This is a genomic window from Jannaschia seosinensis (genome assembly GCF_001408515.1).
In the GTDB taxonomy this organism is placed as follows: domain Bacteria; phylum Pseudomonadota; class Alphaproteobacteria; order Rhodobacterales; family Rhodobacteraceae; genus Jannaschia; species Jannaschia seosinensis.
On record NZ_CYPR01000196.1, the window covers coordinates 1 to 57,671 of the forward strand.

Here is a 57,671-nt window from a genome sequence, read left to right on the forward strand (position 1 = left end):
AGGCTATGCTGAACTTTCGCCGGGTCACGCGGATCGCGCAGGCAATCTGCGAGCCGCTGCGCCAGACCCGCCCTGCGCTCGATCTCGCGCAGCAGGGTCAGGCCGGCGTCGGAGCTCATGTCGGCGCCGTCAAACCCGAGTAGGACCGGCTTACCGTTAACGGGTGACAGGCGGGGCGTGGAGCACGTAGACTGGGTCATGGCGGAGGTCGTCCTGCTGAAATCTGAATCTTTCACACTACACGACTCCGCAGGGCTTTCGTGCTTCTGGGTTGATCCTCTGCCACGACGCGATGGCGTCGAGGGGATCGGATCTGAGGCGGCTTCGGATGTGGTCGAAGCCGGTTCGAAACCAGGATCTGGCGTAGTGGCCGTGGCTTTTGCGCGGCGGCGCGCGCTTGCCGAGAAGGTCTGCGGCGGCGCGACCGGCCCAGGCAAGGGCAAGCGCGACAAGGGACATGAGCAGAGCGAGTTTGCGTGGATCGGTGAGACGTGTGTCCTCGAGGTTGAGGCCACGCGTCTTGGCATCGCCGAACAGACATTCGATCGCCCAACGTTTGCGGTAGGTTTCGAGCGCGGTGCGCGGCGCGACGTTGGTAACCACGATCAACCACTCTCCCTTGAGCGGCTTGGCCGCGACGTTCAGGAGCGGCGTATTGCTGGCGGCTGCGTCCTCGCGTGTGCCGAGGCGGGCGCGAAAAGCCCGGCCACGGCGGGCCAGGCGCAGCCTTGCGCGCAAGGTAAGGTCGTGACCGTCCTCGGTCGTAATGCGAAGATTTTCCCTTACGCGGATAGCAAAGGGGATATTGTTTTTACTAAGAAATTCCATCCAGCCTGCGCCGACAAACTCACGATCGGCAAGCAGCAGACGGATGGTCGTCGCGGGAAAATTCGCGAGATATCGCTCCATCAGGGCGATGCGCATGTCGGTGTCGGAACACCCGCGGCCTTCGATCAGGCTCCAGACCAGGGGGACGCGGAAACGACGGGTGACGACTGCGAGCACGAGAAAGTTCACCTCGGTCTTGCCGATCTGCCAGTTGGTGCGGTCGAGCGCGAGCAGCCACGATTTGTTCAGGCCCAACAGCCGGACCAGAAGCGGGAGCGACCAGTCCTCGTCGAGATGGACGTGCTGGAAGAAGCGTTGCAACCGACGGTATGTTGACGAGGTCAGGGCCGATCCCGGTCGTTCGCAGGCAAGATGGCCGAGGTTCACGCTGCGCGCGCTGACCATGCCGATGACGATCATGCAAAGCGTCTCCAGACGGCTCTTGCTCAAGTCGAGATCTGGACGCAGAATATTCGTGAGGGCGGAGATGGCGTGGTGAAGCATCGGACGTTTCCTTGGTCGGAGTCGTCCAGTTGAATCCATCCAGCCGCCCTCAGCCAGCACTGTGTCGTGTAGTGTGGCCAGCATACGAATATCGCCAGGAAGGAACCGGAAATCAGTGGTTTAGCCCAATGGACCCCGGCTGGAACCTTCGCTGGACCCCGGAAGCCAGCGGCGCGGCCTCTGCCTGCGCGCTCCTCTCCCGAGTATGCCATGAGTGATAGACTAGGACGCGCCTCGCGTCTCGCTCTCCGATGTCTCATCGAAAAGTGTCTCACGAAGGCGATTTCGCTTGACGGCGGGTCGGGCAATCTCAGCGGTGGGAGCGCCGTTCACTCACGAAGTTGCGCCCGTTTCGTCAAGGATGAGCCGAGCGGTCTCTTTCGGCTGATCCCACATCGGAAAATGCCCGCAGTTCTCGAACCAATGCAGCCTGGCGGATGGAAACGCCTCCTTCGCCCGGGCGGCCTGGCGCGGCAGACACAGACGATCCTGGCGACCCCATCCGATGACGACGGGGCGGGATGTCCCCGCCGCCGGTCCCTCCTGTTCCGGAGCGGTGGCGAGGTCGCGCACGAGTTCGTCGAAAGTCTTGGTCGCGGCAAAGCTCTTCAGTTCGGTCGTCACGACGTCACCGTCCAGCTTCCAGGGACGTGCCGACAGCTGCGCCAGGAGCATGCTACGGGTCACAGCGGATCGGGAGAGGGTCGGCAGTGTAGGCCCGAGACCGCGCACGAGCCGGATCGACGCCAAAAGCGTAGAGCGGAAGTATGTCCGTTCCCAGCCCCGCCAGAAGCCGCCGGGATCGAGAGCGATCGTGGCGCCGACTTTCCCGCGGCGCGCCATCTCGAGCACGATCCGTGCGCCGAGCGAGCTGCCGACGATGTCAATGCCGTCAAGCCCCTGTTCGCCGATGAAGGCCTCGACGCTGTCGGCGAGCCCCGTGAAGGTGCTGCTGCTGGTATCCCCCGGTGTTGCGCCATGGCCCGGCAGGTCCAGCGCCACGACCTCGCGCGTCTCGGAGAGCGCAGCAAGGATGGTCGTCCATGAACGCCACGAGCCTCCGAGGCCGTGCACGAGGAGAAGTGGAGGGCCCGCGCCCTCACGTATGAAATTCAGCATCCAAGCCTTTCTCGGTCCCATGCGGGGTGCGACAAGCTGTCGCCTTGGGCGCACCGTAAGTTTGATGACAACGCGGAGATCAACAACTTGATCCTCACGCCGGCCCGGTCACCCAGCCCGCGCCCTGCCGATCACGTAGCTCATAGAGCGCGTTGTAGGTGGAATTTTGCCATTCAGCCGCCAGACGATCACTGCAAGCCCGTACTGGTAACGCCGGTCTGCCGTCGCACGACTGATCCTCAGTTCCCAGCATATCGGCTTCCACGGCGTCCCATTGGCCCGCAGCCAGACAAGCCGCGCATCGTCCTTTTCCAGCCAGCGCAGCCAGAGCATCGCCTCCTCGGCCTGCGTGATCTGTCGCGGGCTGGGCCTCGGGCGACGCATCTGCGGCTCCTGGGCGACCTTGTCGGCGAAGCTGTGGAAATACTCGGGCCATGCGTTGAAGAAGCCCTGCGGCATCACGCCCGGCATCTGCCGCATCACGCCGGCCGCAAGCTCCAGCCGGTCCTGCACCTGCGCTGTGGTCCAATCACCCATGACGCGCCTCCCGTTCCCGCTTGCCGTAGAGCCGCTCGCCGAGTTGACGGATCAGCTCGCGCTCCGGCCAAGTCAGGCGATCATCGTCGACAGCCACCGCCAGCAGCCCCTGTTCCTTCCAGCCGTCGCGCTTGACCTCGTCGGGGTTGCGGCGGTGACCGCCGTAGCCCTTGGGCGTGAATCGCATGCCGCTCATTGCACACCTCCCCGGGTCTCCAGCGCCCAGAGCAGGATCGCGATGGCGTCGGCCTCGTTGTCGTCGGCGGGCGAGAAGCCGCGCGCGCGGGCGGCCGCCATCATGGCGTCCTTGTTCGCGTTGCCCTTGCCGGTGGCGTGGCGCTTGATGGTGCCGACCGGCACGCCCTGATAGGCGACGCCCGCGTTCTCCGCCCACAACGTCAGCGTGGCCATCAGCCCGCCATACACATGCGCCGCGTCGGTCCCGACATGCCTGCGCACCTCCTCGAAATGGATGGCAGTGATGGCTCCGGCGTCGTGGGCCAGCTGCTCGAGCCAGCCCCGGAACCGCAGGTAGCGCATGCCGCCGCCGTCGTAGCGGCTGGGCCGGAATGACACGGTGCCGCTGGTGATCAATCCGTCCGCGGCCTGCAAGGCCCAGCCGGTCGTGGTGCCGAGATCGAGGGCGAGAAGGACAGGCAAGCCGGGGCAGGGGGCGCTCATGGCTGTTGGGGTGAGAGATGCGTGGGCCATGATTGGCTCCTTTCCGGTTTGATGTTCGATAGGGTGACGGGCAGGACATGCGGGGCTCATGGATCGAGCTCCCGCAGCCAATCGGGGACGGGTGAACCTCGGGAACCTTTCGCGGGAGGTTCACACGGAGGTTCACACCGACAAGGTTCTGAATTCACGGGGCTTTGTGAACCTCGCGAACCTTGTGAACCTTTTCCGGCATCATCCTTCGCATGTGCGTGCGCGCGCGCGTGCGTAAGGGTTGGTAGAGGTTCACAAGGTTCACAAGGTTCACATTTGCAAGCCCGATCAATGGCTTGATCGTGTGAACCTCGGTTTTGGAGGTTCACACCCGCGCCCCGAGGTTCACACGCATCAGACCCTCGCGCGTCAGATTGCGGACGCGATGGCTGCTCCGAGACCTTCAGCTGCCATTTGACCGCCCGCCGAAACGTGCCAGCCTGGACCAGCCTGAGCGTCAGATCGCCCACCTGGAACACGCGGTCCCGCATCTTCTTGATGGCGATCCCGAAGCTGGTCTTCTGCGCGCGGTCCGTGTGACAGGTGATGGGGGGCGCCGGATCGTAGAACAGGGCCACGTCGAAGAGGTCGGCCGCGCCCACCTCGGCAGTCCCGAAACGATCCCACTAGGCGGCGATGAAGGCGCTCCAGCCCGCGCCCTCGCTGTCAGAGGCCTCCATCATCTCCTCGAGATTGCCGAGAAAGCCGGGAATGCCCGCGACCTCGAGCACGCCGCCGACGACATGCGCCCAATTCTCGAAGGAGCCGATGGTGCGCGCGCCGCGCGGCTTTCCGGCGGCGATCCACGCCTGGCAGAGCGTGAGGCAGGCGGCGACCAGCCGGGGGCGGTTGGCACGCACCCATGTCATCAGATCGGGATGGCGGAAGCCGGTGCGCTGCCAAAGACGCTCCTCGTGGGGATCGAGCCGGATGCGCAGGAGGCGGCGCGCCATCTCGTTGGAGAACTCGGGGTTGTTGCCGGTGGCGATCCAGAGACAGCGGATCGGCAGCCGCGTCATTTCCGATGCGCCGAGGATCCGGTCCTCCCAGAACGGCGCGGTCAGGGCGGCCGCGACGGCGGAGCTGTCGAGCTTGGCGCGCAGGTTGTCGATCAGCACGATGGCGGGGATCTGGCGCAGCTTGGCGGTGACGCGCTTGCGCCATTCGTCGTCGTCCCGCCCTTCGGTCATGACGCTCGCGCCCGAGCCGGTGAGGATGGTGGCCACGGCATCGACCATCAGCGTGGCGCCGGAGCCGGGGCTGGGCTTCTCGATCAGGTGCAGCGGCGTCGGCCCGTCGATCATGCCGCGCAGGAAGCCGAGCAGCAGCAGCGCGATCACATGCGCCATCTCGGCGGGACCGACGAAGGGGAAGTCGCCGAGCAGATCCTCGCACAGCAGATTGCGGGCGGCGGCAACCTCGGCGGCTGACGGCTTGGCCGGAATGGTCGGCACCACGAACCCGGGCGTCGGGGCATAGAGAAGCCGCGCGTCGGGATGATAGCCCGGCGTGGTCAGCAGCGTGCCGCCGCGACCGAATACCGGCGTGTTGACGATGCCTACCAGCACGGGCAGCGCCGGATCGGGCGTGGCCAGCACGGATTTGACCACGGCTATTGGCGGCGGGGCCGCGATCAGCTCGCCCTTGCCATTCAGCTTCTTCCAGTGCGCAAGCCGCGCCAGCATGTGACGCAGCCGTTCCTCGGTGATCGCGGTGGCGACCGGACGGCCCTCGTCATCGGGCACCACCCATGTCGGCTGCCCGGCGAAACGGAACACCCATGGCGTCCGGTTCGAGGCCATCAGCAGACTCCAGACCCGCTCGACCGAGCGGGCGAGATCGCCCTCGTCGGCGCGCAAGGTGGGGATGGCCTCGCCGCTGCCCTGATAGTTGACCGGCCGGTGCTGCCCGATCAGCAGTGTGGGTTCTGCCTCGGTGATGGCCTCCGCATCGACGATCAGGGCGGCGATGGCCTCGGGCCCTTTGCGCAGCAGCAGGTCGTTGAAATCCTCACCCTCCTCGGGCGGCAGGACGACGGCCACGTCGCGCCCCTGCGCGCGCAGGCGCCGGGCGGCGGCCTCGGCGGCCCGCAGACCGGCCCCGGAGGTGTCGTTGTCGGCCAGGATCAGCACGCGCCGGACGCCAGGCGGCAGATCGACCTGTTCGAGGCCCGATGTCGACAACGTCGCCCAGACCGGCAGATCGGGGCATGCGGTCATCACCGCGAGACCGGTTTCGATGCCTTCCGAGAGCGCCAGCCGATCGCCGTCGCCGAGCGCGGCCAGACGCACGGCGCCACCCGCCACCCGGCCGAGCATCTTCTTCGCCTTGTCGAGGGGCGCCTTGCTGACTGACTCGTCCTCGATGGCGAGGTAGCTGCGATGCAGCCCGATGACCGCGCCATCGCGGTCGCGGACCTGGCCAAGCATGGCCGGATAGCCGGTCTTCGTCTCCCAATGGGTCAGGTCAGGGTGAAACAGCAGATCGGCGGCCTCGGGCACCATCAGGCCGCGTCCGGTCAGATACCGCGCGACCGGAGAGCCCGTGATCGTCTCCGCACCCGTCAGGATGTGCGCGATCTCGAGCGCGGGATCGCGCTTCAATGGGGGCGGCGTCGGCGGCGCGCGGCGTTCCGGTGCGCCGGGCGCGATGCCCGCGATCTCGGCCGCCTCGACGATCAGGGCCCGGCCGTCGAGCCCGGTCGCTTCCTCGATGGCGCTGATCGGGCCGCCGCCCTGATTGCCGTCGAAGTCGATCCAGTCACCAGCATGCGCGCCTCGAAGGGTGATGACGCAGGAGCCAGTGTTCCGCGGCGCGTCGCCCCGGATGTTGGCGAGCCGCCACTCGTCGCCCGACCTGCGCCCGCGCGGAAACAGGCGTGGCACCCAGACTTCCGCGGTCTCGCGAAGGCGCGCCACCACCAGGTCGAGATCGTAGCGCAGAGGCTCGCCGCCGAGCGGTTTGGCATCGTTGAGGTCAAGCAAGGATCACCAGACCTTTCTCGGCCCGCGTGATCGCGGTGTAGAGCCAGCGGTTGCGGTCGGCGGCGCTGCGCCCGAAGCCGTCGTCGAACACGACGACGTTCTCCCATTGCGAGCCCTGCGACTTGTGGCAGGTGATGGCGTAGCCCCAGCTGGACTCGATCAGCCCGCGCCGGATCTGCCATTCTCGCCGCCCGCGTTCGGGATCGTAGGCGACATGATCGGCATATTCGCCGCGCCAGAAACTCTGTCGCCCGCCAAGGCTCACCCCGTCCTCGGTCTCGACCATGGCGCTGAAGGCGAAGGCGTCGTCCGGATCCTGCCGCACCTCGGTGAGGGCCAGGAACATGCCGTTGATCAGCCCGAGATCGTGGCGGTTCTTTAGACAGATGATCTTCTCGCCGCCGCCTGTCGGATAATCGGCGCCGAACCCGGCCGCGCGTTTCATGGCGGTGTTCAGCCAGCGCCGCGTCGCGTTGGTGCCGCAGATCACCTGGCCACCCTGCAGCATCTGCGCGGGACCGACCTCGTGGCGCGACATCTTCCAGACATGGTCGTCACGCGCGCCGGGCGGGATCGGCAGTTCCTGGCGGGCCAGCGTCGCAAGCCGCAGGATAGCGCTGTCGGCCGCCTGGCGGTGCACCTCGGTCAGCATCACGTCCGGCACGGTCTCGGTGAAAAAGCCCGTGTCCTTCACGGGCGGCAGCTGGCCGGGATCGCCCAGCACGAGGATCGGCTTGCCGAAGGCCAAGAGATCGTGGGCCATATCCTTGCCCACCATCGACACCTCGTCGAGCACCAGGAGGTCCGCGTCGCGCAGGATCGACTGCTCGTTGATCAGGAACTTCGGCTGGTGGATGTCCTTGAGGCGCAGCTCGAGCTGGGCGATGCGCGTCATCGCGAAGCCCCGCTCGGCCGGGCCCATGCGCGGCAGGTCGCGCCGCAGCGCCAGCAGATCCTCGGTCGCGCGCGCGATCTCTTCGGGCGTCGCCTCGGAGACGCGGTAGATCAGGCTGTGGATGGTCTGCGCGGGCGTGCCCTTGCGCGTCATGACGAGCGCCGCCTTGCCGGTGAAGGCGGCGAAGAGCACGCCGCCAAGCCCGCCCGGGGTCATCGGTTCAAGCCCCAGCGCCTCGATCGCCATGGCGGTGATCGTGGTCTTGCCGGTCCCGGCATAGCCGAACAGTCGGAAGATCTGCTGGTCGTGCCGCCGCGTCTCGTACCAGTCGCGGATGGCGGCGATGGCGCGGCCTTGGGTATCAGAAAGGGTGATAGTCATGCCCGGTCCTCCCAGCAGCGGACGGCGAAGGGGCAGAACCGGCAGAGGAAGAAGTCGGGGCTGGTCGCGATGCGGGGCAGCAGATCGCCCGCGTCCGCGGCGCGCAGCACGTCGACCGCCTTGTCCGACAGCGCCTGCGCGGCGGCCGGATCGAACGACACATGCTCGTGGTAGAGCTCGCAGGTGTCCTTGTTCAGCGCGGTAAAGAGCGCGGACCCGAGGCCCATATAGGCCATGTAGATCTGCATCTGGCCGAAATAGACGGGCTTCGAGAGCTGCACGCCTTTCTTCGCCGTGTCCGACCAGGACGAGGCTTTCAGCGCCTTGTGTTCCCAGAGCACGGGCCAGGCGAGACCGATCTCCGGGCCGCCGATGATCACGCCGTCCACATGGCCGCGTATGCGTCCGCCCGCCGTCTCGAAACCGAACTGGCCGCCAGCCTGCGTCTGCGTGCGCAGATCGAATCCGGCCTGCCGGAGCCAGCGGATCGCCAGATCCTCGAAGACATGCCCGGCCGCGAAGATGCGAAGAACGCGCCCCTCGAAATCCTTGCCGGGATCGGGCGGCGTGTGGGTGACCTCGTAGACCAGCCGCCGCGCGCAGGGTTCGCCGATGCGGCTGGCGCCCAGATAGCCGCGCGGGCGTTGGCCCTCGCGTTCGGCCTCCAGCGCGGCATCGATGCGGCCGTTGATCCGCGCGCCGAGGGGTTCCGGTTCAGAGGCGTCGCGGCCATAGACACAGCCGGATCCGTGATTGAAATCGACCAGCATCCGCACCCCCTCAGAACGGCACGTCGCCGTTGTCGGACTGGCGCTGCATCGAGGCTTGAAAGCCGTCGACGCAGGCCTCGATCACGCGGTCGATGTCCGCGGCCGGGCGGTCGAAGAAGGGCTCCATCAGGCCCATCTCCGTCAGCGCCTCGGCGAGCATCCGGCGGGCCTCCACGATGGCGCGCGTCTCCATGTCGGTCTTGTCGATCATGCCGTGGTTCCTTTTGGCGTTGGCCGAGCCCGCCATCAGGCAAGCCATCGAGCAGAAGCGGTAATGAGGGTGACGGTCCCAGCGCAGGCCGTGGCAGTAGCCGAAGCCCCTGGCCTCGCGACCGCACTGGGCGCAGGGCACGCGCCGGGCGAGATTGGCGTGCGAAGGAGGGCTCCGCCCGTTCGCGGCTGAAACGCTCCCCCGGAGCCTTTCCGAGACGCCGCTCACCCCATGAGCAGCAGGTCCAGCGCGTCGCGCTCCTCCTTGTCCGGGGCGGCGGTCCGGCGCTCGGAGGACAGCACGATGGACCGGCTGATGGCGTTCGAAGCCATGCATTCCAGATCGCGCCGGGTCAGGCTGGCGATGGGGCGGTCGAGACGCCCGCGCGCCTCGAGCCAGCGTCCCATCGCCAGTGCCGCCTCCGTGGTGACATGCGCCTGCCATTCGTCCGGGCTCACGGGTTCAGCCAGGTCGGGCCGTTGCCGGGTTTGGCGGCGGGCGGTGTCTGGGTGGCGGGCTGGGCGGGAGCCGTCGGCGCACCCCAGGCAGGCGCCGCGGGCGCGGAGGCCGACTGCGGCTGGCCCCAAGCCGGGGTCGCGGGCTGCGCGGGTGCTGCGGCGGGCCGGGGCTTGTTCGAGGGCTGGGCGGGCACGGGCTCGCCCGCCATCACCTTCTGCCATTCGGGCGCGGTGGGCAGCACGACATGGTCGAGCTTGTTGGCGTCCTTGTAGGCGGGGTTGCGGCTCGGCTCGATCTGGATCTTGGCGACGAAACTGATCCCGTCGAGATCGGCGAGCCCACGCAGCACCCGCTTGACCTTCGCCGCCTCGCTCATGTCCTCGGGGTTCAGCCCGAGCGCGCTGTCGATCATGGCGCGGAAGGTCGATTTCGAGATCTTCCAGCCGATCGACTGGCCCAGCTCGTCGAGCTTGCCGCCTTGCACGGTAAAGTTCTGCCAGAACTTGCGCCGGGCATGCGGGCCCTCGGCGACGGTGAACTCGGCGTCGAGCATCAGCACATCGCTGCCGGGCTGGTTCGAGGCCTTGAGCAGCCCGCGATCCGCGTCGCTCGATCCGTCGGTGCCGCCCTTGCGCAGCGTCATCACGAGCCTGGCGAAGGTGCCGTCCGGGATCAGGTCGCCCGACTGCTGCGGCTCCACGTCGTTCATGTCGAAGGTCATGTCGTCATCCTTTCCGGGGTTGGTTGATCTTGGTGAGGAGCGCGCCGAGATCGGGCGGCTCGGTCATGTCGAGACGGCCAGAGCGGTCCTTGGCCGGCAGGCCGAACGGATTGCCGGATTGGCAAACGAGGCGGCGCGCGTTGCCCTTGTCGGGATCGTGACGCCAGGTCGGGGGCGCATCGGGGCCCGCGCCGGGATCCTGCGAGAAGAGGCTCATGGTCAGCACCTGATCGACGATGCCGGGGAGCTCGCGGGCGACCTTTCCGCCGTCCATCTGCGGCTGCCAGGTCACCCGGTTCATGTCGTCGACGACCTTCTCGAGGATGCCGACGAAGACGACGGTGCGGCCGGGCGCATGCTGAAGATGCTTGAGGAGACCGATGACCTCGCGCGCCAGCAGGCCGTAGGCGCCGCGCGTGTCGGGTTTGCCGGTGCGTTCCGACAGCGCCTCGGGCCGGGTCTTGGCCCATGCCATGGCCTGACGCGTCAGGTCGGTGATGCTGTCGACAAAGATGATGCGCTTGGTATCGATCTTCTCGGCCAACTCGGGATGCTGCGCACGCAGATGCGCGTGGTGGGCCTCCGAGAAATGCTCCTCGGGTTGGGCGGCCGGGTTCGCGCCGCCGATCAGGCAGGCAATGTCGACCGCGTCGGAAAAGCGGCGGATCGGGATGCTGTCTCCCGGCCAGTCCTGGACGGACTTGAGGCCCGCCTCCAGATCGATGCAGAGCGTCTCGGCGGGTGGCAGCGTCTTCAGCAGCGTGGTCTTGCCCGCGCCGCTCGGCCCGAACAGCGCCATGGTGGTCTTGCCCTGCGCCTCGCGCAGCCGGTCGTCAGCGGAGATGATGCGCAGGCTCATTGATCGCCCCCCTGCGGGACGATCTCGATCTTCAGCGTGCCGGGCCGTACGGTGCGCGCGGGCTCGAAACCGGCGCGGATTGCATCGGGCCAGGCGGCGTATTTGCGCTCGGGCACCTTGAACGCGATGTCGACGTACTGGGCGGGATCGTCCCCGGCGGTGCGGATGCGCTCGACCATGGCGGCGAGGCGATCCTGATCCCAATCGACCCGTTTCGGCAGATCGGCGACCACGGTGAAATCACCATCGTCGAACCGGATCGTCCCGGTGTCCTTGCCCGCCGCCTGCCGCTCCTCGGCGGCGCGGGTGGCGTAGCGGACCGTCAGAGCGCCATCCAGGCGGGCCTTCGCGGCCTTGTCCCGCTTGATGCGCTCATCGACGTCGCGCTGCAGGATGGCCAGCAGTTCGACGGGCAGCTGGGCGATGTCCTGCAGGCCGAGGCCCGGCAGGTCGTCGACGGTGGGGGTGTTCGCGGGGAACGGCATGTAAGGGTCTCCATGATCGGCAAAGAGGGATTGGAAGGCGGTGGTCACGCGGCAGCCCGACCACTCGAACCGGTGGCGTGGTCGGGCTGCCCCTGCTCGGCGAGCAGGAGCGCGGACAGCGACACGGCTGCGGCCTTCGGCTTGGGGCGGGCGACGGCGATGTAGGCGAACTGGTCGGGACCCAAGCGCTCTTGCACCAGGTGCACGAGGCCCCGTTCGGCGGCCCAGAACGCGCGGGCGCCGAGCCAGGTCAGCCTTGTGCGTTCTTCGGTCGTGAAGCGGGACAATCCCTGACACCGATCGAGCGTCAGAAAGCCGCGATGGTATTCGAGCCGGTCGCCCGGCACGGCCTGCGCCACCCAGGCGCAGAACTCGATCTCGGTGAGCGGTCGGCGGGCGCGGACCGTGATGAAGGGGGTGGTGCCCATGAACATGATCTCCTCCTTTCGCCTCTACTCAGGCCGCCGCGAGATCGTCCCAGGCGGGACCGAGACCGTGAGCGGTGAGGACGTGACGGAGATCGGCGAGGCGGCGGTAGAGCGCGGACCGGCTGCCGAAACCCTCGGTTGCGAGCGCGGTGACCGGGCGATGCGCCAGCGCCGCGCAGAAGCGGCGATCCTCGGCCGGGAGCCGCGCGAGCGCCGCCTGCAAGGCGTGGTGCAGTTCGGTGACGGCGGCGGCGCAGCAGGGTTGGCCGTGCCAAGAGGCGAGACCGTCGTCCTCAGTCAGCGTGTCGCCGACCGGCTCGCGGGTACCGGCCAGCGGCACCTCGAGCGAGAGCAGCGATCCACCCTGCGCACGGCGCTGGCGGTGATGGCGCATCGCGATCCGCGAGGACTGGTTGCGCAGGACGATGTTGGCGAAGGCGCCGATGCTGCCGCGCGAAGGAACGTAGGCGGGCAAGCGGCGCAGCAGATCGACCAGGAGTTCCTGGCCCAGATCCTCGCGCTCGCAGAGCGGCAGGCTCAGCTTGCGCCGGAGGCGTTGCGCCGCCGCATCGGCCTCGCGGATGATGGTTTCAATGTCGTCGTGGGAGAGTTCGATCTGCATCGCTGTGCGCCTCGGTCATCGTTTCTGATGAGTCCAAGGTGCCGGATGCGGTCGGCGCGCAGGTGGGAACGGGGTGGGAATAAGGTGGGGGCATGGTGGGTCTGGCCCTTTGCCCAAGGCGACAAGTGTGGCGCTTCACTTGGCCTTCGTGTCCGGACTGCTTATCGCCGGGCGCATTTTTATTTTCCACCTACCCCGGGCGGTAATAGATGGCGTCGAGCATTGCCGCCCGACACTCCCAAAGCTGTCCATCGCCACTTTCGGGCTTGTCGATGTTGTACCACTCCGATGCGCGGATCACTTCCACGACCCGGTCCCAGTAATTTTCGAGGCTGAGAGTCGACTTGGCGAAGCCCATCCCATTCGCCGCGGCCACAATATTGGGATTGGAAATGCAGAGGAATACGTCGGGACGTTTCATGGCAAGCAGACGTGACGCCGTCGCGACGCCCCCAACTCTGCTCGAATTGGTAAACGCCTTCACAAAAAGGCGCGCAAATCGGTCGAAATGCTCCTTCGTGACCTCTCCCTTTTGTGGAATGCTATCAACGGCGCGAGCTAGGGATCGGTCGTTCTCTGCGATGCGATTTTTGAAGTCTCCCGCGCCACGCATGGAGCCGAACCAACCCCAATCTCGATCAAGAGATTTGTGACTCGCCTTTTCTTCAACCCCTATTGCACCTGCAATTGCTTTCCTTTGCGGCGTTGTGAGGTCGTGGAAAGAAGGCACGGCAGATAGCCAACCCTGCACAGTTCGGAGCAGGTTCAGACTTTCATCAACGTCGTGGTGAGCCGACCCTCGCACGGCGCGGACATACTGATCCCAACCCATACCGACCAAGGGGGACGATAGGCTCTTCACGCTTGCAGGCGGCACCCCTGCCAGCGGATCGCGAGGTGGACCCGGCCTCCTTGCGGCTAGCTTGCATCCCAAACGGTATCGCGCCGCCAAATCTTCTGTTACGCGGTCACCGAGTGAGGCGCTTCGCGCGGCGAAGGAAAGGGTATCAGCTAGCATCTCGTCGCTGATGGAACCCGTAACCAGGACACAGGCCTCGTGGTTCTTGCCAAGCCCGCCGCGAGTGAAGTTAGCGCTCCCGATGATTGCAGCAGCCCGTTTCCCAGAACGGAACGCGTAGACCTTTGGGTGGAACGTCCCACCAGGAAATTTCGTGACGACGTAGCATCCGTCGACCCCGATGAGAGAGTCGACAAGGTCTGGATCGGTCTGAGCGAACGCGAGCCCGAATGTTACGGCTCTGATTTTTGCCGAATGCGATAGGAGTTTTCGGGCCAGGGAGGTGGATGTGCCCCAGGCGACCGCCCAATGAAACTCGTCATACTCCGCCACGAGGCCCTCGATGGCATTCTCTACGTCGTTCCCCGTCAGAAATTCGATTTCCAATTCAATCAATCCCTCACGCCACTTGCAGGACATCAGATGGCCAAAGCATAGCAGGCGCGGATCAGCCCACAACTCGTGGTGAAGGGAGAGAAACCGAAGCGCCGCTAGCAGTCGTCGACCACGATCTCCGTTGCCGGGACGCCGAGCCGGTAGCCCCGGTTTCGAACAGTCGCGATCAGGGACTTGCTCTCGGCATTGGTGAACCCGGCAGCCTTGAACGCGTCGCGCAGCTCGCGGATCAGATCCTTGGCCTCGCGCGCCGTCGTCCCTTCGACATGGGATCGGGAGGCGACCTGATCGCGCGACAGCGCCTTCTCAAGCAGGCGTTCGAACACGGGGAAAATCTGACGCGACAGAATGACGGAGCGACCGTCCCACTGAACCTCGGCCGTCGCCCTTCGCACGCGTAGCACGGGTGCCAGTGGGACCGGCGCCAGAGCCGCGATGTCGATTGTGCCGCCGCCGCCATCCGAGGCAGGCATCAGCACCGCGTGGGTTTCGACCAGATGAAAGCCCGCATCCTGATAACGCCGGGCGGCCTCCGCTGGTAACTGCGGTGCGAGGATCGTGACGTCGGAGCCCTGCGCTGCCTGGCGCAACGAAGCGATGATGCCGTCGCCGGTCAGAGCTGCAGACTCAAGCGCAAGAAACACTGCACGTCCGGATCGCGTATCGCCGAGCCGCCAGACGTTCTCCGCGGCGCGTTTCGGAGCTGTGGCGAACCCTGCCGCGGCACCGATCACGGATGCCAACGCCTCGGCGCCGATGCGAAACACGCGTAGATCGTCCTCGGTGAGATCTACGTCATTTCGGCGGTCCAGCGGACATTCGGCACGATATCCGTCGCCCGCTTTCCGGATCGGCCGACAGGGGAGTCCGCATTCGCAGGCGTCGCAGACCTCCCAATCGGAGAGCGGCGCCTGTTCGACCAGGACACGTTTCGCCAGCAGCCGGTTGAAACCCGGACCAAAGAACGGCGCGGAAAGCTCGCCGGACAGGATCGCGTCGTCGCCAGCCTCACTCAGCCGCGTCAACAACCTCAAAATCGTCTCGGTCATTCATCAGCCCGTTCCGTTCGATCAGCTTCATCACCCGCGCCTCGTGCTGGGTGCGGCGGAACTGCACGACGCCCGGGGGCCGCAGCTTGACCGTGACCTGCGGCTGGCGCTTGCCGTCGCCCTTAAACAGGATCCGGAACACGAGTTCGCCCAGCCTCCAGGCGCCGCCGAACGAGACCGGTGTGCTGCCGAAATGCTGGAGCGCGTCACCGCCGAGATCCCGCGACCGCAGCGTGCGCACCACGCGGGGATACCCCTTCTTGCCGGGCGCCATCAGGTCGGCCGCCGCCTCAATGATAAGCACCTTGTCGATCAACGGATCGTAGGCGGCGTCGAAGGCGAAGCCCGGTCCGGCCAGTTCGACCGGGCGCAGGGTATAGAGGTCCTGCGCATCGTCGCCGTCGAAGAAGCCGGGCCGGTCGAGGATGATCGAGGCGAAGAGTTCCGCGATCTCGGGCTGATGCGCCTTCCTGATGCGGGCCAGTCGCAGCATGCCGGTGTTCTCGGAGTATCGCAGCACGGCGTGGGAAATCTGGCGCACGCTGATCACCCGTTCGACCTGGCCCTCGACGACCGGCATGGTCGAGACCATGGAGCCGTGGCTGACCACGAGGTTGATCTCGTCATCGTCTTCGTAGTCGCCCACCCGGCAGTAGTCCCCGAGAAACGCGTCACGGAAGAGCGCGGCAACGGCCGTCCGGAACGCCTCGACCTTCTCCGCCGTCAGATCGATCGCGACGCCACGTTCCCGGCCGGCAAATTCATGCAGGCGGTCGGCAGTGAGCATCGCCATGTGGTCAGCGGCCGCATCGAACAGGTCCGGATGCTCCAGAAAGACCCGGACGGCGATGTGCTTGGGATCATGCGCCTTGTTCGGCGCGTCCTCGTCGCCGGTCTTTATATCGGGGAACAGATCGACGCCCTGACGGACTGCCTGCGCCTGGATGATCTCGAGGCCGCGGGCATCGCCCAGTTCCGCGATGCGGTGCAGATCGCCGCGCAGCCCTTCGGGATAGCTGTCCTCGGCGCCAGTCAGCAACTTCTCCAGCGCCTCGCGGGCGGCATCTTCCTCCTGGTCCAGCAGGTCGACGGAGAAGCCCTTGTACTTGCCCTCGTGCCGCGCCAGCAGCGGCTTCATCAGGGCGAGATCGATGGTCTTGATGAACCGGGGGTTCACGAACTTTTTCAAATTGCCGGCCACGACGAATCCCCTTTCCTGAATGATAAGTGTTCTTGATACGTTCCCATGCGCGATTCTTCAACCTGTGCGGGATCGGCTGGGACGCTTTCCGACATCGACGAGTAGAGGCCAGAGGAGACGACCGCTCCGAGGCCCGCATGAAACGCCCCAATCCGCTCCCGGCCAACCAGATGACGCCCGCAGAACGCCGCGCCGAGTTGTGCGGCCTGCTGGCGCTCGGGCTGGTTCGGCTGACGCAGAGACAGTCAAGCGAACTATCTGACGGAACCGGAGAAAGTTCGCTACACTATCCGCCCGACCAGAGCGGTCATGCAACCACCGAGAAACGGAGAACCGCATGACCGACACGATTCCCGCGCGCCTGGCCGCGCTCAAGACCACGCCCACGCCCGACCTGAAGAGGCAGTGGCGGGACCTGTTCGACAGCGAGCCGCCGCCCTTCAACCGGCGCTTCCTGGAGTCCCGCCTGGCCTATCGCATACAGGAACTCACCTATGGCGGGCTGAAGCCGGAGACCATCCGGCGGCTGGAACGAATGGGCGAGGAACTGGACGGCGGCGACAGGACTAAGCGCGGCATCCGCGCCGATCGCGACCGCCCGATCACCGGCACGCGGCTGCTGCGCGAGTGGCAGGGCGTCGAACAAGTCGTCACAGTGACCGCGGATGGTTTCGAATGGCAGGGGCGGCCCTACAAGTCGCTGTCCGCTATCGCTCGGGCGATTACCGGCACGCGCTGGAACGGCTGGACCTTCTTCGGGCTCAAGAACCACAGGGGGCGGACATGACGAAGCCGCCGGATAAATCGAAGGTCATCCGCAAGCTGCGCTGCGCGGTCTACACCCGGAAATCCTCCGAGGAAGGGCTGGAGCAGGAGTTCAACAGTCTGCACGCCCAGCGCGAGGCCTGCGAGGCGTACATCGCCAGTCAGCGCTCCGAGGGCTGGGTGCTGATCCGCGATCAGTATGACGACGGCGGCATCTCGGGCGGGACGCTGGACCGGCCCGGCCTTCAGCGGCTGCTGGAGGACATCGAGGACGGGCTGGTCGATGTGGTGGTGGTCTACAAGATCGACCGTCTCAGCCGCTCGCTGGCGGATTTCGCCAAGCTGGTGGAGGTGTTCGACAGGAACGGCGTCACCTTCGTCTCGGTGACGCAGTCCTTCAACACCACCACCTCAATGGGGCGGCTGACGTTGAACATCCTGCTCTCCTTCGCCCAGTTCGAGCGGGAGGTGACGGCCGAGCGCATCCGCGACAAGGTCGCCGCCAGCCGGAAGAAGGGTATGTGGATGGGCGGGGTGCCGCCCTACGGATACCGGGTGGAGAACAGGAAGCTGCTGGTCGACGAGGACAACGCCGCGCATGTGCGCTGGATCTTCGCCCGCTTTCTCGAGATCGGGTCCTGCACCGAACTGGCGCGTCAGGTCGGCACGCGCGGCCTCCGGACGCCGCGTGGCAACCGGATCGACAAGAAGTACCTCTACCGGATGCTCAACAACCGCGCCTATATCGGCGACGCGGTTCACAAAGGGGAGAGCTACCCCGGCGAGCACGACGCGATCATCGACCGCGAGATATGGGACCGCGTCCATGCCATCCTGCAGGAGAGCCCGCGCAAGCGCGCCGCGCGCACCCGCGCCGACACCCCGGCGCTGCTGAAGGGGCTGCTTTTCGGGCCGGACGGCGCGGCTTTTTCGCCGACGCACACCCGAAAGTGCGACAAGCTCTACCGCTACTATGTCAGCCAGACCGTGCTGAAGCATGGCGCGGGGGCCTGTCCGGTCGGCCGCGTACCAGCAGGCGAGATCGAAGCCGCCGTGATCGACCAACTGCGCGCTGTCTTCCGCCAGCCCGAGATCGTGGCAGGTACATGGAAGGCGGCCCGTGCCCACGCCGACGGCATCACCGAAGCCGACGCCCGGACGGGCCTGCAGCAACTAGATCCGCTGTGGGACGAACTGTTCCCCGCAGAACAGGCGCGCATCGCGGCGCTGCTGGTCGAGCGAGTGGACATCGGCGTGGACGACCTGAACGTCCGGCTACGCGTGGACGGCCTCAGCGGCCTCGCGCATGAGATGCTGGCCGGCAGGATCGGAGAAGCTGCATGACCCGCGGTACAGCGGTCCCCGACACGGTGACGCTCCACGTCCCATTTCGGTTTGTGAAGCGTGGCGGGCGGAAGGAAATGCATTTGCCGGAAGGCGCTACGCACTCGCGGCAGACCGACAACGCGCTGGTCAAGGCGCTGGCCCGCGCCTTCCGCTGGAAGCGCATGCTGGAGTCGGGGGATTTTACCACCATCGCCGAACTGGCCGAACGGGAGGGGCTCGCGCCCTCATACATGACCCGCGTCCTGCGCCTGACCCTGCTCGCGCCGGACATCGTCGAGGCAATCCTGGACGGAAAGCAGGGGCCGGAAGTGACGCTGGCAAGGGTACTTGAGCCGTTTCCGGTGGAGTGGGAAGCGCAGTGTCTCGACATGATCGCCCGCCGTGGTTAGTTCTTGGGCGGCGCTTCCGCTCCGAAATTGGCGGCGGCACAACGGCAGATTCGGCGAGAAAATGACAAAAGAATTGGAAATTGAGAAGGAGCTGATAAATAAACTTGAGGGACTCAAGTATGTTCTGAGAGACAATATTAGGGATCGCGGCGCGCTTGAGAATAATTTCCGCGAAAAGTTTGAATCACTAAATCGAGTCCAGCTCACAGACAACGAGTTTGAGCGCCTTCTCGAGAAAATGGTAACGCCTGACGTGTTTGAAAATGCTGAGCGGCTCCGTAATCGCAATACCTTCGAGCGGGAAGACGGTACTCCACTTCATTACCAGCTCGTGAACCTGAAAGACTGGTGCAAGAACACATTTGAGATCGTCAACCAGCTGCGCATCAATACCAAGAGCAGCCATCATCGCTACGACGTCATACTCCTGGTCAACGGCCTTCCGCTCGTTCAGATCGAACTGAAATCGTTGCAGGTCTCACCACGGCGCGCGATGCAACAGATCATCGATTACCGCAATGATCCGGGGAACGGCTACACGAACAGCCTCCTCTGTTTCATGCAGCTGTTCATTGTCAGCAATCGCAGCCAGACTTGGTATTTCGCAAACAACAACAACGAGCATTTCTCATTCAATGTCGAAGAGCGGTTCCTGCCGATTTATCGCTGGGCCACTCGTGACAACAGGAAGGTCCAGAACCTCGCCCAGTTCGCCGACCAGTTCCTGACCAAATGCACCCTGGCGGAGATGATCAGCCGCTACATGGTGCTCATCCAGAACGAGCGAAAGCTCATGATGATGCGCCCCTACCAGGTCTATGCGGTCAAGGCGATCGTCGACTGCATCCATGAGAACCGCGGCAACGGCTACATCTGGCACACGACCGGCTCGGGCAAGACGCTAACTTCGTTCAAGGCGTCAACGCTCTTGAAGGACAATCCCGACATCGAGAAATGTTTGTTCGTCGTCGACCGCAAGGACCTAGACAAGCAGACCCGCGAGGAGTTCAACCGCTTCCAACCGAATTGCGTCGAGGAGAACACCAATACCGAAGCACTGGTGAGGCGCCTTCTGTCTGAGGATTACAAGAACAAGGTTATCGTCACCACGATCCAGAAGCTGGGCCTCGCGCTGGACGGGACGAACAAGCGCCAGTATCGCGAGCGGCTCGAGCCTCTGCGCGACAAGCGCGTGGTCTTCATCTTCGACGAATGCCACCGCTCGCAGTTCGGCGAAAACCACAAGGCAATCAAGGAGTTCTTCCCCAACGCTCAGCTCTTTGGCTTCACCGGCACGCCGATATTCGAAAAGAACGCCAACGCGGTTCGGGTCGAGGGCGAGGAAGCGCGACTGATGACGACGCAGGAGGTCTTTCAACAGGAGCTCCACGCCTACACGATCACCCACGCCATCGAAGACGGCAACGTGTTGCGCTTCCATGTGGACTACTTCAAGCCCGAGGGCGCACCCATCAAGCCCGGTGAGACGCTGGCCAAGCGGGCGGTGGTCGAGGCAATCCTCCACAAGCACGACGCCGCCACCAACCAGCGCAAGTTCAACGCTCTCTTCGCTACCGCCAAGATCGACGACGCGATCGAGTATTTCCACCTGTTCAAGGAAATCCAGGCCGAGCGCGCCGCGGCGCTCGAGGACTTCATCCCCCTCAACATCGCCTGCGTCTTCTCACCCCCGGCCGAGGGCAACCGCGACGTCGCCCAGTTGCAGGAGGACCTGCCGCAGGAGCTGAAAGACAACAAGGTCGAGCCGAACCGCAAGAAGGAGGCGCTGGCCGAGATCATCGACGACTACAACGCCCGCTACGGCGCCAACCACCGGATCACGGAATTCGACAGCTACTATCAGGACGTGCAGCAACGGATAAAGGATCAGAAATATCCCAACTCCGACCTGCCGCGCGACAAGAAGATCGATATCACCCTTGTCGTCGACATGCTGCTGACGGGCTTCGACTCGGCCTATCTGAACACGCTCTACATCGACAAGAACCTGAAGTATCACGGCCTGATCCAGGGCTTTTCGCGCACCAACCGGGTGCTGAACGACTCCAAGCCCTACGGCAACGTGCTCGATTTTCGCGCCCAGAAGGACGCCGTGGACGAGGCCATCGCCCTCTTCTCGGGCGAGGCGCCGGACCGCGCCCGCGAGGTCTGGCTGGTCGATCCCGCGCCCAAGGTCATCGAGAAGCTGGCTGAGGCCACCCGCAAGTTCGCCGGTTTCATGGCCTCGCAAGGGGTCGAGCCCCGCCCCGAGGACGTCGCCAATCTCAAGGGCGACGAGGCGCGGGCGGGCTTCATCGAACGTTTCAAGGAGGTGCGGCGGCTGACCACCCAGCTCGACCAGTACACCGACCTGACGCCCGAGGATAAGGCGAAGATCGAGGCGTTGATCCCGCGCGACGATCTGCGTGCCTTCTCGGCCCAGTATCTGGAGGTCGCGAAACGCCTGCAGGAGCACCAGCACAAGACCGAGGACCCCGACGACCCGATCCAGCAACTGGAATTCGAATTCGTGCTCTTCGACAGCGCGCTCATCGATTACGACTACATTATGAAGCTGATCGCGCGCTTCACCAGCCAGCCGCCGGAAAGGCGGAGGATGACGCGCAAGGAGCTGATGGGCCTGCTCGCCTCCTCCGCCCGGCTGATGGACGAGCGCGAGGATCTGGAGGCCTATGTCGCCACACTGCACGAGGGCGAGGGCTTGAGCGAGGAGGAGATCCGCGCAGGCTACGAACGCTTCAAGGCCGCGCGGGAAGAGGAAGAGCTGGCCCGTATCGCCGCGGGGCACGATTTGCCCGTGGAGGCGCTCAAGGAATTTGTCGCGGGCATCCTGCGCTTCAACATCTTCCACCCCGACGCGCTGACCGAGCTTTTCCGCCCCAAGGGGCTAGGCTGGAAGGTGCGGAGCCGCGCCGAGCTTGCCCTGATGGAAGACCTGATCCCGCTTCTGCGCAAGAAGGCCGGCGGGCAGGAGATTTCGGGGCTGGAGGTCTATGAAGATGCCTGAGGCCAAGCCCGGACCGGTGCCCGAATTGCGCTTCCCCGAGTTCCGCGATGCCGGGCCATGGGAGGTGAAGCGGTTGGGGGAGTTGGTCGAAACGGTCACGCCGCCCAAGAAGCTACAGACCTCCGAATACCTCCCGAGTGGCAGGTTCCCGATCATCGACCAATCGCCCAGCGACGTTTGCGGGTGGACCAACGACGAAACTGCGATGGTCCAGGCGGATTTCCCGCTGGTAGTCTTTGGCGATCATTCCTGCGTCGTGAAGCTGGCGAATGGCCCGTTTGCTCAAGGCGCGGACGGGATCAAGATTTTGGCTCCAACTTCCGAAATTGAAGCCAGGTTCCTGTTCCTGTCATTGCAAGCAGACCCCATCGAGCAAAAGGGTTACAAGCGCCACTTCTCCACGCTCAAGGAGAAGCAGATACCTTTTCCGCGCAAGGACACGGGCGAACAACAAAAGATCGCCGATTGTCTGCGGTCGCTGGATGATCTGATCCGGGCCGAGAAGCGGCGGCTCGAGGCTCTCAGCGCCCATAAGACGGGCCTAATGCAATGCCTCTTCCCCGCCATCGGACAAACCACCCCCCGCCTCCGCTTCCCCGAGTTCGAGGGGGCCGGCCCGTGGGAGGTGAAGCGGTTGGGGGACAGTGAAATTGCGCGGTTCATTCGTGAGCGCGTGGCCGCCGAAGACGTTCCTCTGGGACATTACGTGAGCACCGTGAACCTGTTGCCCGCTTTCTGCGGCTTGTCGCCGGAGCCTGAGAAACCGCCTGCCGGAAGCGCCATCGCATATCGGGAGGGCGATATTCTCATGTCGAACATTCGCCCGTATTTGCAAAAGGTTTGGGTCGCCGATCGCTCAGGTGGTGCATCGAATGATGTCTTGGTCGTTCGCCCAAGCAAGAGCGTCGTGAAGTCGTTCCTTAGCCAATTGCTGATGTCTGAGCGCTTCATTTCGCACGTCATGGGCGGCGCCAAGGGCGTAAAGATGCCTCGCGGAGATCTCGAGCAAATTCAAGATTTCGAGGTTCCCCTTCCGGCCAGACCGGAACAACAAAAGATCGCCGATTGCCTGACCGCGCTCGACGATCTGATCCGGGCGCAGGGCGAGACCATCGAGGCGCTCAAGACCCACAAGCGCGGGCTGATACAGAGGCTTTTTCCGCGGGAGGTCGGTTGAGCCATGGTTGAACCGCTGGCCTTCGACACGCTCGACGGCCTCGCCGGGCATCTGCGCCAGCAGATCGAGACGACAAACAAGAAGGTCACGCTCATCTTCGCCCATAACGGCACGGGCAAGACTCGGCTGTCGATGGCTTTCAAGGAGCTGGGCAAGACGCGCAACGGCGACGGCGAGGTGACTGCCCGTGACACGCTCTATTTCAACGCCTTCACCGAGGACCTTTTCAACTGGGACAACGACCTGGAAAACGACCGTGACCGCGTGCTGCGGATGAACCGGGATTCCGCGTTCTTCAATGGCCTCGACGTGCTGGAAATGGAAAACCGCATCCGCCCCCTCCTGCACCGGTATTGCGATTTCGAGTTCCAGATCGACTATGACGCGGGCACGGTCCTGTTCTGGCGCGAGACCGTGAAAGACGCCGACGGCAATGACGTGCCCCTTCCCATCAAGATCTCGCGCGGCGAAGAAAACATCTTTATCTGGTGTTTTTTCCTGGCCGTCGCCCAGCTCGCCATCGACGGGCAAGAAGCCTATGACTGGGTGAACTACCTCTATATCGACGATCCCATTTCCTCGCTGGACGAGAACAACGCCATCGCCGTTGCCGCCCACCTGGCGCGAATGCTGAAGGATCAGGACCGGCTGAAGGCGGTGGTCTCGTCCCACCACACGCTGTTCTTCAACGTGCTGTGCAACGAGTTGAGCAAGCCGTGGCAGTTCTTCCTGGGTTGCGATGGCAGCGGCTGGCAGCTGCGCAACACGGGCCAGACCCCGCGCTTCTATCATGTCGCCATGCTGAAGGAGCTGCACGCGGCCGCGCAGTCCGGCAAGCTCTACACTTATCACTTCACCATCCTGCGCAGCATCATGGAGAAGACCTCGACCTTCCACGGGTTCAACAGTGTTGGCGACGTGTTAAAGCGCAACCCGGACGACGAGGATGGCACGCTGCATTTCCGCTATGTGCAGCTTCTGAGTCACGGGAGCTATTCGCTTTTCGAGCCGGTCGAGATGATCGAGGAGAACAAGCGGATCTTCCGGACAATTTTGGACAACTTCATGAACGATTACCGCTTCAACCCCGATCTGTTCCCGGTGGCTGAGACAGAGGAGACCGCCGCATGACCGAACAGGACCAGACCAAGCTGGGCAAGACCCTCTGGGCCATCGCCGACCAACTGCGCGGGGCGATGAATGCGGACGACTTCCGCGATTACATGCTGTCCTTCCTCTTCCTGCGCTATCTCTCGGTCAATTACGAGGAGGCCGCAAGGGCCGAGCTGGGCGCCGACTGGCCTCAGCTTCCGTCTGGCGACCGCCGTTCGCCGCTGGCCGTCTGGTATGCGCAAAACCCCGAAGATACCGAGGAGTTCGAGAAAGTGATGCGCCGCAAGGTGCATTACGTCATCAAGTCCGATCACCTCTGGAGCTCCATCGCCGAGATGGCCCGCACTCAGAACGACGAGCTGCTGCACACGCTGCAGCAGGGCTTCAAGTTCATCGAGAACGAGTCCTTCTCGTCGAGCTTTCAGGGGTTGTTCTCGGAGATCAATCTCGACTCCGAAAAACTCGGCAAGAATTACCCGCAGCGCAACGCGCGGCTCTGCACGATCATCCAGAAGATCAACGAGGGGCTTTCCGAATTCTCCAGCGGGCGCGACCTGCTGGGCGACGCCTACGAATACCTGATCGGCCAGTTCGCCGCCGGTTCGGGCAAGAAGGCGGGCGAGTTCTACACGCCCCAGCGGATTTCCGACATCCTGTCGGAGCTCGTCACGCTCGATAGCCAGGACCCGGCCTCCGGTAAACGTGACAAGCTGAACCGCGTCTATGACTTCGCCAGCGGCTCCGGCTCGCTCTTGCTGAACGTCCGGCGCCACATGCGCAAGGGCGGCATCGGCAAGCTCTACGGGCAGGAGAAGAACATCACCACCTACAACCTCGCCCGGATGAACATGCTGCTCCACGGCGTGCGGGACACCGAGTTCGAGATCCACCACGGCGACAGTCTGGAAAATGACTGGGACATCCTGCGAGAATCAAATCCGGCGAAGAAGATCGAGTTCGATGCCGTGGTAGCGAATCCGCCCTTCAGCTACCGCTGGACGCCGACCGAGGAGACGGCGAAGGATTTTCGCTTCAAGAACTATGGCCTGGCGCCCAAGTCAGCCGCCGACTTCGCCTTCCTGCTGCACGGGTTTCATTTCCTCGCCAAGGACGGAACCATGGCGATCATCCTGCCGCATGGGGTTCTGTTCCGCGGCGGGGCGGAGAAGAAGATTCGCACCAAGCTCATCAAGGACGGCAACATCGATACCGTGATCGGCCTGCCGGCAAAATTGTTCTATTCCACGGGCATCCCGGTTTGCATTCTGGTGCTGAAGAAGTGCAAGCGCACCGATGACGTGCTCTTCATCAACGCGGCCGAGCACTATCAGCCTGGAAAGCGGCAGAACACACTACTGCGCGAACACATCGACAAGATCGTCGAGACGTACAAACAGCGAAAGGAAGAGGATCTCTATTCGAAGGTCGTCAGCCTTCAAGAGATCGAGGAAGAGCACGACTTCAACCTCAACATTACGCGCTATGTCAGCACGGCAGAGTTCGAAGAAGAAGTCGACCTAGCTGCTGTCCGCCAGCAACTTGATGACCTGCGAAAACAGGTTCGATCGGCAGCCCAGCGGCACAACGGCTATCTGGAGGAGCTGGGCGTGCCAATGTTGCCATACGAACTTGAAAATGGATCAGATTGACGTGGCTTCTGGTGCTCTTGTCATGTGACTGGACGCAGGTGTTGTCGAAGATAAGGTGCAGGCACCGTGCTCACGTCAGCGAACGTCCGACCTCGGTCGTTTCTCCGGAGAAGCCACCGGCATCGAAGTTTTCAGGTTTCGTTACAAAATAATGATTTGATTTCAGCGCATTACGACAAATTCACCAAAATGGCGCAGTCATGAGGTTCGGAGAATATCGGCCCGGAGAGACCGCTTCCGGGCCTCCCGGCGCAGGGGCCGGTGCTCAGCCCATCCCGCATAACCCTCGAATACAACGAGAAAATCCGGCCGCGGCCGGATCGAGAGAACGCTTTCGCAGAGGCAAGTGGCGGAGGGGACGGGACCGGGGACGAACGTTCTCTGGGTCTTAAGTCATTGATCAGGCGCGAGCCGGAGGGCCAAGGTCCGCATCAGCTATGTTCGACGGGGAGTCGGTGCAGCAAGAAAGTGTCGCGATCGGGTCCGCACCTTAACAAGGGAGCGCAAGCATATCCGCCTTGACGGCATTCCGGCGCTTCAAGCGGCGACGTCGTGGGACCGTCGAGGCAAGCGATGAGGAGCGGCGCGCTTCTATGCGGGTATGCAGAAAGCGAAGATCGCGCTAAAATACACGTATGGCCTCCGACGATCGTGGCTCGGTTCAACGCACCCTCGGAGCGACCAAGACGGAATGGGAAGCACGCCATGAGCACAGACTATGAACTTTCGCTTTCTTCATCGGACGGTACAACCGCTCGCATAACCATCGTCGACAGCCTGAACCCTCTGCCTGGAAGCGATACCTGGACAGCAGCAGACAACAGTCAGTGGGAGGTCAACGGCGGAACGGTGACGAGTTGGGGATCGGGGGGCGCTTATCTCAGTGGGCCGGTCGGTGTACAGTCAATTTTCCTAGATGGGTTTGAGAAGAGCACAAAAGCGAAGGACACCGGTGACGGAGAGAAAAACTATGAGGGGGGTACATTCCCGGCGGGTTCCTTCCGCTGGCGCTGTACCTCGACGTCATAACCACTTTCTTGTGTAGTGCTCGATCGGCTTACGCTGCTCGGTAGTGCCCCGCGGGATGGTCTAAGAGCCCGACCCGAAAAGCGTTGAGCAGTTCAGTGCCTTGTGATTCTGTCCGGTTGCCAGACTGGACGGAGGGTCACATGCCTTGGACTGAAACCGCTCGGCTTGAGTATGATCGGCGCGGCGGCCGCTACGCAAGCGATCTGACGGATCGGGAATGGGCGCTGATCGAGCCTTTCATGCCCTCGCCGCGTCGCATCGGCCGGCCTCGAACGACCGATTTGCGCGAGGTGATGAACGCGATCCTCTACATGGCGTCGACCGGCTGCCAGTGGGCCTATTTGCCGAAGGACTTTCCACCGCCCTCGACGGTGCAGCGCTATTTCTACGAATGGCGCGACAGCGGCCGGCTGAAGGCAATCAACCAATATCTGGTGATGGCGGCGCGCGAGCGCGATGGTCGCGACGCCACCCCTTCAGCCGGCGTGATCGACTGCCAGAGCGTGAAAACCACTGAAAGAGGAGGGGTTAGCGGCTTCGATGCCGGCAAGAAGGTCAAAGGGCGCAAGCGCCATATCGTCACCGACACGCTCGGCCTGATGGTCGGGCTGGTCGCGCACGCGGCCGACATCCAGGATCGCGACGGCGCGCCAGCGGTGCTCCAATCCATCCGCCATGCGTTTCCCCGGCTGCGGCACGTCTTCGCCGACGGCGGCTACGCCGGGCCGAAGCTCCGCAGCGCGCTGGACAAGATCGGCGACTGGACGCTGGAAATCGTCAAGCGCTCCGACGCCGCCAAAGGCTTCGAGGTGCTCCCCCGCCGCTGGGTCGTCGAACGCGCCTTCGCCTGGCTCGGCCGATGCCGCCGGCTCGCGAAAGACTGGGAGAAAACCATCGCCAGCGCCGAGGCATGGATCACCATCGCCCACATCCGCCGCGTCACCCGCCATCTCGCAAGGCATTGTCAAACATCATAGAGTTTCGAGTCGGGCTCTAAGAGCGCTGACCTTCGGAGAGGTCCAGTGCTGATCAGGTGGCCACGGCGGGCAACTTAATGCCGGGGTTGTCGGTGACACGCGCGAGCGTTTCCATGGACATATAGCGGCGTGCGACGGTTCACTCGTCGTTTTTTTTTGAGCATCAGCGCGCCGACAAGCTAGACGATGGCTTCGTCGTTGGAGAAGATGCCGATGACATCGGACCTTCGCTTGATTTCCCGGTTCAGTCGTTCGAGCGGATTCGTGGACGCGATCTGGGCTCAGTGCTCTCAAGGGAAGTCCATGTAGGCCAGAACGTCGTCCCGCGAGGCGTCCATCGGGGTGCCGAGCTTTGCCTAATTCTGGCGCAACGCGTCGGCCACAACATCCCCACTGGGCTTCCGCGTCCACCTTGCTCTACTGGGCGAAGACCGTCTTCAGCATCGCGGCCACGGCGGTACGCTACTTGGCTGGGGCATAAGCCAGCGTATTCCGCATCCTGTGAACGCGGCGGCGCTGGTGCGTGGCGTCGAACACCCGCCGCGCGGCGGCCCGAAGCCCCTTTTGGTCGTCCGCGACCATCAGCTTCACGCCGCGCAGGCCACGGTCGGCGAGAGATCGAGAAAGTCCGTCCAGAAGGTCTCCGGCTCCGAAGGCCCTGTGACGACGCCGAGAACCTCGCGCTTGCCGAATCGAGCCAGAAATTTGGGCCCGGCCCCTTCCAGCGGGCGAGAGACGAAGGCGTTTACCCGCTGGTCGATCTCGACGTAGAGACGGCTAACCTGCGACTTCGACATGCCGCCAAGGCGCAGCCAGAAACGACTATCCTGAAACCAAATACCGAGCTACGCTTCCTTAGCACTTGCTGCGTGGAGAGCGAGATGGACCAGTCAACCATCAGAGACCTCAGTTACCTGCTCGCCGTTATTGCAATGACGGGAGTCTTGATCTGGGGCCTGAAACATGTGTCGCGCGAGCTTGGCCGAGTGAATCCGACTACTAATAGAACACTCATGGCTGAGGCGCTTTCCGAGAAAGAAGGGACTGAGGCAGGAGTGGACGAAGACACCAGTTTCAGTCGAGTTTCCGGCGCGTTGGGTGCCATTGGGATCGCGGCGACATTCGTCGGAATTGGGTACTGGGCGCTTCATGGTCTGTTCTTTGGAACTGAGGCTAATCTAGAAAAGATTTCGTCACTATCCACGTACTTCTTGGCGGGATCCGCGTTATTTATCCCCTACGGGTTTAACAAGATTTCTAAAATTTTCAATTAGAAGCTAACTGCGATCGGGGCGGTCGTGGTGTGGTTAGCATCGCGGCGCTTCTAGGGCTGACCCACGCGGGGTATCTCGTCGCCAAGAGGCGGCCAACGGACAAGACACGGAACTGACCAGGACGTGGATCGGGGCCGGAACCGGGGGAAGGACTGCATGGCAGAGATACAAATATTCGGTGACGGCGCGGTTACTGTCGTTCTTGTCGCCGAAATTTCCGCCAGCTCCGCCCGCGTCACAGGTCTGATCGTCCGGCTTGCGGGAAACGAGGCGACCGTCACTCTCGCCGAAGCGATCGAAAACATTCACGTGAAACTGCTGTTCTTCGAGAACGAGGACGGAAAGTTCGGCCCGCCCCGCGACGAACTGCCTTCGATCAAGGAGGCGGCCGCACTGGGTCTTGCCGCGGCACGGGCCAAGCTGCGCGCCGAGTTGGCATCCGTCGAGATTCGGGAGAAGGGTATTTTCGGCTTTCCAGCCGGATTCGCCAAGGCGTCAATGTCAATCCGCTTCGCCGATAGCGCGGACGGATCGCTTGGGTTCCGGCTCGACGCACGGACGCGGCTGGATGTATCGGCACAGTTCGCGCTCGAACAATATGCCATGGTTACCGCCAATGCCGAGTTGGAGGCGCGGATTACGGTCGCCTCGGAGGATGTGCTTGCATCGCTCGAATTGCTGGTGCCAACGCTCCCGAACCTAGGGTTCAAACTTCGAGATGTGGCCTTACCCACGTTGTCCTTCTACGACCTGAATGGGGTCGACATCAAGATCGGCTCTCTGACAGCGCTGAAGCTACCCCTGCCCGAATGGCTGCCGAACATCTCCGTCGAAGGTGGCGCGCCATTTACGGTGTCGGCTGATGCTGGCAATGGAGCCTTCGGTCTGAACGCAACGACCGATATCGATGTTCTGCTGGACTCGAACGAAATCGCGAAGATCGAAGATTTCGCGATCAGTCTCGATGGTGGGACGATCAAAGTCGCGGGCAAGGTCACGGCCGAGCACGACACCCCGATTAACAAGCGCTTCGAATTCGGCGGCGGCGACCTGCCCGTCCGCGTGCAGGTGGCGGTAAAGAATGTGACCGCCGCCTTCGACGGCGGGGCCGGGGCCTTGGCCGTGACATGGACCTTCGAAGAAATCGCCGTCGAGGCGACCGACGATCCCGGCGCGCGGATCGCCGTCGCACTCGATCTGGTCACGGTAACAACGTTGTCCAGCGGGGAGACAAGCTGGGACGCGGCAAATGCGAAACTTCTGGACCTGGGCGCTGACGTTACCTTCGAGGTGCCCGACCTCAATATTATCGACGGGTTGATGAACCTGCGGCTTGGCTTTCTGGCCGATGCGGCGGGCGCTTTAGCGGAGTTCTTGGATCGGCTGGCCCGGCTCTTGGCCGCGGTCTTGCGCTACATGGCGCGCGCCGTGGGCGCGGTGACCGGCCTGTTGTCCGAAGTGGCCAAGGCGCTTGCCGGCCTGCTCGCGGACGGGCTGCGTAAACTGTTGGAGCTTCTGGACAAGGTCGGCGACGTCGTCACGCTGGAACTGCGCCTGGACGCGGCCACGCTGCGCCCCTTGCAGGTGGTCGTTCTTCCGGTGAACGCCGACCCGAAGCCCGTCGACATCGGCAGCAGCCTGCTGCGCGTGACAGCGGATCACCGCTTTGTGCCCGGCATGATTCTCGATTTCGTCAACCACTGGCAGGGGCTCGCGCTGTTGCGTGAACCTGATCTAAACGTCAATCCTCAAGTGACGATATCGACCGACCTTTGGCTTGGGTCCGATACCGACGAGGCTGGAACGATCCCGGTCGAGTCCCCTGACCCGCTGATCTCGGTCTCGGCGACTGCAAAGGACCCCAATGCCGCTGAAGCCATCGTGATCGCCGCACTCAGCCGCGGGCGGGGCAAGTTTTTTCAGACTTTCGGGGCAGAGCGAAAGAAGGCGGAGAAAAATAAAAACGGCGTCATCACCTTCACCAGTGTCGGCGCCATTTCCGATCTGAAGGCGCTGTCAACAGACAACTTCCTATTCAAGCTGGACGCCGAGCGGCTGAAAAACAAGATCACCGCTCTGATGCCGCAAGGGCCGCCAGAAAGCGGGAGCGACAAGCTTGCGCAATTCATCGACATTGAAGAGTTCACTTTCGATCCCGACAGCGCGCCTAAATTCAAAGGCAATTTGAAGGTCCGGATCAGAATTCCGACCACCGGGAATAACGAGATCCTGATCCCGCTGGAAATCTCCGCGGTGCTAGACATAGAGACTCTGGAACTGACGCTGGATGCCGATGAAGAGATCATCATCCAGAGCAAGGCCATCGACGAAGTGATCTACGGGTTCGGCCTGATCCTCGCGCCGGTCGGGTATGACAAGGACAAAACCGTCGTAGGCGACTTGTTCAAGATCGGTTTTAAGAAAGGCGATTTGTCGCTGGAACTTGCCGCCGGTGCCAAGGCGCTTCTATCCTATGACCAGTTGTCGGGCGACGGCGCGTCGCTGGCCTTCGAAGCCACGGAATTCGCAATCGATCGCGGCGGACTGGACCTGATCGCAAGGGTCATGGCCGATCGCCCCGTGCGGCTGGGCGGACTGGATCAGCCGTTCCGCTTCAATCGCGGCTCAATCTCTATTCAGGGCGGTGTGCTACAGGGCGGGACAATCTCGGGGTATGGCCCGATGCCGCCTGCGCTGATCGGCGAGGCAAAAGCCGAGATCGACCTCGTGTTCGGCCGACGCAACGGAAACCTCGCCCTGGTGGCCGCCAACGCCAAGCTGGAAAAGGAAGGAGAGCCGCTTTATTCCACCGGCACCCGGTTCCGCGTGGTGCTCGACGCGCTCGGCCTTGGTTTCGTCGATCCTGTCGTCGGCCCGACTCAGTTCTATTTCCAGCTGTGGGGTTCTGCCAGTTTCGAGCCGGAAATCGGCGCCTTTGATGGCGGGCTTCTGGAAAACTTAAAGTCGGTAGCGATCCGGCTCGAGGGTGCGCCGCTGACCGGCGACGGGCGCGAGTTGATCAAACACATCAGTTTCCTGGTCGAACTGGACCCGCCGCTGCGTGAAAAGCTGTTCGAAATCTTCAAGTTCGAAATTCGCGGCATCGCATTCTATCCGGCCAGCAAGGCCTGGCCCGACAATCCGCCCGCCATCGGGATCGCTGGACAGATCTCTTTCCTCGAAGCTGGCGATGTCGTCTCCTCCGAAATCAGCTTCCACGAAATCCTGATCGCTTTGCCGGAACCGGGCGGCGATCTTCCGTTGCCGCGGATTCGCGCGGACGGGCTTTCGATGCTACTGCGCATTGGCGGCGTGGCGCAGGTCGAGGCGACTGCCCTCGCCGTAGATGGCTCGATCCCGTCGCTTTACGCCCCCGTGGCGCTTCCGGCCGATGTGACAGCCAAGGGCTTTCTCGCCTCCGGTCGGATCGACATCGTCGGGCTTGGCGCCTTTGGCGGCGCGATGGGCGTGCTGGAGCTGAAAAAGAACAACCAAGTCAAACACGCAATGTTCATCTATGGCCAGGCCGAGAAGCTGACAGAGCGGATCGACACGCCGATCGGCCCGCTGTTCATCCGCGAGGTCGGCTTCGGCTTTGGCAAGAATTATACTCTGTCGGCCTTGGCCGGTGCGGACGAGGCCAAGACGCCGCGCGAATTGGTCACGACACTGGACCGTTTGTCGAAGGTTCAGGGGAACCTTACGAACTTCAATGCCTGGACACCGCAATTCGACAAGGACGCCCTGACGCTGGCCCTGCGGGGGATGATCTCTGTCGCGGCCACCTCGACCAGTTCCGCCTCTTACGATGCGGACGGTGAGGCTAAGGTGTCGAACCCGTTGCTGATGGATATCGTCCTGGCGCTGCGCACCGATCTGACGTTCTTCGTCAACGTCCGCGGATGGCTCGCCACCAACTACAATGACTGGTTCATCGCCCCGTCGGGGGCAGAGTTCAAGGAACGCCCGACGCTGCGCGGCTATCTGTATTTCTCGGTGCCGCGCAAAGAGTTCCTGGCGCGCTTCCTGTCCGACCCGACGGGGATCGTCGGCAAGCATCCGGAACTGCCCGACGCACTGGTCAAGGCCATTGAGGGCACTCGATTCGCAGCAACGCTGTATATCCGTCCGGGCCTATATCACACCGAACTCGGCTGGCCCTACGAATTGGGGTTTGAGTTGGGCAAGCCAACGGACAATTTCTATCTCTCGCTGTCCGCTGGTCTCGTGTTCCGGATCGAGGACGCGACAATGCTCTATGGCGTCGCGTTCAAGGCTTCGGGCCTGATGCAGTTCGGCGGAGAGGTGGGCAACGCCAACTTTGGCGCCAGCGCCACGGCCCGGGCGGATTTCCTGCTGGGCGCTCGCTTTATTGCCTATCTGGCACCGTTGAACCCCCGGGATACCCTGTTCTACGGCGAGGTCTACTTGGGCCTTACCTTGAAATTCTCGGTATCGGTCTGGCTGTCGTTCAAGGTGTTCCGAAAGCGGTTCACGCTTCGGATCGGCTTTTCCATCGGCCTGACCATCGAGATCGCCGCCGAGGTTGTGCTGTCCGGCCAGGGGCTGGGTGCGCGGGTTTATGCGTCGGTGGGTGTGCAAGGCTTCGGCCGGTCACTGTCTGTGGGTGTCGGATTTAGCTTTGGCGACAGCGCGCTGGACCGGGCGCGCGGCCGGGTCGCGCGGTTCATGCAGCTGGGCCTGGGCATCGACCCGCCGCGCGAAGAGACGCTGCTAGCCCCGGCACCCGCCGCCGAACCGGCACGGAGCGAGCGGGCGAAAGAAGCGGACCGTTCGATCAGCGAAAGACACCCGCCGCAACCGCCGAATGCGCCACTGCCCGACCCGGTTACTGTGGAGCCAGCGAAGGGCCGGCAAATCGAGGGCACCGATTTCTGGGCGGTTCTCTTGCACGCCGGCAAGGATCCGAATGGCGAGGACACCTATCTGATCCAGCTCATCCCGCGCGATCATTCCGAAAGAGTGCGTGACACCGCCACTTTCTATGCGGAACCGTGGTTCATCAAGGATCAGAAGGAGGGCGCAAAGACGGCCGGGGCAACGAAGGGCCGCACCGAGGGCGACTACAAGATAAAGCTGACTACGGATATTGACGGGCTGAAATATTTCGGGCGCCTTGCGGAAGGCGACCCCAAGGCCCCCGCAACGCTGACGGCCATCAAGAAAGATGTCGAACTTCAGCTTTTCGCCAATCTTGCGCGTCCGGTCGGGGAAACCGAAAACGGCGACCTGGACCTGAATTTCCTGCTGACCGAGTGTTTCCTGGCGCATCCCGACAGCGTTCCCGGCGAGTTGGCGGAGTTTGGCTTTGGCGAGTCCCTGCCGGTCCAGCACACGCATCCTGACGCATTCGTGGACATCCCGCCTCGCCAGTCACGGGACAACCAGGCGCAGCGCTTCGCGGCCACGGATCCCGTCCTGGAGGCTTCGGTGATCGCCGAGGAAAAGCGCAGCGCGCTGATCAACAAGATCGGCGAAAGCGCCTTTGCGCTGGCTGAACGTGCGCGGGACCGCTCCGGCGCCGAGGACGCGGTTCGACTGGTACAAGAGACCGAAACGCTGAATGCGGTGGATTTCGGCCTAACCTTCCTTCTCAAGGCGTCAAACCTGGACTTGTTCGAAAAAGACGGCAAGGCCCGGCTGGAGCTTTACAAGCGGGTTGGGGACTATTCGGCCGGTAACGAGCCGGACTGGGATTTCGTCAAATGCTCTGTTGAACTGCTTAATCATCCCGACGAGTCGTTCGAGGCGACCGAGCCCCGGCTGGACGATGCGCGGGTTGAATTGGCCGACGACGGGTATCGTTTGTACTGGGATCTCGAACCGGCGTTCGGGTCTTCTGCCGAGCTTGGCTTCGCCAAGGACCCCGAAACCCGGCTGGCTTTTTACGAGATAGAGCGCAGTTTCGAAGGCGCGGACATCGCGATGACGGCGCAGTTCCGGACCAAGAGCGCGACCCCGCAGCAGCACAATTTTGACCCTGTCACCAACACCGTCGTCGTTAGCCGTTCGCGCGCTGCGCTGCATTTGACCGACGATCTAAGCCAGGGCGGCGTCCCCGAAGCGCTGCGTGCGCAGCTCTTTGGAACGCCCTTGCCCAAGGGTGCCAGCGCCCGTGCGATCTGGACCGCGGCCTTTGGAGCGTCGCCGCAGGCATCGGTGGTCTACAAGGTGACGGCCGTGGACGTTCTGGGCACGCGCACAGGGCTGCGAGTGCTGGAACGGACAATCGCGCGCCCGCCCTTGGACGTGCGTCCGCCGCTGTCCGTCGAATTGGCCGTCAGCTTCGAGGGCGAACTTCCAAAACTGCAACAGGATGCGGACCCACAGATCGACCTGACGCTAATCTATGAAGATGTCGAGCATTTTGCCGCCGCACAAGATCAGCCGCTGCAATTGCGGGTCCGGTCACACACGCTCTTGGGCGGGGGAGAATACGGTGCCGACGCGGTGGACGACGCCAAATCGCGTCCTGGCCAGGCGGATATCGATACCAAACGCGAGCGCGACGTAGATCTGTTCTTGGTTCCGGATGGCGGGGGGGCGCTGAAGGTCAAGCTTGGCTTGGCAGAAGGCGCTTCTTCGAAAGGGCTTCCCAAGGACAGGCGGTACAATCTGACTTTGGTGCCGAACGGCACGGCCGTAGCCGATCCCGCGCTTGAACTGCGTAGGGCGCTGCACATCCCGAAAACGGCCGGCACCGCCCAGGACCTGCGCGCCTGCCGCGCCTTCCTGCGCAGTTTCGGGAAACTCTATATCGACCCCACCCCCTGGCTCTATGTCGAAACGCTACTGCGCGCGGAAAAGACCGTTCCGCAGGCCGACAGCGTAGAGGAGGTCAGGGAATTTGCAGCCGTCGTCGAGGCCCTGGAGACACCGCTGTCGCTTCCGTTCCTTGCGCTCGAACAGAACCAGATCGAGCGCAACGCCGGGCGGCTGGAACTCGTCTATCCCGTCGAGGGCGCCGAACTAAAACATCTGGCTGAACAAGCTGGGCCGGTGGTGACGCGTCGGCGGCTTGATCCCGAGCGGCGGGCGGCGATTCGCCTGGACTTCAACGCCTCCGGCGCCCGGCTTGCCAAAGCCTCCGGAACCCGGCTGGCGTCGCTGGTGGCGGGTTACGACGTGTTTGTTGTCGACCCTGCGCGACTACGTTCGCTAGGCGGCAAAGATGGGCCAACTGCCGACCAGGTCGCCGCCGAAGCGCGCAAGCGGACTACGGTCAAGGTCCTGCCCCGCACCCTTGCCGGAACCTCGCCGTCTGCCCTGCCCGACACCCGCTCGATCGAGGTGCGCTATCCATCGGACACCGCCCGGACCGATCCCGAGCAGCTCAATGGCCGTACGCACGCGCCATGGTTCTCTGCCGCGGAAAGCCTCGTCGCCTTCCCGCGCCGCTGCCTGCGGCGGTCGCTGTTCCCCGCGCCGGAAGAGGCGATGATTTCGGAATTGCTGGCAGAACGGAAGGTGCGGAAGATTGACTTCGCGCTGACGCCGCTTCCAGGCGGTCTGCCGGATGAGCCATTAAGCCGCGCGAAGTGGCTTGCCAATGCACCGGTCGAGGTGAAGCGTGACATCGCACATCCCAATGCGGAAAAGCCTGCTCCTAAGGTCAAAGCGACCGCAGAGAGCGACGGCGACATCATCACTTGGACCTACGAGAGCGACGATGACATTACCGTAGCCGAGGTGAGGGCCATCCTGCGGGGCTTGGTCATCCAGCCCGATGAAGTTGTCGAAGACGCCTATCGCGCCTGGCGCGCGAGTGGCTCGAACCCGGGCTTGGCAAATCAGTTCCGGTTGCGCGTGGCGATCACCGCGACGGACGATCAAGGCAGCGCGGCTGAAAGCCATACCGAAGTCGATCTGGCCAGCAGCCTGCATCCGGTTCTGGCCGACACGCTCGATGCACTCAACTATATGCCGTACGACGAAAAGACGGCTGGGGCGGTCTATCGCGCCTTCGAGGTCGTGCGAGAGCCGGTGCCACCCCTGGAGACGGACGGGCTGGACACTTTTCTTGACGCCCGCGCGCCCTCTGCCGATCCCTACGGCTGGGGCGTTCTGCGCGCGATGGGACTTGCCGAAGGGGTGCGCATCTATGACGTCGACCGGGCGCAATTCCTGAAGGGTCAGGCGCTGTTCGATCATGTGGACAGGGTTCTGACGGAGGCGCTGAAACGGTACGACGTCGCGCCGCTGGGCCATCCGTTTGTCGAACTTGTCGACGTGCCGGACGATTTCATGGGCATCAGCTCTTTCGATGGCCGCGCGGAAGCCCCTGCAGAGGACACCCAGCGTATCCGCGCCGGCGATACCTCAATCCTGCAGATCGGCCTGCGCCCCCACGCAGACCGGCTGAGCGTGCCAGAGCCACCGGTGCGGTATCTTGTCTGTTCGCGCGTGGACGACAAGGCGCTTGCACCCGAAAAATTGACGTTTCCGGCCGACCAGGGCTCGGCGCTGATCGATACCGTCGGTCTGCCGCTGGAGCAGGGCGCCGGCGCAGCGCGGTTCGCGGTCGGCAACGCGTCCTCAATCGTATTCCCGGGCCAACCGGAACTTCGGATCCCAGGTGGCGCGCAGATTTACTATGATCGCCTGTCGCGCCTCGTAAAGGGCCGGCCCGCGGTGCTGATCCGTGTGGCGGCGGTGGAAACCGGGTTCAAGTTCGGCGCCTTCCGCGACGCGTTGCAGCAGGCCATCGACCCGGCTCGACTGACGATATCGCCGTGGATCGACACGCTGGACGATTGGACCGACACGCGAGACAAGGAGGGCACGTTGGGAGGCAACCCGTTCGATGTCTTTCCGCCGCTCGACGGGGCGCTATTGCGCGTCATGCTCGACCTTCCGATCGCCGGGTCCAGCGACGAAACCCAGGCCTCGCGCTTCAAGTCTTGGCTGCCGCCGCGGCACAATCCGGCCAACGATTCTGCCGCGTTCGACGCGACAGCCTTCGCGGCGCGGTTTGGTGCGTGGTCGGAACGGTTCCTGCGGCACGGCGCGGCGATCAAGGGCCGCGGCGCCGCCACGAGTCACATCGGCTTTGCCTTTGCCGCGCTGACCACCGGCGAAAGCTATGCCCGCACGCCCGATCAGAACGGTCGCGTCAGCGTGTTCATGATCGACCAGTCCCGCCTTGGCCGCGAGCGGTATTTCGCGATCCGGCCGTTCGGGCGTTATGTGTCTATCGAACAGGCGGCCAATGGCGGCGGCGAACGTCCCGTCACGCTGGAAGGTGCGCTGCATACTGACTGGCAGCGTCAGTTCGCCTCGGTGTCGCTGCCGCGATCTAAGCCCTTGGACCCGCCCGCTATCCTGTCCACCGCCCGCGCCGAGTCCGACGAAATCCGGCAAACGCGAGGCGTGGAACTTGTCGTCGCGCGCACCGCCGATCAGATCGTTTCCACCGCGAACCTGCGGGCCGAGCGGGCACTGCAGGGTGCGTGGACCGGCCTGGAACTGCGCGCCAGCTACCCCGCGCTGGATATCGCCCGCGCTTTATTGGGGAACAAGGACTTCGAGGCCTTCGAAGACTTTGACGACTGCGATTTTGGCGCCGACACGATGAAGCCGGGTGACATGAGCATCATGACGCCCGAGGACCTCGCACGGCTGGGCGAACGCGCGCCCGACGCCTGGCGCGGCGCGATCCGGTACGAAGTGGCTGGCGCCCCGCCGTTCTTTGATCTGATCGCGATGGTGCACCAGTCGGCGGGTGTCGTGGTCTCGGACGTCTCTGCGGTGCCGCTGCCTTCGTCCGGTGCCGTGCTGCGCTTGCCGCCGCGCGAGAAGGGCGGCGGCGTGCGGCACCACGTCCCGGCGAAAGTTCCGACGTGGCGTTTCGATTACGTCGAGGACGACGGCACGCTGAAGGCACAGGTCACCTTCGACCTTCCCATGGTGCGCAATATCGATCTCATGCCGGACGTCGACATCACCGCCTGGACGGGCGACGACCCCGCCAAGGTCGCCACCGTCTACCGGCTGCCGGATGCGCAGGCGAGCTATCGTATCAGCACCCTGGCCCCGGACCTCGCCACAGCCACGCCGCTTATCGAGGTGCTGCCCGCGCAGGAGGTCAAGAACCCATTGGCCAGTCTCTATCACCCGATGCTCCTGTCCAACAGCTTCGACGCGGTGGCAAAGACAGTGACGCTGTCAGGGCAGAAGCCTGAACCTTACTGGAACTGGCGCCTGAGACTGACCGCCACGCTGCCCTCTGGAAAAGCACCGGAGGAGATCCATCTGCCCGATCCAACTGCCGATGGCAAAGGCGGCTTCACCAACCTTCCGACCGATTTCGACGCAGAGGTGTGGCTGCTTTGGGCCCCGCAGCGGACGTTCGAATTCATCGTCGAAGACCTGGATGGAGTGGCCGATCTGGTAAGTGCCCTAACAGCCTATGACGATGTGCCCGGAGTGGCCAAGATGATCACGGACCTGACGGCCGCGGGCGAAGGGGACAAGATCACCGCGGCCCTCCCGCTCGGTCTGGCGCCAGACGTGTCGGGGGTCACGGGCGCGGGCGCGACCGAGGGCGCGTTCACCTTTCCCGACAAGCTGGAGGCCGGGATCCCCGTTTCCGCCGCGCGGCGCAGCCGCGGTTGGGCGGAACACCTGCCCGGCAAGACCCGCGACCTAGTGAACCGGATCATGAGGGCCCTTGGTGAGCTTCGCCGCCGGCAGTTGCCGACCGGCAAGTCGGGACTGACCGCCGTCTACCGGCGGACCGAGGTCAGTAGCAAGATCAGCGGTCTAGCCGCGCCCTACGCGCATTTCCGGTTGCTGCGCTACAAAGCGGATGACGGCACAGGGATCACGGACTCGCAGTTGCTTACTCTGATCGACGCGCTGGAGGCGGCGCCGAGCAGCGACGAGCGCATTCGGGCACGGGCGCTGGACACCCTGGAACTTGCGCAAACGCCCGCCGCCGAGGTGACGATCGTCTGGCCGGTGGCGGACAAAGCTGTCGCCGTCAAGGACCTGACCAGCGCGGCGGTTTCGGATTCGATCTTCGCCGGTGTTCACTGGCTTCCGGACCGGGCAGAGCAGGACAACGTGCCCGCAAAGATAAAGGACATCGTGCGTGGCGCCATCCGCGAACGGGTGATCGGCGAAGGCGCGCGGCTGCGGCTATCGGCCTACCGCGGCAACGCGCAGGCCGACACGGCGCTAATCGACCTGACTCTCGGCACGGAGTAAGAGACATGAGCCGACCCCTCCGCTCAATCCTCATCATCGGCCCGCGGTGGAAGGACGGCGCACTTTGGACTTTCGATGCCGATCTGTTCATGGAAGTTCCCAAAGCGAAAAAAGAACCGCTGGTCGAACACACTCCAACCTTGCGCGGACTTGGCGCACGGATCGAGGCCGAGACACGGGTGATCGGAGATCCGGTCGAACTGCACGAGCCGCCTCTTCTGCGCGGGCGACTGGACCTCGAGAAACCCGCCTTCGTTCAGCTTCATGGCCCCAAGGATACGCCGCACGGGTTCCACGATGCCGTGCAGCCGACTGGCACCGGCCGTGCCGATGTGCTGCTCGCCCAGACAGAGCCATGGCCCAACCCTTGGGACTGGCATCACCAGCAAGAACGACCAAACCCCAAGAAACTGATCGTCGTGCCGGACCAGAGGCTCGTGGCCGGGCGTATTGCCTTGCGTGTTCCGCGGGCAAAGAAGAATAAAAATGGCCTAGCGGAGTTTCTGCATTACAGCCCGGGCAAACACACGATCTTTCAAGGCCATCCTCTGGTCGGAGACGACGCTGGCAAGGGAACTGGGCCCTTGGTTCGCCTCGTCCCGGATGGGATTGAGATCGATGTGCGCCTTCCCCATCCCCTGATCGACATTGTCCCGAACGTTCCCGATACGCTTCCGGTGCGAGTCCGCATCGAACCGGACGGCACCACCGGATTCCTCGCACGCCTAGTCGCCATCCTCGACACCGATGGCCCGCCGCCAAACCTCTCCGCACTGTGGCAGAGGGCGTTCAACGCGCTCGAGGAGCAGGAGGCACCGCTGCGAGCGCAAGCCGATACCCGCGCCGCCGTGCCGCCATTTGCCTGGCAGCTGTCACAAGACAAGACTGGTCTGCACCTTTACGCGCTCGACAAGTCGGCGGATTGGCGCATCCGGGTAGATCCGTCGGTTCTGGCGCTGCGCCTGGAAACCGACACGCCGTTCGGTTCTGAAACGCCCGCCGTGGCGAGGTTGGACAGCCTGGACGCAGCGGGCTCGGCCGATCTGACATTGTGGCGAAAGGGAAAGAAGACGCATCTGGAGTTCCGGTCCGCCGCCAACCCCGATCCGTCCAAGGATCGGCCGGAAATAACGGCAACCTATGGAGGGGGCGAGAAATACGAGCTCAAGACGCTGGCCACGCCGTCCTTGGAGGTCTACGTCCCGATCGCCGAGGCAGGCGCCCGCCGCGCCGTGCCGGACACTGTGCCGGATTGGGCGTTTCTTCCGGTCAGAGACGGGACCCTGCAGATCGCCGCCGCCCCCTTCGTGCCCGAAGAACAGGCCAATCCGCTGCCCAGCGCATCCTCGCTGATCGGTAATTGTGTCTTCCGTCAGACGCATCTGGCAATGGCAGTCGACGGGGCAGAGGACGTGAACGTTTCGGTCAGTTGGACCGCCACCGCGGCTGGCGCCATCGCACTGAACTTCGCGGCCCCGTATGGGGCCCTGCGCGAAGCTCTGTGGTCGGCGGAAGAGGCGCCCACCAGCGAGCGGCTGCTGCCGACCGGCCGCACTGATCCGGGCCATCTGCGCGAATTACCCGCGAGGTTCGGCTCCGGGATCGCGCGGAACGCCAGCCTTCAGCTGACGCCGACGGGCGGCGCGTGGAGCCTGACGCTGGACGGGACCATGGCACAGTCGATCCCCGCGATCCACTGGACCGCGATTGTCGGGCTGCCCCTGATCCCGGCCGTCCCGATGCTGGCCAGCGGCGCCGAGACGCGGCCGTCCGACATGCGGGCGGTGGTGCCCGTGGAACTGGATGGTATCATCCGCCTTGAGTCGGACGGTAGCACCGCGCTGGCAAAGGTCGCGAACGACCCCGTCAAGACGCCGTCCGTCACCTGGCCTTGGGTCGAAAAGGCGGATCTGCCTGCCTGGGGCGTGCCGTCGGTGAACTTCGTTTCACCCACGGCGCCGGGGCTTGACTATGCCTGGGCGCCCGGAACACGGCCCGGCCGGGACAGCTTCGACGTCTCTTTGCGCTTCGATCTACCGATCCTCGACGAGCTATATGCCCAACCCGACCCCGAAGCCGAGGCCGGCACCGCGGCCGACACGCCGCCGCCCCCGGCGCCGGTGACCGGAGTGCTCGATCTTGCGCAGATATCCCTGCTGTGGTCGCAGCGCGCCTTTGCCCTTGCCACGACGCGCACTCAAGGCGTGCGGGCCACAGCCTGGGCCGGCCACGGCGTGCCCGTGGACGGCCCCATCGCACTGGCCGCGCCCTATAGTGCGGACGCCACGGTGACCTTTGTCCGCGACTATGCGTTCCCCTCGGGCAACCTGCCGCTGGGCGGTTACAGCCTAACGTGGGATCGCGTGAAACCAACGCCCTTCAGCGGTGAGACGGCGCTGCTTGGCCCGATGGGCGGTGAGGATGAGCCGCTCGCACTGGGCCTCACGGAGGAGGACGGGGCCCTGCATCCCAAGGGCGGCAAGGATGTTGCTACGCTGAAACTGGCCGGGTTTGCGCCCGACGCCTATCTCGACAAGAGTCTTGAGAACGACGATCCCACCAGTCTGTCCGATACGCGTGGCACCGCGATGGCGCGCGCCCGGACAACGAAGGACGGCGTGTCCCGCCCCGCCCGGTTCCGCGACCGCGATGGGAACGGCAAGGTCCGGTCCAAAGGGCGCGATCTGGTGACGTGGAACGATGCAATTGTCGTGAAGGGACTTGGATCTGACGCCCTGTTCTGGGTGCGCGACCTGCCGCATGACGAAGACGGCGTGTTCGACGGCACGAAGAACCCCGTAGAGGGTCGGCTCGGTCCGGACCCGACCCCCTTCGCGGCCAGAGCCTTGCAGGATGCCTTATACGAATGGCGCCTGTTCGAACGGCGGGCTGAGATGGAGAGCGCCGATTTCTCGATCCGGCACAATGGGCTGACCTTGACGCCGCTGCGCCTGCTGCACGTCGGGACGAAGGAAATCTGCGTGCTGTGCCGCGCCAGCCTGGAGGGCCCGCTGACCGACCCGGAAACACGTGAAGCGTTCGGGGAGGAAACGCCCTACCGCATCGGACCGCTTGTCGAAATTAAATTCGGGCGAAGCGGCGGCAAGCTGGCCCTGGCCAAAGAGGCGCGGATCCGAGCGCTGGAGTCCGCCGGCGGCCTGGATCTGGTCCTTTCGGACAAGGACCCCGAACGCCTCGAATTTCCGCTGGTTGCCGCGCTGGTCCTGCGGCTGGCCGGGGCCACAAGCACCGTTGCGGACCCGGTGGGCTTGCGGCTTGCTGCGCAGTTGGGCGAGCTGAGTGACGATCCGGTTTTTCGCAGGATCGAGCTCTCGTTTTCGCTGTTTAACTACGACGTGACGCTTGCGATGGAGGTCGATGGAAAGGCGGCTCACCCGACCTATCAATTCACGCATCCCGACGCGCGCCCGGCGGACGGGGTCTGGATCGCCGCCGCCCGGCTGGAACAGGTCGGTCCTGGGACCTCCGGATGGCGACTGGATGTGACCCTCGACGCGCGGGTAGAGATCGGGACGCAAGGGGCGGATCGGCCGCACGTTTTGGACACGACCGGCGGCATGATCCGCTGGCTTGGCTACGAGGATACAGATCCGCCGGAAATACGGATCGATCACGCGCGCGGCGCGATCTGGCTTTACCTCGAACCGGGCGGCCTTTCCACGATGGCCAGTCCGATCGAGGGGATGATGCTGACGACAGTCGACGAATGGCGATTTAGCGCGGGCCTTGTGACCGGGACGGTTGCGGGCTCTGCAATTCCCGTCTGGCCACTCGCCTCCGGCTTGGTTCAGGCGCGCATGGCGGGCGAAGCGAACGGTGTGCAAGTGGCATTGACAAGCCACACGCGCTGGTCGGGCGAAACCCGCGACAGCGAGGTCCTGCTGACCCGCGAGGCGGTGAAGGACGGTGCGCTGAGGTTCCAGAAGAGCGGCATCTCCTGGGACCCGGACGGACTTTCGGTCAAGGCGCCCGGAAATCCTGCCAAGGCCGCGCGCGTGGAAACCCGAAACGTTGCGCCGATCCGGCACGATGTTAGCGTGTCACTGCGCGATAGCCCGATTCCCGTTACCGCGCTTGCCCGGGACGGCGCCACGGTCCGGCTGACGCGGTCCGTAGCGCTGGAGCTTCAGGTGCGCCACCGGCTGCTGCGCGACAACACCGAACTGGCGGCTTGGCGCAGCTTTGACAATGTGCAGTTGACCTCAGAACAGCTGTGGCAGCAGGACTGGACGGGCAAGGCCTTTGGCCCGCGGTTCGAGGGCGGCCGCACGAGCTATCGCGGCGAGATCGACAAACGCCCCGAATATGCTGGCATCGGCGATCGGTCACTGATGCTCAGCGGATTCGACGATCCGCTGCTGCGCACCGACGGCCACGACACACGGTTGATCCTGGTCGGCGGCGGGACCTGCGTGTTCGTACATCACAAGACGACCCATGCCTTCGGCCTGCCCTGGGCGATCGGCATGGACACCGGCGCGTCGGACCTGCCCAAGTCGTTCTGCGATCTGATGGTGTTCGGCGAAGGCGACGCGTGGAGAGCCCCCGTCGACGATGCGACACCGTTCGAGATTGCCGCCGATGCGTTGCCGCCCCTGGTTCAAGTACCGTCGAGTGTTCTGGGCAAGGCGGAGCTTGACGCCTTGTTGGCGACGAAACCGGGCATCGGCGGTGCGGCAGACCTCGTCTGGCCCAGCCTGCAAGCCTTTGTCGAACGCGACCCGGCGGATGCAAAAGTGGGGGACGTCAAGACTTGGCCGCTCTTCCTGCCATCGCTCGTCGCGTTGCAGCAGACGCTGAAGTACATCGATCCCGACAAGCGTGCGGACTGGCGCATTCTGTCCGTGCGCCACCGCGCCAATGCCTCGGCTGTCGCGCTGGCCTTCCCGCATGAATCGATTGCCGCGCCGCCCGCCGCGCTGGAACGGGCAACCAAACTGCACTTGGTGGCGCTGGACAAAGGCAGGGCGCCCCGCTTCTTCGCCCTGAATGTTCCGCCGGATATCGCCGAGATCGACACCGCGTGGGACCTGCTGGGCCCATCCCGCCTAGCCGACCTAGCCGAGGCGCAGATCACCGATGCCGTGGCGGTCGGCTTGGCGTTGCTGGGCCGCAAGACCGGTACCGGCGGCGAAGATGGCAAGGAGCCCGATATCCGGGTGCGCGATGTGCGGCCGGTGCCAATCGACCGCGCGGACAACCCTTTTGGCAGGGAGCAGTCGCAGCTCTTCGATGCGCATCAGCAGGTCTATCCCTCTCCCGCGCTGGGCTGGCCTGAAGCTGTTGACGCGCAAGGTGCGGCGCGGTTTGCCATGGATGGCCGCGTCGACGCGCCTGTGATCTCGTCCAAAGCCGGGCTGGCAGGGCGCGTCGCAGTTCTATCGACCGGCTCCGCGGTGGCGACACGGGCCGACAGGGCGCGCTACCTCGTCACGCAAGCGCGCGTGGTCTTCCACCATGGCGACGAGTTCGACAAGGTCGCGCTGCGGGCGCCGCCTGCGCGGCATTTGGCGGTTCTGTCCCCCCGGGCGCGCACTCCGATCCGCGAGGCCCGGGAGGAGGCGCTGCAACAGGCAATGGCCAAGTCTGCCGAAGACGGCAGCACCTCCACCAATTCGCTGCTTCCCGCGACGATGGGGGTAATTCCCGCGATCTACTCCCGCGCACTGATCGGAGAACGGCCCGGCGTGCATGAGACCTTCATCGACGCTCTCCTCAGCGACGGCAACCGGTCCGATCTGATCGACCGTGGCGCGCGGGGCGCTGGACGATCGGCGGTCCTATCGCCAGTCTTGGCGCGGCAATTAAGAACCCCGCGCAGTCCCGCGCTGCCCGAAGATCCAAATTTCGATCTGACTTCGCGCCGGCGCACCTATGTTTCGCTGTTCGACCGTACCGCGCCGGGCGGTCTGGCCCTGCCTATGGCCGTCCGATGTGCCGCCTCCTCGCTCTGGCGCTTGGCAGAGACCGACCGCTTCATCCTAGATCTTCAGACCCTCTCGTTGGACCCAGGAAAGGTGCGCAACTCGCAGGAGAGGGGGCAACTGTTCCAGTTACGCCTGACGCTGTCACACGCCGGCAAGTCTCCGGTGATGGAGGCGCTGGCACAGAGCGGGTTTCTGTATCGCGGAACCAAAGAAGCGCCATACCATCTTCGTGCCTGGCTGTCCCTGGGCGAGACCCGGATCGACGCCTTCCGCCTTGACTGGCACGAGCCCGTCTCGCAGCCCAGCGTAGGGAAGGTGTCCAGGCATGAGCTAACGCTAGAACTCGCCTTCGCGGGCCGCGACCTCGGACCGTTGCTCAGCGCTTTGGCCGATCCGGACCCGAACACGCCAGCCACCCTGCAGATGTCGTTCGCAGACGAACAGAAGGCTGCGCCTTTCGATCCAACCGATGGAACGGCGCTGCTGGCTCAAGGCGAAGTGTCTGCCTTAATCACCGGCGAGCCCACCGCGCTGTCCTTCCCGATTGGGCGCAAGCCGGCACGACGCCCCACGCTCGATATAGAGCGGCGCAGCTTCCTGTTCGCCGATCCGGCCTTTGACCGCGCACTGGCGTGCCCCGGCTCCAGTTCCCAGGTTATTCGGAACGACGGCGGATCGCTTGCACTTGTTCTGACTGCGGACCGAACGCAGTACGCGCTGACGCAGACATTGTACTTTGCCTACGGCTCGATCGAGGACGGCGCCTTTGAGAGGAAGGGGATCGCGGCCAGCCTTAAACTGGCGCTGATCCCCAAACGCGGTGACGCGACACCGTCAGCGCCGGTTGAACTGCAGCTCGCGGGCAAGGTTGCCCTGCCGCTTCTCGGCGATGCCCAGCCGTATGGCCTGCCGCTTGGGCTTCTCGAACCGAAGACGTCGACCGCCCCTAGACCCGCACCCGGTGACCGGCTTTTGATCGAGCTGACGCCCAACGACGGGTTCAACGGCGGCGCGCTGAGGCTGGAACTGCCGCTCGCTGAACGCGCCGACGACCCGCGCCCCGCGGCGGTCTATTCGGTGATCGCCCTCGGCGCAAAAGACGCCGATGGACAACCGGTGTCGCGAACCCTGATGCACGCCGCGGCCCCGGCCCCCGACCGGGTCCAGTTCCAAGATCTCCTGAGCGACTTGGCCACCGGGCACATCCGCAAAAATGCGATCTTTGAGTGGCGCACGACTGACCTGACCGACACGATCGATTGGCCCCATTACACTCTGACCAAAACGGACCGGTCGGGCGGCGCGCAATTGCCGAAGTACGAAGATGACCTTGTTTCACCGCCGCAGAAAGAGTGAAGAGGCCGCACGTGCCTCGCCGTCCCGCGGCCCAGAAAATTGACATGAGGAGGTTAAAGATGCCTGCGAAAGAGTCAGTCGATCAAATCAGGACAAGCGAGGCCACCAAATGGGATGCGGTCAAGACAATTACCGGTGCCGCGCTCGACTTCCACATCACTTTTCTAGGCTGTGCCAAGGGGCAAAAACACGATGAAGCGATTGACGCAACAGCCCGGGCGCGGCTTTTGCGCATTTTGCGTGCCGTCTCCTGGGTCGAAAGCGCCCATGGAACCGCAGGCGCCAACCAACCAAAGCGTGATCCCATGCAGTCGGGTAATCCCAAGGATGCATGGTGGAAGGAATTGACCGGTCAGTCCGGTCAAGGCTCGCGTATTGTACGCGGCCCAAGTCTGACAAATCTCTGGGCCAACGAAGTCGCCGCTGCCGCCGCGGCTTTCAACGGGTTCGATGCCAATGCGGCCATGGGCAAACTGGGGGACGAGAAGAAGGGGCATGACGACAGCAAGTTCACACCCGCCCACAGCTATTACTGGGGCGTCGTCTATTTGATTCATCGCATCAATACGAAAGCGGGCGACAAGACCTACCAATGTGGCGACCTTTCACGCGCCCGACTGATTGACGGCGCCGTGGAATACAATGGAGGCGGTGTAAAGGACTATAGGGAACGTATTGAAACCGCGCTTGCGCTGATCGGCGACTTGTCGGAACGCGCCGTCGATACCCCAAAGGACGGCAGTCATCAGCGCCGTTTGGATGCCGTCCTGCTTGCTGAAGAAATGGGCAAACTGAAACTCCGAAACGTGGATTTACGCGCCGTCAAGGCGGAATTTGACAGGGACGGCAACGTAATCGCGTTATCGGTAGAGTTCTAACACCGCATTGACAGTGGGCGAGACCAATCAGGAAGAACATGAAGATGCCCGCTAATTCGCTCGCAATATCGCGAAGGCCTGTCAGTGCAAGCCTTATATTTGGGAGGTGCAGGCTCGAAGTGCGGCGTCGGCGGTCGCTCAAGCGGGAAATTCGGGTAGCGAGCGAGATCAAACGTTACCGACGAACGACTGGGCGCTCGCTGCGTTCGACAGAATAGAGTTCGGCTATCCGATCTTGCAGCCCCAGAAGGACGTGTGATCGGCGGCGAAGTAGCCGTCCGCGACCCGAAAATACCCCTGCAGCTCGACGGTATCGCCGGCCGTCAGCGGGACAATCGTCTGCAGCCAGATGGCGGTGGCGAGCGAGACGTGGGTGGCGGAGATTTCGCCGAGGGAGCCGCGGATTTCCGTCGTGCCGTTCAGCACGAGCCGTCCGCGCATGCGTGCCGTGGCGCTGGCGTTGATCTTGTAGAGCAGCGTCGCGCCGAACAGGTAGGTGCCGTCAACCGGGGCGACGAAGTGGTTGTTCGCGGCGTCGAACGCGCCCTGATCGTTGGTGTCGGTGTTGTTGAGGCCGATCTTCGTCCAGGTCCCGACGCCGACATAGTTGTCGTAGTTCGTGTAGGCCTTGAAGCGCGGGAGCCGGGGCTGGTCGACGACGCCGGTGGCGTTGTCCACGCTGAGGCCATCGAAGAAGGTGCTGCCGTCGGCGGAGACCGAGAGGCGGAAGCGGTCCGACCCGAAGAGCCCGACCAGCGCCTTGGTGACAAAGTTGGTCTGGAGTGTCAGACCGAGATCGTCGCCCGCACCCTCCTTGCTCATGGTGTAGAACAGATCGCCCGTGCCGCCCTCGGCGACGGTCTTCGCCGTCCAGAGCGCGGCATTGAGCTTGGCTGAGAACGGGTTCGACGCATCCGCGGTGGCGCCGACCCCGAGCAGTGCCATGTTCTGCAGCGCCGCGGGCGTCGTCCCGATCCAGCCCGCGCCGTCGTAGACCAGCAGGAGGCCCTCGTCCTCGACCCATGCCCGCCAGCCTGTCCGTGGCGGCAGGCGCAGCCACGCGCCGTCCGTCCAGAGCGCGACATTCAGGTCCCACCCCGCCCAGTCGCCCGTTCCACCCGAGCCGACGATGTAGCGGTCGCCGTCGGCGGGGCTTCCGGGCGGGCTGGTCAGGTCGCGGTCCAGGACGGAGAGTTGCACTAACCCGTCGAGGATCCGCAGCGCCTCGTTGTGGGTGACATGCTTCTGAGCCTGCGCCGCCAGGATGTAGGGCAGCAGGAGATGGGTCGTGGCGTCGGACATGGGGTCCTCACAAGGTCAGCGTGACAGTTTTCGGCGCGCCCCGCCCAACGAGGGCGGAGAGCTGGAAGATACGGATGTCGAGCGTGTCGCCGGGGTCGAGCGGCCCGCCCCAATCGGCGGTCTGCTGGGCGACGGTGTAGACGGCGCTGGTGGTGGCCGTGCTCAGCACGCGCTTAACCGTGGCGCCGTCGAAGATCTCGATTTCGTAGGCTTCCAGTTCCTCGGTCAGCGGCACCTCAAGCCCGCCCCAGCTGTCAGCCGCGAGCGCGCGGGACCGGCGCGTCCAACGGATGGTCAGATCGCCGGGCGAGCGCGGCGTGCGCCATGGCTGCTCGACATGGGCGACCGAGAACGGCCGCAGCCCGACGCCTTCGGGCGTGAAGGCCTGCGCGACATAGGTCTCGTCGCTGACCGGGCGGCTTGCTGGGCCGATACGCCAGTTCCACGGGATGCCGAGATCGGCCTCGGCGATGGGCAGTGACGCAAGCGCGGTGTCCAGAATCACGACCCGCGCGCCAGCAGGCGCCGGGTTGCCCATCGCGCCCTCGGTGCCGCGCTGGCCGCGCAGGAGCCGGGTCAGGCGATACCGGCCGGGCGCCAGCAGTTCCGCCGCGCCCGCCTGCACGATCTCCCACTGGCCAGTGGCACTTTCCACTGCCAGCGCGTTGGCGCCGCCGAACAGCGTCAGGTCGGTCACGCTCTCCAGTGTTCCGGTCAGCAGATCGACCACCAGCGCATTCCCGAGGTCGAAGCGCGACGTCGGCCCCGGGTAGAAGTCGGAGACGAGAGTCCCGATCCGGGCGCGACTGCCAAACGTGGTCAGCAACTCGAACCCGTCCGTTGAAGGGCTGCGGAACACCGCCATCTCTCCCGGCCACGGCATGGCATGCGCCGCTGCGAAGGGACGATGCGCGGGCTGGTCCTCGGTCAGCTGCGGCAGGTCCATCAGCACCGCCTCGGGCGCGCCGAACACCACCGCCCGCGTCAGTGACGCCGCGCGGGGATCGCCGGGCGGCAGGTCGTAGGTCGCCCGGTCCTGGCGCACCGCCTCGATGCCGCGCGCCTCGGCGTCGGCGATGGAGACCAGCCGCAGATCGACCAGCCGCCCGTCATGCGCAAGCCGGATCGCGTCTGCCGGATCGAGCGCGAGACGCGAGGGCGGCAGACGGAAGGCCGCCGTCTCGCGACCCACCCACGCCTCCATCAGGGCGCGGCGGCAGCGCCGCTCCGCCTCCTCGGGCGGCACGGCCATCGGGAAGGACTCCGAGGCGATCCGGGTCGTGTCCACGGTGATGCGCCGCGCCTCGACGAGGGCCGCGTCGTAATCCTCGTCGGCCCGCGCGACCTGCCACTTCAGCGCCTGCGGCAGTTCCGTCTCCTGGCCGCGCGTCAGCTCCAGCACGTCGCCCTCGCGGGGGGCCACCAAGTCGTCGGGGCTGAGAGTGGCGACAGAGGCCCGGCCGCGCATGACGAACCGGATCACCCCCTCGGTCTCCACCGCATCGAAGCCGAAGTGGCGCGACAGCGTGGTGATCGACGCGCGCGGGCTTTCCAGCGCCGTGATTGCGTAACCTTCGACCGCGCCCCAGAGGCCGGTGACGTCGATGCGGGACTCGGGGAGCCCCGCGCGCAGACAGAGGTGCCGGACCAGCGCCGCCAGCGACACCGCCCCAAGCCGCCCGGTCAGCCAGTGGCCGAGCCGCCAGTTCGCCCCATCCGTCCAGACGTCAGTCAGCGCCGGGAAGAACGGATACGGCCGTGCGTCCCAGGTCCAGGCGGCGCATTCCGGCACATGCACCATCCGGCCGCCGTAGACCGAGGACAGCGGGTTGTTCGCGGCGTCGCCCCACCAGAGATACGTCGCCTCGAGATAGGCGCGCTGGATGGCGTCATCGCGCCAGCCCCGCGAGAAATGCGGCGTGAAGCTCTCCGACGACTTCGGGTCGAAGAAGACATTGGGCTGGTTCGTGCCCCGGTCGATGGCCGGACATCCGAGTTCGGTGAACCAGATCGGCTTGGACTGCGGCGCCCATGCCGTCGGCGCGCCGCTCTCCACCCCGCCCGGGCGGTTGTAATGCGCGTTCGACCACCAGGCGCGCAGATCCTTGTAGCGGAAGACCCACGGCTTGGCCGCGGCACCATCGGTGATCGGGGTGCGGACCTGCGCGGATCGGTCGGCCGCGCTGGCGTAGAACCAGTCGAAGCCTTCGCCGCCCGCGATGTTCGCCTGCAGATAGGCGCGGTCGTAAATCGCGGGCCAGCCCTCAGCCGCGTCGGCGTGCTCGAAGCCGTCCCGCCAATCCGAAAGCGGCATGTAGTTGTCGATCCCGACGAAATCGATCTCCGGATCGGCCCAGAGCGGATCGAGGTGGAAGAACACGTCGCCGGAACCATCGCCCGGCTGGTGCCCGAAATACTCCGACCAGTCGGCGGCGTAGCCGATCCTGGTCCCAGCCCCGAGGATCGAGCGCACATCCGCAAGCAGGTCCCGATACGCCTGCACGGCCGGATAGGTGGACGCGCCCGAGCGGATCGTCGTCAGCCCCGGCATCTCGGTCCCAATGAGGAACACATCGACCCCGCCCGCCGCAGCGCAGAGATGGGCGTAGTGCAGCACCATGCGGCGCAGGCCCCAGTCGCCGGGCGTGCCGGTCCAGCTTACGCTCTCGCCAGAGATGCTGAAGCTCGCAGGCGTGGCCGCGCCCAACAGCGCCGCCACCTGCGTGGCGGCCGTGGCGGTCTTGTCCACGGTCCCGGCGAAGCCCGCAGCCGGAGAACAGGTGATCCGGCCCCGCCAGGGGAAAGCGGGCTGGCCGGTCTCGGCGGCGTTGTCGGAATAGGGGTTCGGCAGCGTGTTGCCGAGCGGCACGTCCATCAGGATGAACGGGTAGAAAGTGACGCGCAGCCCGCGCGCCTTCATCTCCTGGATCGCCTGCACGACGGCGAAGTCCGACGGCGTACCGCCATAGACCGGGCGATCCTGGTCGTCCCCGCTGACGAGGAAGGCGTCGGCGCGGCTGACGCCGTTCACCGACCAGCTGGAGGGCGTGGTCGACTTGGCCGAGACCTCGACGCCCGGCCGGACCTTGCAGGAGCCCGCGCGCAGGTCGTCACCGAACCACGCCACCACGAGGCTGACGCTCTCGACCGCAGGCGCCATGGCCTGCAGCCGGTCCAGCGCCTCCACCATGTCGGTGGAGTCGGCCAGCGCGTTCAGGTTTTCCGGCACCGTCGTGCCGCCATCGGTCTTGCGGATCGCCTGCGTCGCATAGGTGAACTCGCCCGAGGCCGGGATCATGGTGACGGCGCGGGTCAGCCCTTCGGCGGTGTCGGGATCGGCGAGCGGGCGAAACACCTCGAAGCTGATCTGCGGCAGACGATTGCCGAAGGCGCTGAGGTCGAGTTCTTCAAACACCACATAAGCCGTGCCGCGATAAGCGGGCGTGTTGGCCGCGCCCATCTTCGCGGCGATGAACGGATCGGCCGTCTGCCCCTCGTCGCCCGGATACCAACGCCAAGTGACGCCGGAGAGGTCCATCGGCTTGCCGTCGGCCCAGATGCGCCCGATCCCGCTGATCGGTCCCTCGCAAAGCGCCACGGCGAAAGAGGCGTAGTACAGATACTCGGTCGTCTTGACCTTGCCGCCCCCGCCGCCCTTGCCACCGCCCTGCGTGGTGGTCTTCGTCTCTTCGCGAAAATCGGTCGCCCAGATGATGTTGCCACCCATCCGCATGCGACCGTAGAGCCGCGGGATCACCGCGCCCTCGGTGGCCGAGGTGATACGCAGCGTGTTGAGCCGCGCGCCCTCGATGCGCTGGGTGGGCGCCAGCGACGAGATGATCCAGCTGTCGACCACCGAGCCGATGCTGGAGCCGATGAAGCCGCCGATGGTGGCGGCGCTGACGCCGAGGATCGCGCCGCCGATCGAACCGCCAATGGCGGCGCCGGCCGCGCCGAGGACAAGCGTTGCCATGTCGAGGTCTCAGCGTTGCGGGAACAGGAAAGCGAAGGCGATGCGCCGCCGCCAGCTTTGAGTGAGCGGTTCCTCGATCACGCCAAGGCGCTCGTAGGCATGGAGGAAGGTGGCGGGGCCGGTCAGGATCCCGACATGCTTGGCGATGGCGCGCGGCTGCATGCGGAAAAGGACCAGCCCGCCGGGACTAGCAGCTGCCGTTTCCACCTCGATCATCATGCGCCGCGCGCCCTCGGCCAGAACCTCGCGCGGCCAGGTCTCGCCCCAGTCCCGGCTGTAGGGCGGGATCGGGAACGGCTCGGGGCCGACGACCTCGCGCCAGACGCCCCGCGCGAGGCCGAGGCAGTCGCAGCCGACGCCCCGAAGGCTCGCCTGGTCGTGGTAGGGCGTGCCGAGCCAGGACTGCGCGATGGCGATGACGCGTGCGGGATCGGCGGAGGTCACAGCACAGACCCCTCGTGCCCGCCGTCCTTCGTGGCGTAGCGGAGAATCGCGTCCTGGCCGGGGATGTGCGGGAAACCGCGGAAGTTCGCTGTGTTCGCGAACTTCGCGCCGCAGGTCTCGATCCGCTTGTCGCAGCCCGCGCGGATCGTGAAGGCATCGCCCCCGGCGATGGTGCGCACCGGGGCTTCGAGCAGGGTCAGCACAGCGATACCGTAGGTGACGTCATGGCCGAGCACCTCGGTGCGCCGCCCCGCATTCGCGCCGCTCGTCCATTCGAGCGTGCCGAAGGTGAACCAGCCGGATATGAACCCACCGAGGCCCGAAGCGGTGAAGGCCCGGTCCCGCAGGAGATCGATGACGGTGCCCGTGCCCTTGAACGCCGGATCATCGAGATCGACGCCGCAGCGCGCATCGCCGGGCGCGGCATCGCAGGTCGCCTGGAAGGTCCGCCCGACCGTCTGGCCAAGGACATGGGCGAGCGAGCGGACCTCGGAGACGAAGGCAAGCCGCCCGCGCCGGATCTGGCCGATGGCCCCGCGCCGCATCAGCACGCGTTGCGACGTGTCAGCCCAATTTACCCGCCAGACTTCGACCTCGGCGTTGTCCCAGCGGCCGTCGAGAATGTCGGTCTCGGTGATCCGATCCGAGGTCAGCACACCCTCGGCATCCTGCGCATCGACGGACAGGTCCGAGCCCGAGCGCACCTCGGACGCCGTCAGCCCGCTCTCGGGCTCGAAATCGAGGCTGTCGAAGCTGAGCGTCCGGTCGTGATCGGTGAAGCCGAAACTCGTGCCGTCGGCGCGCGCGATCCGCCAGCACCAGGCGAGCGTCGTCGTGCCATCTTCGAGATGGGCCTGCAGGTCGGGATCAAGGGTCTTCATCGGCGCAGTTCCAGAAGCGGAATGGAGGTGATCGAGCCGAGCCGCTCGAGGTCGAGTGTCACGTCGAGCACGTCGGTGTCGAAGCGGACTGGCACGTCGAAGGCGAAGCCCGCGGTGACGGCGACGCCCTCAGCGGGCGCGCTGTCGAAGGTCACGACGCCGGTGGTCGTGTCGACGGACCAGCCGCCGAGCTGTTCCGCGCCATCGAGCGCGATGACGACCGTGCCGGCGACCGGCTTGGTGATCGTCCGCACCCACACTTGGCTTCCCGAAGCGTAGTGCTTCACCAGTTGGAAGGCGGTTGTGGCGCCGTCGCCAGTGCCGATCGCCTGGTCTGTCGGCGATGGCGTTCCCGATGGCGGGCAGGACTTGTGGTCACCCCAGTCCTTGAACCGGAAGCCGTGCAGGCGCCCGTTTCGCGCCTCGAAGAAGGCCACCACATTCGCCAGATCGTCGGCTCGGCGGATGCCGTAGGCGACATCGTAGCGGCGTCGCGAGTTGGCCCAGCTGGCGTTGCGTTCCTCGTCTCCGCTGGCCAGTTCGACGATCTGCGTGCGCCGTTCCGGCCCGCCCCGCGCGCCGCGACTGATGTTGTCCGGAAACCGGACCTCGTGGAACGCCATCACATGCCCCTCCGCCCGAGCGAGACCGCGCGGGCGATGTCGGCCGCGACCTGCGTGCGCGATTGCCGGAAGCTCTCGGCGTCGCGGGCCATGATCGTGATGTTGAGCCCGCCGCCCGCGCCGTAACTCTGCGCCTCGCGACGCGACAGGACCCGTTCACCGCGTTGCAGGATCGCGGGCACCTCGTCGTGGCGGAGGCCAGCCATGCCGCCGGAATGCATCCGCGGGGCGGCGGCGAAGGCCATGGCCGGGACCATGCGCGAGGGCCCCGCGGATCCCACCATACCGCCCGCATGCAGGACGTTGGCGAATAGGCCACCCGCGCCGGCGAAAACGCCGGATAGCGCATTTGCAATCGGGCCCAGGATGAACCGGCGCGCGGCCAGCTTGGCGAGGTCGGCGATGAGAGAGGTGACGAGGTCGCGGAAGTTCAGCTTGCCGGTCTTCACGAACTCGCCGACCGCGTTCTCGGCCGACTGGAACGCGCTGACGAGGCTCTGGCCGATATCGCCACCGATCTCGCGGGCCTTGCTGGCGTAGTCCGACAGCGCGGCCGAAACCGCCTGCCAGCCGGTGACGGCTGCCTCGCTCGCGGGCTCTGCCGCAGCGGCGGCAGCTCCGGCCGCCGCACCGGCGCCTGTCGCGGCGCGTCCGGCATCGCCGAGCGCCGTCTCCAGCCGCTCGGCAGCGCCGGTGGCCTCGGTCAGCGCATCGGCTCCGTCCTCATCGGTGCCGCGCATGGCATCCCGCAGTGCCTGCCAGCTTTCGAGCGGCGCACGGGCCCCTTCGGCCAGATCGCGCGCGGCGCCGCGATAGAGGTTCGCGGACTCGAGCGCGCGGTTCGCCGCCTCGGTCAGGCCGAGATCGGGCGCAGTGAGCGGGTTGTCCTCGAAGGCCCGGTCGAATGCTGCCTGCGCCGCTGTCGTGGCGGCACTTGCTGCACCCTCGAAGCGGTTCTCGATCTCGCCAAGGTCGAGATCGGGCACCAGCGAGATGCGCCTCTCGGAGCCGAGAGCTTCGAGTCCCTGGTTGATGCCGCCGATGAAGCCGTTGATGCGCGAGACCACGCCGTTCAGCATCGCCTCGACGCCGTCGACCAGGCTGTTGGCCGCCTGGAACGCGAGATCGCCGATGGCGGCGGGCAGCAGGCCCCAGATCGCCTTGATCGCCTCGTAGGCCCCCTCGAACGTGTTCGCCGCCGTGTTGCCGAAACCCACGACGCTCTCGATGGCGCTCTGCATGCCCGACGCGGCGTCGGCCTTCAGGTCGAAGAACATCGCCGTGGCGGCCGCGCCCGCCGCAGCCGCGCCCATCCTGATCCGCTCCCAGACCTCGACCGCCAGGTCCTTCAGGAGCGACATCGCCTCGCCAAAGCCGCCCGCGCCGGACACGAGCCGGGTGAACTGGTAGACGAGCTCGCCCGCGCCAACGATCAGCGCCCCGATGCCGGTGCGGATCAGCGCGCCGCGCAAAACGACCAGCGCCGTGGCGAGACCGCGCACAGACAGTGCAGCAGCGGCCATGCCAGCCACCCACCGTCCCGCGAGGAAGGCCGCGAAGGATGAGCCGAAGGCGAATGCATAGGTCGTTAGGCGGCCAATGTTATCGAAGAGGCCGCGGATCGCGACGCCGAGTGGGCCGGTGCGGCTGGCGACCGCAGCCATGGCGTTGGCGACGGCTTCCAGCGCGGGGGCCGCGGCGACCGCGAGCTGGTTCGACAGCCCGCGCCAGATCAGCCCGAGCCGGGAGATCGCATCGTTAGTGCGCTCGATCTGGTCGGCATCCTGCTCGGAGACGACGACACCGAAGGCGAGGACATCCTCCGTCGCCTGGCGCAGCGTTGCCGTGTCGATCCGGCTCATGGCGATGGAGCCTTCCTCGCCGAACAACTGCCCCGCCACGGCGGCGCGTTCTGCGGCGGGCACGAAGCTCTCGATCGCCGCGTTGATGGCGCCGACCCGCTGGTCCAGCGGCAGGGCGATCAGCTCGTTGGCCGAGAGCCCGAGCCGGTCCAGCGCGTCGGCGGCGGGACCGCTCCCGGCGGCCGCCTGGCTGAGACGGCGCGTCAGATCCTTGGTAGCCTGCTCGATGCCGGACATCGACACGCCCGC

General features: G+C 64.7%; 38 protein-coding genes and 1 pseudogene (1 of these 39 running past the window's edge). 12 read left to right on the forward strand and 27 right to left on the reverse strand.

The genetic code is table 11. From position 1 onward, the window contains the following. From JSE7799_RS20040 to JSE7799_RS14535, 19 genes are all read right to left on the reverse strand, one after another. Positions 1-200: transposase (locus tag JSE7799_RS20040; RefSeq protein WP_186201964.1), on the reverse strand; the 200-nt coding region annotated here is incomplete at its 3' end. Between the two features lie 37 nt (positions 201-237). Continuing rightward, the gene (locus JSE7799_RS14450; protein ID WP_055664234.1) at positions 238-1,332 is read right to left on the reverse strand and encodes an IS4 family transposase; all 1,095 of its coding nucleotides are present in this window, start codon (positions 1,330-1,332) and stop codon (positions 238-240) included. A 333-nt stretch (positions 1,333-1,665) separates the two neighbouring features. Continuing rightward, positions 1,666-2,451 (reverse strand): alpha/beta fold hydrolase, encoded by a 786-nt coding sequence (locus JSE7799_RS14455; protein ID WP_055664235.1) that lies wholly within the window; start codon positions 2,449-2,451, stop codon positions 1,666-1,668. Positions 2,452-2,559: 108 nt separating this feature from the next. Next, positions 2,560-2,988 carry a DUF6362 family protein gene (locus JSE7799_RS14460; RefSeq protein WP_055664236.1) on the reverse strand — a complete coding sequence of 143 codons (429 nt, stop codon included), beginning with the start codon at positions 2,986-2,988 and terminating at the stop codon, positions 2,560-2,562. Continuing rightward, complete coding sequence (locus JSE7799_RS14465; RefSeq protein WP_083480611.1) at positions 2,981-3,184, reverse strand: hypothetical protein; 204 nt, start codon at positions 3,182-3,184, stop codon at positions 2,981-2,983. The genes JSE7799_RS14460 and JSE7799_RS14465 overlap by 8 nt, the downstream gene beginning before the upstream one ends. Next, positions 3,181-3,669, reverse strand: a complete 489-nt coding sequence (locus JSE7799_RS14470) for a hypothetical protein (protein ID WP_144431737.1) — start codon at positions 3,667-3,669, stop codon at positions 3,181-3,183. The genes JSE7799_RS14465 and JSE7799_RS14470 overlap by 4 nt, the downstream gene beginning before the upstream one ends. Before the next feature lie 656 nt (positions 3,670-4,325). Beyond that, positions 4,326-6,683, reverse strand: coding sequence for a DUF7146 domain-containing protein (locus JSE7799_RS14475; RefSeq protein ID WP_222101776.1), 2,358 nt, complete (start codon positions 6,681-6,683; stop codon positions 4,326-4,328). Beyond that, complete coding sequence (locus JSE7799_RS14480) at positions 6,676-7,959, reverse strand: ATP-dependent DNA helicase (protein ID WP_055664238.1); 1,284 nt, start codon at positions 7,957-7,959, stop codon at positions 6,676-6,678. The genes JSE7799_RS14475 and JSE7799_RS14480 overlap by 8 nt, the downstream gene beginning before the upstream one ends. After that, positions 7,956-8,729, reverse strand: a complete 774-nt coding sequence (locus JSE7799_RS14485; RefSeq protein WP_055664239.1) for a hypothetical protein — start codon at positions 8,727-8,729, stop codon at positions 7,956-7,958. The genes JSE7799_RS14480 and JSE7799_RS14485 overlap by 4 nt, the downstream gene beginning before the upstream one ends. 10 nt (positions 8,730-8,739) lie before the next feature. After that, positions 8,740-9,081, reverse strand: coding sequence for a DUF6511 domain-containing protein (locus JSE7799_RS14490; protein WP_055664240.1), 342 nt, complete (start codon positions 9,079-9,081; stop codon positions 8,740-8,742). Between the two features lie 83 nt (positions 9,082-9,164). Further along, positions 9,165-9,398, reverse strand: a complete 234-nt coding sequence (locus JSE7799_RS14495; protein ID WP_055664241.1) for a hypothetical protein — start codon at positions 9,396-9,398, stop codon at positions 9,165-9,167. Then, a complete protein-coding gene (locus JSE7799_RS14500) occupies positions 9,395-10,120 on the reverse strand; it encodes a hypothetical protein (RefSeq protein ID WP_055664242.1) in 726 nt (241 codons plus the stop codon). The genes JSE7799_RS14495 and JSE7799_RS14500 overlap by 4 nt, the downstream gene beginning before the upstream one ends. Positions 10,121-10,124: 4 nt before the next feature. Continuing rightward, positions 10,125-10,979 carry an ATP-binding protein gene (locus tag JSE7799_RS14505; protein WP_055664243.1) on the reverse strand — a complete coding sequence of 285 codons (855 nt, stop codon included), beginning with the start codon at positions 10,977-10,979 and terminating at the stop codon, positions 10,125-10,127. Beyond that, on the reverse strand, positions 10,976-11,464 hold the full coding sequence (locus tag JSE7799_RS14510) for a hypothetical protein (protein WP_055664244.1): 489 nt from the start codon (positions 11,462-11,464) through the stop codon (positions 10,976-10,978). Before JSE7799_RS14510 ends, JSE7799_RS14505 begins: the two co-directional genes overlap by 4 nt. Before the next feature lie 44 nt (positions 11,465-11,508). Beyond that, complete coding sequence (locus JSE7799_RS14515; RefSeq protein WP_186201965.1) at positions 11,509-11,898, reverse strand: hypothetical protein; 390 nt, start codon at positions 11,896-11,898, stop codon at positions 11,509-11,511. 22 nt (positions 11,899-11,920) lie between these two features. Beyond that, a complete protein-coding gene (locus JSE7799_RS14520) occupies positions 11,921-12,514 on the reverse strand; it encodes a sigma factor (protein WP_055664245.1) in 594 nt (197 codons plus the stop codon). A gap of 190 nt (positions 12,515-12,704) precedes the next feature. After that, on the reverse strand, positions 12,705-13,928 hold the full coding sequence (locus JSE7799_RS14525) for a phospholipase D family protein (RefSeq protein WP_222101777.1): 1,224 nt from the start codon (positions 13,926-13,928) through the stop codon (positions 12,705-12,707). 95 nt (positions 13,929-14,023) lie between these two features. After that, on the reverse strand, positions 14,024-14,977 hold the full coding sequence (locus JSE7799_RS14530; protein WP_144431733.1) for a winged helix-turn-helix domain-containing protein: 954 nt from the start codon (positions 14,975-14,977) through the stop codon (positions 14,024-14,026). Next, on the reverse strand, positions 14,937-16,178 hold the full coding sequence (locus JSE7799_RS14535) for a hypothetical protein (protein WP_055664248.1): 1,242 nt from the start codon (positions 16,176-16,178) through the stop codon (positions 14,937-14,939). The genes JSE7799_RS14530 and JSE7799_RS14535 overlap by 41 nt, the downstream gene beginning before the upstream one ends. 337 nt (positions 16,179-16,515) lie before the next feature. Between JSE7799_RS14535 and JSE7799_RS14540 the strand changes: the two genes are divergently transcribed. From JSE7799_RS14540 to JSE7799_RS14575, 8 genes are all read left to right on the forward strand, one after another. After that, positions 16,516-16,965: a DUF2924 domain-containing protein gene (locus JSE7799_RS14540; RefSeq protein WP_055664249.1), complete on the forward strand. Its 450-nt coding sequence runs from the start codon at positions 16,516-16,518 to the stop codon at positions 16,963-16,965. Further along, the gene (locus JSE7799_RS14545; RefSeq protein WP_055664250.1) at positions 16,962-18,287 is read left to right on the forward strand and encodes a recombinase family protein; all 1,326 of its coding nucleotides are present in this window, start codon (positions 16,962-16,964) and stop codon (positions 18,285-18,287) included. Before JSE7799_RS14540 ends, JSE7799_RS14545 begins: the two co-directional genes overlap by 4 nt. Next, positions 18,284-18,679: a ParB/RepB/Spo0J family partition protein gene (locus JSE7799_RS14550; RefSeq protein WP_055664251.1), complete on the forward strand. Its 396-nt coding sequence runs from the start codon at positions 18,284-18,286 to the stop codon at positions 18,677-18,679. The genes JSE7799_RS14545 and JSE7799_RS14550 overlap by 4 nt, the downstream gene beginning before the upstream one ends. A 61-nt stretch (positions 18,680-18,740) precedes the next feature. Then, on the forward strand, positions 18,741-21,707 hold the full coding sequence (locus JSE7799_RS14555) for a type I restriction endonuclease subunit R (RefSeq protein ID WP_055664276.1): 2,967 nt from the start codon (positions 18,741-18,743) through the stop codon (positions 21,705-21,707). Next, complete coding sequence (locus JSE7799_RS14560) at positions 21,700-22,884, forward strand: restriction endonuclease subunit S (RefSeq protein WP_186201966.1); 1,185 nt, start codon at positions 21,700-21,702, stop codon at positions 22,882-22,884. Before JSE7799_RS14555 ends, JSE7799_RS14560 begins: the two co-directional genes overlap by 8 nt. 3 nt (positions 22,885-22,887) lie before the next feature. Then, positions 22,888-24,015 carry an AAA family ATPase gene (locus tag JSE7799_RS14565; RefSeq protein ID WP_055664253.1) on the forward strand — a complete coding sequence of 376 codons (1,128 nt, stop codon included), beginning with the start codon at positions 22,888-22,890 and terminating at the stop codon, positions 24,013-24,015. Then, positions 24,012-25,646, forward strand: coding sequence for a type I restriction-modification system subunit M (locus tag JSE7799_RS14570; RefSeq protein WP_055664254.1), 1,635 nt, complete (start codon positions 24,012-24,014; stop codon positions 25,644-25,646). Before JSE7799_RS14565 ends, JSE7799_RS14570 begins: the two co-directional genes overlap by 4 nt. A gap of 1,169 nt (positions 25,647-26,815) precedes the next feature. Next, positions 26,816-27,652 (forward strand): IS5 family transposase, encoded by an 837-nt coding sequence (locus JSE7799_RS14575; RefSeq protein ID WP_055664255.1) that lies wholly within the window; start codon positions 26,816-26,818, stop codon positions 27,650-27,652. 52 nt (positions 27,653-27,704) lie between these two features. Here JSE7799_RS14575 and JSE7799_RS20050 read toward each other — a convergent pair. Then, a pseudogene (locus tag JSE7799_RS20050) lies at positions 27,705-28,455 on the reverse strand (IS256 family transposase); the annotation flags it as partial. Positions 28,456-28,533: 78 nt separating this feature from the next. Between JSE7799_RS20050 and JSE7799_RS14585 the strand changes: the two are divergent. Together JSE7799_RS14585 and JSE7799_RS14590 are read left to right on the forward strand one after the other, a co-directional pair. After that, positions 28,534-28,926, forward strand: a complete 393-nt coding sequence (locus JSE7799_RS14585) for a hypothetical protein (protein ID WP_055664257.1) — start codon at positions 28,534-28,536, stop codon at positions 28,924-28,926. A gap of 156 nt (positions 28,927-29,082) precedes the next feature. Further along, on the forward strand, positions 29,083-40,155 hold the full coding sequence (locus JSE7799_RS14590) for a hypothetical protein (RefSeq protein WP_055664258.1): 11,073 nt from the start codon (positions 29,083-29,085) through the stop codon (positions 40,153-40,155). Between the two features lie 23 nt (positions 40,156-40,178). Here the strand turns inward: JSE7799_RS14590 and JSE7799_RS20645 are convergent, their stop codons facing one another. Continuing rightward, on the reverse strand, positions 40,179-40,421 hold the full coding sequence (locus tag JSE7799_RS20645; protein ID WP_144431734.1) for a hypothetical protein: 243 nt from the start codon (positions 40,419-40,421) through the stop codon (positions 40,179-40,181). A 921-nt stretch (positions 40,422-41,342) separates the two neighbouring features. On the opposite strand from JSE7799_RS20645, the gene JSE7799_RS14595 reads away from it, so the two are divergent. Both JSE7799_RS14595 and JSE7799_RS14600 read left to right on the forward strand, forming a co-directional pair. Then, positions 41,343-47,459, forward strand: coding sequence for a hypothetical protein (locus JSE7799_RS14595; protein ID WP_222101779.1), 6,117 nt, complete (start codon positions 41,343-41,345; stop codon positions 47,457-47,459). 59 nt (positions 47,460-47,518) lie between these two features. Beyond that, positions 47,519-48,337 (forward strand): hypothetical protein, encoded by an 819-nt coding sequence (locus JSE7799_RS14600; protein WP_055664260.1) that lies wholly within the window; start codon positions 47,519-47,521, stop codon positions 48,335-48,337. 225 nt (positions 48,338-48,562) lie between these two features. On the opposite strand, the gene JSE7799_RS14605 is transcribed toward JSE7799_RS14600, so the two are convergent. The 6 genes in view from JSE7799_RS14605 to JSE7799_RS14630 are tightly spaced (at most 9 nt apart) and all read right to left on the reverse strand, a layout consistent with a single transcriptional unit that may run on beyond the window. Next, positions 48,563-49,639, reverse strand: coding sequence for a DUF2793 domain-containing protein (locus JSE7799_RS14605; protein WP_055664261.1), 1,077 nt, complete (start codon positions 49,637-49,639; stop codon positions 48,563-48,565). Between the two features lie 7 nt (positions 49,640-49,646). Beyond that, positions 49,647-53,612 carry a baseplate multidomain protein megatron gene (locus tag JSE7799_RS14610; RefSeq protein WP_055664262.1) on the reverse strand — a complete coding sequence of 1,322 codons (3,966 nt, stop codon included), beginning with the start codon at positions 53,610-53,612 and terminating at the stop codon, positions 49,647-49,649. A gap of 9 nt (positions 53,613-53,621) precedes the next feature. Then, positions 53,622-54,056 (reverse strand): NlpC/P60 family protein, encoded by a 435-nt coding sequence (locus JSE7799_RS14615; protein WP_055664263.1) that lies wholly within the window; start codon positions 54,054-54,056, stop codon positions 53,622-53,624. After that, entirely contained in the window at positions 54,053-54,937 is an 885-nt protein-coding gene (locus tag JSE7799_RS14620; RefSeq protein WP_055664264.1) for a phage/gene transfer agent baseplate hub protein, read from the reverse strand. Before JSE7799_RS14620 ends, JSE7799_RS14615 begins: the two co-directional genes overlap by 4 nt. After that, positions 54,934-55,560, reverse strand: coding sequence for a DUF2460 domain-containing protein (locus tag JSE7799_RS14625; RefSeq protein ID WP_055664265.1), 627 nt, complete (start codon positions 55,558-55,560; stop codon positions 54,934-54,936). Before JSE7799_RS14625 ends, JSE7799_RS14620 begins: the two co-directional genes overlap by 4 nt. Next, positions 55,560-57,671: the 3' portion of a phage tail tape measure C-terminal domain-containing protein gene (locus tag JSE7799_RS14630; RefSeq protein ID WP_055664266.1), read on the reverse strand. Its footprint extends 318 nt past the window's final position; only the last 2,112 of its 2,430 coding nucleotides appear in the window; the start codon falls outside the window, past its right edge; its stop codon occupies positions 55,560-55,562. Before JSE7799_RS14630 ends, JSE7799_RS14625 begins: the two co-directional genes overlap by 1 nt.

Coding starts and splice junctions, on each gene's coding strand:
- JSE7799_RS14450 (WP_055664234.1), bottom strand. CDS start 1,332: ATGCTTCACCACGCCATCTCCGCCCTCACGAATATTCTGCGTCCAGAT.
- JSE7799_RS14455 (WP_055664235.1), bottom strand. CDS start 2,451: ATGCTGAATTTCATACGTGAGGGCGCGGGCCCTCCACTTCTCCTCGTG.
- JSE7799_RS14460 (WP_055664236.1), bottom strand. CDS start 2,988: ATGGGTGATTGGACCACAGCGCAGGTGCAGGACCGGCTGGAGCTTGCG.
- JSE7799_RS14465 (WP_083480611.1), bottom strand. CDS start 3,184: ATGAGCGGCATGCGATTCACGCCCAAGGGCTACGGCGGTCACCGCCGC.
- JSE7799_RS14470 (WP_144431737.1), bottom strand. CDS start 3,669: ATGAGCGCCCCCTGCCCCGGCTTGCCTGTCCTTCTCGCCCTCGATCTC.
- JSE7799_RS14480 (WP_055664238.1), bottom strand. CDS start 7,959: ATGACTATCACCCTTTCTGATACCCAAGGCCGCGCCATCGCCGCCATC.
- JSE7799_RS14485 (WP_055664239.1), bottom strand. CDS start 8,729: ATGCTGGTCGATTTCAATCACGGATCCGGCTGTGTCTATGGCCGCGAC.
- JSE7799_RS14500 (WP_055664242.1), bottom strand. CDS start 10,120: ATGACCTTCGACATGAACGACGTGGAGCCGCAGCAGTCGGGCGACCTG.
- JSE7799_RS14505 (WP_055664243.1), bottom strand. CDS start 10,979: ATGAGCCTGCGCATCATCTCCGCTGACGACCGGCTGCGCGAGGCGCAG.
- JSE7799_RS14510 (WP_055664244.1), bottom strand. CDS start 11,464: ATGCCGTTCCCCGCGAACACCCCCACCGTCGACGACCTGCCGGGCCTC.
- JSE7799_RS14515 (WP_186201965.1), bottom strand. CDS start 11,898: ATGTTCATGGGCACCACCCCCTTCATCACGGTCCGCGCCCGCCGACCG.
- JSE7799_RS14520 (WP_055664245.1), bottom strand. CDS start 12,514: ATGCAGATCGAACTCTCCCACGACGACATTGAAACCATCATCCGCGAG.
- JSE7799_RS14530 (WP_144431733.1), bottom strand. CDS start 14,977: ATGACCGAGACGATTTTGAGGTTGTTGACGCGGCTGAGTGAGGCTGGC.
- JSE7799_RS14540 (WP_055664249.1), top strand. CDS start 16,516: ATGACCGACACGATTCCCGCGCGCCTGGCCGCGCTCAAGACCACGCCC.
- JSE7799_RS14545 (WP_055664250.1), top strand. CDS start 16,962: ATGACGAAGCCGCCGGATAAATCGAAGGTCATCCGCAAGCTGCGCTGC.
- JSE7799_RS14550 (WP_055664251.1), top strand. CDS start 18,284: ATGACCCGCGGTACAGCGGTCCCCGACACGGTGACGCTCCACGTCCCA.
- JSE7799_RS14555 (WP_055664276.1), top strand. CDS start 18,741: ATGACAAAAGAATTGGAAATTGAGAAGGAGCTGATAAATAAACTTGAG.
- JSE7799_RS14560 (WP_186201966.1), top strand. CDS start 21,700: ATGCCTGAGGCCAAGCCCGGACCGGTGCCCGAATTGCGCTTCCCCGAG.
- JSE7799_RS14565 (WP_055664253.1), top strand. CDS start 22,888: ATGGTTGAACCGCTGGCCTTCGACACGCTCGACGGCCTCGCCGGGCAT.
- JSE7799_RS14570 (WP_055664254.1), top strand. CDS start 24,012: ATGACCGAACAGGACCAGACCAAGCTGGGCAAGACCCTCTGGGCCATC.
- JSE7799_RS14575 (WP_055664255.1), top strand. CDS start 26,816: ATGCCTTGGACTGAAACCGCTCGGCTTGAGTATGATCGGCGCGGCGGC.
- JSE7799_RS14585 (WP_055664257.1), top strand. CDS start 28,534: ATGGACCAGTCAACCATCAGAGACCTCAGTTACCTGCTCGCCGTTATT.
- JSE7799_RS14590 (WP_055664258.1), top strand. CDS start 29,083: ATGGCAGAGATACAAATATTCGGTGACGGCGCGGTTACTGTCGTTCTT.
- JSE7799_RS20645 (WP_144431734.1), bottom strand. CDS start 40,421: ATGAAGCTGAACGAAGGCGGGTTTCTCGAGGTCCAGTCGCCCGCGCAG.
- JSE7799_RS14600 (WP_055664260.1), top strand. CDS start 47,519: ATGCCTGCGAAAGAGTCAGTCGATCAAATCAGGACAAGCGAGGCCACC.
- JSE7799_RS14605 (WP_055664261.1), bottom strand. CDS start 49,639: ATGTCCGACGCCACGACCCATCTCCTGCTGCCCTACATCCTGGCGGCG.
- JSE7799_RS14610 (WP_055664262.1), bottom strand. CDS start 53,612: ATGGCAACGCTTGTCCTCGGCGCGGCCGGCGCCGCCATTGGCGGTTCG.
- JSE7799_RS14620 (WP_055664264.1), bottom strand. CDS start 54,937: ATGAAGACCCTTGATCCCGACCTGCAGGCCCATCTCGAAGATGGCACG.
- JSE7799_RS14625 (WP_055664265.1), bottom strand. CDS start 55,560: ATGGCGTTCCACGAGGTCCGGTTTCCGGACAACATCAGTCGCGGCGCG.